Origin of the sequence: Streptomyces sp. ME19-01-6, from assembly GCF_033793745.1 — a bacterium.
In the GTDB taxonomy this organism is placed as follows: domain Bacteria; phylum Actinomycetota; class Actinomycetes; order Streptomycetales; family Streptomycetaceae; genus Streptomyces.
Genome location: NZ_JARAXF010000017.1, coordinates 1 through 53,098, shown reverse-complemented (window position 1 = coordinate 53,098; position 53,098 = coordinate 1). Strand labels below are relative to the sequence as shown.

Genomic DNA, 53,098 nt, shown 5'->3' with positions numbered 1-53,098 from the left:
CCTGCCGCTTAAGCTCCTCTCTTTGGGGGGCGTCCGGTCGGGGTTCTCGGGGTGGGTCGTGCCCCCCCCCGGCCCCGGCGCAGTGCACTGCCGACGGTGTATCGACGGCTGCGCGGTGGCCTGGCGGGCGAGTCGAGGCGGTCTGCGAGGCCGGCCTCGCAGACCGCGGCTTCGATCTCCTTGCGCCCCTCCTTGAAGTGGGCCCAGCTGTCGTAGTGAGCGGGCATGACCCGGCGTGCGCCGAGGATCCTGGCGGCCTCGGAGCCAAGGCGCTGTCGAGGGAGCGCGTTACGCCTTCGAAGGCGAAGTCCATGCGGGCGCCACCGAGGGGCTTGGGTTACTCGCCCGGCGCGTCGGATGCCAGGTCGGTGATGAACCGGAGACCGCCGTGCTCGATGAGGGCGGTGGGGCCGCCGTAGACGCGGACGGGGATGTCCTCGCCGATGGCGCTGGACAGTCGGGAACCTTCCGGGTGCTGACGCGTGGGTTCTCGACAGTGCTGGACTGTGCTGGGGGAACGGCCCGGGATCTGTCAGAGGGCCGGTCCGTCGACGGATGACGCGCGGTATCTCGGAGAGCCGGTCCGCCGGGGACGGCGCACGGCGGGGCGGCCCGCTGCGCGCGGGACCGTCACGGGGCGGGTGCGGAGAACACGACGAAGTGGTGGCCCGTGCTGTCCTCCAGACGGGCGAAGGTGAGGCCCGCGGCGTCGGTGACCGGTGTCATGAGCACCTTGCCGCAGGAGGCAAATCCCGTCGTGAGATCATCCGTTGCCTCAAGCGATATGCCGCCCGCGAGGTCTTCAACCTGGTCCGGACGGTCTCCACCGACCCCCCGTTATAGGGGCGTCCGTGACAGATGAGAGGCTCAGGCGGGTGAGTGAGACACCGATGAACAGCCTGCAATACCGCTTTGACGGGCCACAAGACGCCCCAGTCCTAATCTTGGGGCCGTCCCTCGGTACTACATGGCACAGGTTGTCAGAAGCGTCTTGTGTCGTCCAAGTGGTCTAGATCGGGAGCGTTTTCGCAGGTCAGGTTCTTGTGGTCCAGGTACGTCGACGCTGTTGGTGAGACGCTTGTGAGAGCGCGGGTGAGAGGAAGAGGCTCTACGGGAGCATTCGATGGGGCCTCTTCCTCTCACGGATCACCGTGAGACGACGAAGCCCCGCCGAGGCTCCGGCGGGGCTTCTGTGCGCAGCGGTCTATGATCGCGTGCAGGGGCTGGCCTGGGTTCTGTTGTACTCCGGCTCTCCGCTTTCAAGAACGCGGAGCAAGGACGCAGTGACGACGCGTGTCGTACGGCCGACGCGCAGCACGCGGCATGGGAACTCCCCCCGGCGCACGAGGTCGTAGCCCTTCGCCCGCGAGAACCCCAGCGCCCTGGAGGCGTCCGCCACACTCCCCGTTCCGTCCCAGGTGGCGCGGATACGCGCGGGGCTGTACTTGGCGCCTTGCAGCTCGTTGCTCTGGCTGTGCATTGTGGATTCTTCAGTCCCTTTCAAAGTGGTCGAGCCCCATCGCGCGCCGAGGTCAATGCCGATGTGCAGGCCGCCCAGCTCGAAATCGCACCTGCGATGGACCATCAATGATGCGCGGGATCGCCGGTTGGGCTAACCGGCGATCCGGCGCTAGGTTGCTTCGCTTCGAAGTGGTCTCTGCTCTCCGGACCGTGCGGATCACTCGTCGTCGAACGGTGGTATCTGCCGCATTGCCAGCACCGTGCCGTCTGGGCTGATCGAGACCACGCCGCCCCACTTGTGATCCCAGAACGTCCCGTGGCGCTTGGCTTTCCACTCGTGTACTCGCTGTCGATAGGCGGCGACATCGGCATGTCGATTGCCGAATTTCCTGGTGACGAGGGCATCGAGTATGTCTTTGGCTACGCCTGAGAACGCCTGGACCCGTTCGCCGTTGAGCCGGAAGACATGGTCCGTGCCCTCGAATTCCTCCACCAGCAGGGTGTAGCGCGCGTCTTGGACACTGCCAGCCGAGGCGTGGGCAAAGCCTTGGAAGAACTCCCTGCCCTGCCGTGTGTTGAGCAGTGCGGCGGTGGATTCGCCGTCGCCGGCGAAGGCCGTGAGTCCGGCGGCCCCGACTCGGGCCAGGGCGCGCTGGAACCACTCGTAGTACTTGGGATCGGGACCGACTTGGCATCCGGGCTCGGAGGTGTCGGGGTCCTTGCCCTTGCCTGGTTTCAGGATGCCTATGCTCGGGTTCTCGTTCTCCAGAGGGAGGCCGATGTTTGCGGTGGGTGTGCCTTCCGGGATGGGGAGCCAGCCGCCGGGGCCGTCGGCGTGCAGGGCGTGGACGGTGAGCGGGTCGGTCAGGGAGATTTCCGTGCTGAACAGCAGGGCCGGAGTTTCGTTCCAGGCTCCGATGTGCACGCCGTCGGCATGGACTGCTGCTGAGGCGAGTTGCTCATATGCCTTTTGCCGGTCGCTGTGGTTGCCCTTGCAGGCGATCGGGAAGACGCGTGAGGGCTCGCCTGGTTTCCAGACTTCGGCGAAGAACTGCGGGCGGTAGTGGTAGCCGACGGTCTTCGTTTTCGCTTTGTCCCGGCTGGTCAACGTCCAGCCGGCGCGCAGCGCGGTGTCGGCGCGGACGATGGAGACGCTGTGGTCGGGATAGCGGCGGGTGAGGATCTGCTCGCTGACGGCTAGAGCGAAGGCTTGTCCCAGCTCCTCGGATTGCAGCGCCTTGTAGTACATGGCGATCCGTTCGCCCTCTTCGGACAGCCTCAGATAGGTTTCGGCGTCCGCCACGAGCGCTTGGCAGTACTTGAGGCTGCCCCAGTGCTCGGCCAGTCCACGCGATGCGCCGCGCTGGGACAGGGCGAGGCCGCGGCCGAGGTGGTGCAGTATGTCCCAGAACGTCAGCCGTACCGTCACGCCGAGTTCCTGGCTGGGGAGCGGGCGCAGTCCCGGCTTGCGGCGCAGCGGTTCGTAGGTGTCGCCCGGTTTGGTCTTGCCCTCCTCCTGCCGCTTCTGGAACGTCTCGTGGCGCTCACGTTCCTTGTCGGCGGCGGCTTCCTCGACCTTGCCCACCAGCTCTCGCGTGGAATGGACGGGTACGGTCACCTGTCGCTGGAGGCTGTGCAGGACCTCTTCGGTCTTCATGGTGCTCGTCACGACTGCCCCTCCCCAGGTCGGATGTCCGGTCAGCCGTGCCCGGCCGACCGGTCACTCAGTCGAGCAGCGGCGCCAGTACGTTCGGGCCCGCGAGAATGCGCCACGCGGGGATACGGAGAACTCGTTCGACGCTGCCGGCCTTCGCACCCCGGCCGCCGGAGGGCAGCCCGATGAGCAGGCCCGCTCGCTGGTGCATCAAGCGCAGGTGCCGTGCTGGATCACGGCCGGGCAGTGGTCCGGTGTCCACCAGTACCGCGGTGTTGCCCTCGGGCGCGGTGAACAGCAGGTCGATCCGCTGTCCGCCGACCATGGCGTCCCGTTCCAGCTCGACGACGCCCCGCGAGGCGAGGAACTGCTGCACGGTATCGGCGAGGTCCCTGCGGGCCGGGTCCTGCCGGGGCCTGGGCTCGTGTACTGGAGCCTGGTGTGTGTCGGCAGCCTGTGCTCGGCTCCACAACGCCGAGCGGGACGACAGCAGGTGCGGGAGGCCGGTCTGCTGCTGCCAGTAGCCGTGGTCGCCCGCGGTGATCAACTGGGACTTCGCGCGGGTGATCGCGACGTTCCAGAGGTTGACCTGGCTCGCCACCCAGTGGGCCGTCCTCGCAGGCGTGTTGACGGTCGCCACCGGGCTGAGGACCATGACGTCGCGCTGGCCGCCCTGGAAGGCATGGACCGTGCCCACCCGCACCTGGTCGCTGCCGACCATGCGCTCCAGGGCGTCCTTCTGCGCGCGGAAGGGGGTGACCACGCCCACGGTTGCGGTTCTTGGCAGGTGGTGCAGCAGCTCCCGCACGATGCCGGCCACGGCGGCGGCCTCGGACGGGTTGTGCCACGACTTTCCGCCGGGCCCCTGCGCCGACTCGCTGGAAGGCACGTTGGCCCAGGCCAGTACGGGAGCGGTTTCCCCGGTGCCCATGAGGTCGACGGCGGGTACCTGCTCGCGTACGTCCGTCATGATCTCCAGGGCGCCGGAGTAGCAGTGGCCGTTGACGACGTCGGCGATCTGCGGATGGCAGCGGTAGTGCTCGTCGAGGAGCAGGGCGGCCTCGCCGTTCTGCGCGGCGGCATGGTACGAGGAGTGGACGTGGTAGGCGAGCCGGCGGTCCTCCAGCCAGGCCGCGCTCAGCCCCGCCTTGGCACGGGCCTGGCGCTCCTGCTCCGGTGAGATGCCGGGGATGTGACTCAGCTGCATCGGATCACCGATGATCAAAGCCCGTCGGGCGCGGAAGAGCAGCGGCAGCACCGCCGCGATGGAGCACTGGCTGGCCTCGTCGATGACGACCAGGTCGAAGAGCTTCGCGGTCGGCTCCAGCTGGCGCACGGCGTGCGTGGTGATCGCCCACCCTTTCAGGTGGCGCATCAGATTCAGCTGGCCGCGCTGAGTCCCTTTGCGCTGGCGCAGAGTCTGAAGTCGCTGGTCCAGCAGAGAGCGCCCGCGGGTGAGTGCCTCCGCCGACAATGCCGTGCACAGCTCTGTCGACAGTTCGGCGCGGGTCGCGGCGCAGTCCGCGCGAGCCTGACGTACGGCCTCCTCGTCGTGCGTGAGCTGGGCAGGTGTGAGCTCACGCGTCTGCCGCTCCAGGTCCGTCACGTCTGCCATCGTGTCGAGGAGGCCCGGTGCGACGGGCTGCTCGCCGGCCCAGGCCGGTAGTTGCGGTGCCACCCCGGGGCCGGCCGCCGAGACGAACGCCTTCATCGCTCGCTTGCGCCGCCAGCGTCCCCACCAGCCCGTCGCCGCTGCGGCCGTGCGAGCCCGTGCTTCCCAGCGGGCGAGCGCCGAATGGTCGCCGGTCGCCCACACCTGCGACAGGAGCGACAGGGGAAGTCCGATGGTCTCGGCGAGTTCCGCACGCTGCTGCAGAACCCCGGCGAGCTGTACCTCGCCTTCGACCTGCCGGCCGGCCTGGTCGCGCAGAACGGCGGCCCGAGCGCGGAGGTTGCGCAGCTCGCCCGCCACCGTCGCTGAGCTGCGGCCGGGCTGAGGAGGCGCATCCGACAGCAGCCGCTCCAGCTTCTCGGCTTCTTTCACCAGGGCGTCGACGTTGCCGGTGCGCATCAGCAGTCCAGGGGCGATGTCGTCACACCGCTGGGCGACGACGTCGACCGCCTCGTTGTTGGTGGAGGCCACGAGAACCGATTCGCCTGCCGCGACGCACGTGGCCACCACGGAGGTGACGACCTCGCTCTTTCCCGTGCCGGGCGGACCGGTGGCCACGGTCAGGGGCTGCGTCATCGCTGAGATGACCACCTGTTCCTGGCTCTCGTTGGCCGGTCCGGCGGCGATCACAAGGACCGGATCGGCTTCTGGACCAGGGGCGGCCGCGTTGAGCAGGGCGTCCAGAGCCGTACCAGGGATCTCGTCCGTACGCGTGGAGATGGCCAGCAGATTCTCCACCAGGCCATCGGTGGCGAACCGCTCCACGCTCGAAGGGGCGAGGATGACCGCGGCGTTGTGCGCTCCCGGGCGCAACGCCTCGTTCACGGATTCCGCGCGGAGAGCGGAGGGATCGAGCGGTTCGAGTTCCGGCAATCCCAGCGCGCCGAGCAACTCCCGTACGGCTGTGAGCATCTGCGCGTCATTGCCGTGCTGCCATGTCGGTTGCCAGCGGGCGAGTAACTGGGCGGCCTCGTCCTCGGAGAGGAGCTCGGTGACCACTTTGGTGTGGAGGGAGGGCACACCGCTGGCGCGGAGTACGGGTCGCCCGCTCTCGTCCGGAGTGAGCTCCATCTGCTGGATGAGCAGCGGCGCGATGCCCACGTCCGTGCGGCGGCCGCCTTCGCCACGGGAGGGGAGGGTGACGGCGGGATATCCGTACCAGTACTCGTGCTGGCCTGCGTCCTGTCCCGAGCGGCCCTTTGCGGTGCCGGTGCCTGAAGCGTGTGCGCCGGGCAGTTGTGCCGGAGCTGGCAGCGCCGAGCCCAGACCGGACTGGATGGTCTCGGGCCCTTCGGCCACGAGGAAGTACTGCGAGTTCCGCCCGTTGCGGCGATCGGGCAGCATGCTCGCTGCTGCCTGTGCGCTCAGGCACTGGGCGTAGTAACGCAGCAGCCTCTGCCAGTCGTTGCCGTTTTCGGCGTCGGCTGCGGCCCGCTCCCGAGCCTTCAGCTGCGCGGCTGACGGCGGAGCAGGCTCATCGGGCGGAGCGGGAAGACTGACCGGGCGCGCGACGGACCTGGCGAAGTACAGCGTGTGGGTGGCGCGGATGGTGGATTTGGTCGGACGTTGCTCCTTCGGCAGGCCTTTGCGCACCATCTGTGCGGTCAGATACTCGAAGAGGTCGTCCGGCGATATCCACCCGCTGTCCTTGACCCGCCCGTTGCGCAGCCCCTCGATGATTTCGCCGGTGAACCGCGAGGTACCGAGCGTCGATCCTTCGGGAGCCATGGCGGAGGCGGGCTGCAGCGCGTCGGAGGCGGTGATGAAGTAGACGCCTGTGGGCCGCAGCAGGGTGCTGCGCTCCTCCTCGTCAGAATCTGCATCGTCCCGGCCCTTGGCGCGCCAGCCCTGGACGACCGAGCCGCTCGCACAGCAGTCGAGCAGCACGATTTTGGACGCGGCCCGGCAGGACTGCAGGGACCGCTCGAGGAATTCCGCCGACACCGCGGTGCGAGGAAGATCGGTGGGGTCGCTGTCGCGGGTGAGGAAGTACAGCTGGTTGTCGGTTTCGCAGAACTCCCCGTGCCCGCTGAAGTACAGCAGTGCGGTCTCGCTTTGCTGGCGCTCCTCCAGGAACGACTCGATGGCGTGCAGCATCTCGGCACGCGTCGGCTCGGGCACCATTTCGCAGTCGTTGTACTGGCCGATCTCCGTGCTCTGCAGGACTGCCTGCATGTAGTGCAGATCGGCACGCACCGCCGGAAGGTCGTGGTAGTGGTCGCTGTCGTACGTCGAGACGCCGATCAACAGGGCGTATCGGTCGTTGTTGCGCACCCTCGATCAGCCTGCCGCGGAGTTGTCGTCCCGGCCCGCTGCGCCGTCGGCCACGGCAGTGTCCACCGCCAAGGAGCTTTGGGTCAGGAATCGTTCGAGACGTTCGTCGTCCTCGCGGGCCTCGCGGCCTGTGATCCGCAAGGTGGCTCCGCCGGGGCGGGTCGCGATGATCGTGCGCTGAGGTATTTTGGCCAGCCACACCTGAACACAGGATGCGGCGAACGAGCCGGCACTCAGGACCAGACCGACGACGCCTACGACGTCGCCACCCTTGTCGGTGTCCTTACTGGGGCCGGATGAAGGCAGACGCAGCGAGGCCGTCGGATCGGCCCCGGACACCTCGGCCAGCAGTTCGCGGGCATCGCTGCGCGCCCTCAACGGATCGTCGTCGATCACAGAGATCAGCAGCTGAGGCTGGCCATGGCTGTCGCTGTCGTCGCTCACGAGTCCCCCTGCTACGTCGGCCTGCGACTTGAATGCTTCGCGAAAGTACCGGAGTAGATGCATGGTGAATCGTGAACTTTCCGAATTCTGCCGGTAGTTGACGCGAAACAGACTTCGCCGCCACCGCTAGGAGGACTGGCCGATGAAGGCGAGGTTGCCTGACCCTCGCATCGCAATTTTCGTCCGATATGGCGCGTGCTGTGCGGTATGACCGCCGGCAGGTTCTTCGTCTGCTGGCGGTACACGGTCACATGTACTTCTGACCTGCGGAAATGAATGAAATCGCTTGGTGAGGAGCGGAGTTGGCCCGCGCCTGGTCCGGATCTTGCGAGGCGGGATCGGGATGTCGGGCATCAATGGCGGGAGCGTCCCGGTGGTACGACTTGGCGCAGGTTGTAGATCGCGTCTTGTGCGGTCCAGGTGGCCCACGGCAAGGAGAGATGCGCAGGGCAGGTCCCTGTATTTCCGGCGCGTTGCCCCTGTTTGTGAGAGGTGAGGAGCCCCTGTCGACTGATACCGATGGGAGCTCTGTGCGTGGCGGGTTGTGCCGGTGGGGAGCCGTCCGGCGTCGGCTTGGAAGAGGTCGCTCATATTGCTCGCTGGCTAAGGTGGCAGGTGAGGGCTCACCAAATCTTCAGGTGCTCGGTTTCGCGCTCGACTCGGAAGCGTGAGTGTGACGCTCAGTGCTAGTTGTTGCGAGACACGGCGTTGTTGACGGCGTCGACCATCAGTCCGGCCGTCGGGGATCAGGTATCGAGATATCGTGGTGCGTCGGAGTGTCTGGTGAGGGAGGTGACTATGGCCGTGACGGCCGGATCGGGGTCGGGGCCGGATGACCTGATCGAGGTGTTCAAGGCCCTGGGCAACCCTGCCCGTTTGCAGATCATGCAGTGGCTGAAGGATCCCGACACGCACTTCCGCGAGTACGAGCCGATCGCAGACCGCCAGTCGGTCGGTGTGTGTGTCACGCACATTCAGGTGAAGTCTGGGCTCGCACAGTCGACCGTCTCCAGCTACATGAGCACGCTGGAGCGGGCGGGACTCGTGCGTCCCACCCGGGTGGGCAAGTGGACTCACTACCGGCGCAACGAAGAGCGGCTGACGCAGGTGGCGCGGGCGATCAGCACCGCCATCTGATAACGCATCGCAATACGTCGATATGATCTCCCCATGTCGACCTCTGATGCTGCCCCCACCGCCCTGATCGTTCACGCTCACCCTGAGAAGCCCCACTCGTTCAGCACCGCCCAGATGGCCACCGCGGCTCAGGCTCTGCGCGACGCCGGCTACCGCGTCGACGTCCTCGACCTCTATGCCGACGCCTGGGCCCCGGTCCTCGCCCGCGAGGAATTCGCACCGGCGGACGGCCCGTTCAAGCCGCAGGCCGAGCAGATGCGCGCGGTCAAGGACGGGACCCTCGACGCGGCCGTCAAAACTCATATCGATCGGCTGCTCGCCGCTGACCTGCTCGTGCTGTCGTTCCCGATGTGGTGGTTCTCGCTGCCCGCCATCCTCAAGGGATGGGTGGACCGGGTCTTCGTGATGGGCGGGGTCTTCGGCGGGGACCACGGACTCTTCGGCGACGCAGCGCTCGCCGGGAAGCAAGCGATGCTGCTGCTCACGACCGGCGGGCCCAGTGAGTCGTTCCGGCCCGGTGGCACCTTCGGCCCGATGGACGACTTCCTGTTCCACATCCACCGCGGCATGCTCGAGTTCGTCGGCTACCAGGTCCTCGACCCCATAGTCACCTATGGACCGGCCCACATGACCGACCAGGAAAGGGCAGCGGCGCTGGAGGCGGTCAGCGAGTCGGTCGCGCTCATCGCGGCAGATTCGAAGTTCGCCGCGCGCTGACCCCGACGCCGACGAAGGCCAGGAACTCGGACATGTCGCATCGCAATGCGCCTCTTTCCGTTGAGGGCAGGCGCCGTCTGGTCGAGCGCTACCGCACGCGACCGATCGCGCACGTCGCGGCAGAGATGGGAACCTCCAGGGCGTGCGCGTCGAAGTGGGTCAACCGCTATCGCCGCCACGGTGAACTCGGCCTGCTGGATCGATCCTCGACACCGCGCCGTCAGCCGACAGCGACGAACTCCGAGGTCGTGGCCCGGATCGAGGACCTTCGCCGCACTCAGAAGTGGTCGGCGTCACGGATCGCCTTCGAACTCCAGGCCGAGAACATTGCGATCAGCCGCCGCACGGGTCGAACTCGGCGCGGGCACCCACACATTCTGCGTCGGTGGGCTTCCCGATCTTGTTGCCAAGCCGCAGCAGTGACGGTGAAGTGGAACTGATGGATGCCGTGGCCCATGGTGGGGCCGCCACCTCGGTCTCCCCCTTGCCGCGCCAGGGGACCGCGAAGCAGGCGTCGTCTCGATTCCACAGGGTGTGGCAGACCTCGACCATGGGAGCGCCGAGACGAGAAATCCGGGCCGCCCTCACGCTCGTGGCCGGCGACGAGGTCGTCCTCGGCCACCGAGCCCTGGGAACGCGGTTCGCGATGTCCGTCATCAGGCTGATCCCGGCCTTCGTCTTCCTCTTGGTCGGCCAGCACTACCTCGTCAAGGGAATCGCTACCACGGGAATGAAGTAGCCGCACGGCGGGCGATCACGGAACCGAACAGCTGGGCGTCTCGTTGGAGTGGCCAATCATGCCGACCGGGTCCCGTACCGAACCGGCCTGGTGTCAGTTTCACCATGCGCGCGTCCGGGGCGGGGCAACGGACCTGTGGGCGAGCCTCCGGTCCGGACGGCCGTACTCCCTGAGCCGATGGCTCCCGCGAGACGGCCTGCCTCACATCGAGTTCAACGGCCCTGCCCGGCTTCCGTCGGGACGGGGTCCGCGTTCTCCCGCAACTCGCCGAGTATGCGCGCCTGCTCGGCCTGGTAGCGCTCAATGGCCTCGAGTTTGACGCCTTCGTATCCACGGACCGCATCGGGCAGTTCCGCGAGCCGGCGAACCTCGGCCAGGTTCTCCTCGTTCAGGAGCACGAGCGCGGTCTTGATCGACTCCCGGTACCCGGCGATGAGATCGCGCTCGATGCGTCGCATGTGCTGGAGTCCGAACACATCGAGGCGGGTTCCTCGAACGCGCCGCAGCCCACGCAGCAGTTTGAGGACCGGGCGGAACCAGCTTCCGAGAGCGACCTTCCTTTCCATGCCCAGGGTTCGCAGGACGGGCGGATGCAGACGGTAGGAGCGTCGGCTCCCGCTTCCGAATGCCGCGGTGATGTGGTCGTCCACGGCCGGGTCGATGGCGAGTCGTGCAACCTCGTACTCGTCCTTGTAGGCCATGAGCTTGTGGAGGCAGCGGGCGACAGCCTCGGTCAGCTCGGTCGAGCCGTCGGCGGCAGCGCGCTCCGTGGCCGCCACCGTCTGGACGAAGTCGACGTAGGCGCGGGCGTAGCGCCTGTCCTGGTAGTCGATGAGGTCGGCCACGCGCACGGTGAGGAGGCGATGCAGCTCCGATTCCTCATCATCGGTGACCAACGCCACGAGCTCGGTGATCCCGGCGGGCAGCCGCAGTTCCACGTCTGGGAGCGTCGGGTCGGCAAGCGTGGCACTCAGCGCCTCGGGGTCGGCGACCGCCTGGCGGCCTCGCCGGAAGGCCTGCACATTGCGTTCCACGGCGACTGCGTTCAGGGTGATGGCCTCTTCGATGGCTGAAGCCGACATCGGCAGCAGCCCGGTCTGGTAAGCGGCGCCCACCAGGAGCATGTTGGCGTACTGCTCGTCGCCGAACAGCTGCTCGGCCAGCGCGCCGGAGTCCAGAGCGATGAGCTGGCGCATCGCGTCGTGGACGGCATGACGTACGACATCGGGAGCCGGGAAGCTGACGGCGGTGTCGACCACCATCTGCCCGGTGGGTATCTCGGTCGTGGTCATGACGGCGACGGTGCGGTCCGCGGAGGCGACGGAGAGGTACTTCGGGTCGGTCGCGACGAGCGGATCGCACGCGAGGTAGAGGTCGCACTGACCCTCGGCGATCTTGGCGCCCTGTTCGACGACACCCTCGGTGATCTTGATGTCGGAGACGACCGCGCCGCCCTTCTGGGCCAGTCCGGTCTGGTCGAGGCTGCGGGCGTGGCGGCCGTCGATGACGGCCGCGGTCGCCAGCACCTGCGAGGTGGTGACGATGCCGGTTCCCCCGATCCCGGTGATCCGCATGCCGAAGGAGTCGGCGCCGACCGCGCGGGCAGGCTCGGCGATGTCGGTGGCCCCCAGGGCGGGAAGCTCGGCGCGCTTCGGCTTGCCTGCGGGCGTGATGGTCATGAACGCCGGGCAGTCGCCGTCGAGGCACGAGTAGTCCAGGTTGCACGAGGACTGGTCGATCCTGGTCTTGCGGCCGAACTCGGTCGGGACCGGGTGGACGGACAGACAGTTCGACTTGCGGCCGCAGTCACCGCAACCCTCGCAGATGCGCTCGTTGATCCACACGCGCGTCGTCGGCGCCTCGGCCTTGCCGCGCCGACGCGCACGCCGTTTCTCGGCGGCGCATTCCTGGTCATGGATGAGGACGGTGACACCGGCAGTGGCCTTCAGCTCCGCCAGCGCCTCCTCGATCTCGGCCCGGTCGAGAACCTTCACCGACTTCGGAAGCCGGGCCCAGGGGATGCGGGCCCTGTCCTCGGTCGTGATGATCACCTTGGCGACGCCTTCGTCGAGGAGCGTGGCGGCGAGCCGGTCGACCGGCAGGGCGCCGACGGCGTCCTGGCCGCCGGTCATGGCGACCGTTCCGTTGTAGAGCAGCTTGAACGTGACGTTCACCCTCGCGGCGACCGCTGCCCGGACGGCCAGACTGCCCGAATGCATGAAGGTGCCGTCACCGATGTTCTGCACGAAGTGGTCGGCGTCGACGAACGGCTCCAACCCGATCCACTGAGCACCTTCCCCGCCCATCTGGGTCATGCCGACGACCGAGCCGACCTGTTCGGGATCCATGAACACGACCATGGAGTGGCAGCCGATCCCAGCGCCGACCAGTGAGTCCCCGCCAGCGGTGGTCGAGGTGTTGTGCGGACACCCCGAGCAGTAGTACGGGCTGCGGGCCAGAAGCGGCAGCGCCAACGTCGTACGCGCTTTGGGCCGCTGACGCCATGCGCGGGCGGCTTCGATGCCGAGCGGAGCGAGCACCCTGGACAGTCCGGTGGCGATGCTGTCCACGTCGAGCTCTCCTGAGCGACTGAACAGCGATCGCCCGTCCTGGTCCTGTTTGCCGTGGACGACCGGGGCGTTGGGGCGGCCGTAGAGGATCTCCTTGACGGCGGTTTCGAGGAACGGCCGTTTCTCCTCGACGACGACCAGCTGGTCGAGACCGTCCGCGAACTCGATGACGGCGTCGCGTTCGAGGGGGAAGATCATGCCGAGCTTGAGGATCCTGATGCCGTACCGTGCGAGGTCTGTGTCGGTGAGGCCGATGATGCGGAGGCCCTCGCGGACGTCGAGGTAGGTCTTGCCGGATGTCAGGATGCCGATTGTGTCCGACGGCCCGCGCTGGACCAGGCGGTTGAGGCGGTTGAGGCGGGCGTACGCCACGGCACGAGGGAGGCGGATGTCGTGCAGGCTGCGTTCGAGGGCCATGAGGTTGGCGCCCAGGAGCATGGAGCTCGGCTTGTGCGGGCTGGGGCTCCCGTCGCCCTCGGTGCCCGTGATCCGTTCGCGTGCCACGACGGCCGTGGACGCTGAGTCCGCCACGGCGGTGGTGATCTTCAGGCCCGACCACAGGCCGCTGAACCGGGAGAGGAACTGCGCGTGGAGCCCGAAGTCGAGGATGTCCTGGGCATCGGCCGGGTACAGCGTCGGGATCGCCAGGTCCGCGAGCGTCGCCTCGCTGGCACACGGCACGCTGGACGACTTGGCTCCCGGGTCGTCGCCGACCAGCGCGACGGCACCGCCGGAAGGGCCGGTTCCCACCAGGTTCGCGTGGCGGAGAGCGTCGGAGGCGCGATCGAGACCGGGGGACTTGCCGTACCAGATGCCCACGACGCCGTCGCACCGCGAAGCGCCGACCTGGCCGGCCAACTGGCTGCCCATGACGGCGGTCGCGGCGAGCTCCTCGTTCAGACCCGGTTTGTGGACGATGTCGTGCTCGTGCAACAACGCCCCGCGTCGGCCCAACTCGATGTCGTAGCCAGCGAGTGGTGATCCCTCGTATCCCGAGACGAATGTCGCGGTACGCAGTCCGTTCGCGTTGTCACGCCGGGAGCGGTCCAGCAGAACGCGGACGAGAGCCTGGATCCCGGAGAGGTGCACGACGCCTTCCTCGCGGCGGTAGCGGTCATCCAGACGGAAGCGTCGGCTGCCCAGCTGCCCGGTCTCGGTGATGGGTGCAGTCATCGTCCTCTTCCTCACAACAATCTGGGGCTGCTAAAGGTCCCGCCCGTCTGCGCGTGCGGAGAGACGGCTTCCTCGCGGTCAGGCTGGTTCGCCCAGCCGAGCAGTCGCCCAGCCGAGCAGTGCGCCGCGGAACGCCGATACCAGTCGGCGCGTGATCTGAGCGGGCGGCAGTGAGAGCGTGTCACGCAGGTCGAAGATCTCCCGAGGGTCGAAGAGGACGTTCCACAGGAAGGCGGCCTCGTCCTCGACGCCGGCGAGCTCGCCCACCCCGAGAATCGTCACGAGTTCGCGGATGGGGCGGGCGAGGGCCTCCGCCTGGCCTTCCAAGTACGGCTCCTGGGCCTTGTACCGCGCGAGGAACCCTTCCGAGGACCGGCGGTGCACCAGCGCCGCGCCTTCGGCGAGGATGAGGTCCACCCAGAAGCCGCAGACACTCTCGAGCAGGGCCAGACCGTTGCTCGGCTGCTCGAGACTGTGATCGCGGAACTTGCTCACGATGTCCCGTCGGTAGGCGCTGAGGGCGTCGTCCGCGGACTCGAAGTGCCGGTAAGCCGTCGCGACCGACACATCCGCCTGCCGAGCGATGTCGGCGAGGCTGATCGGCTGCTCGCAACGCTTGAAAAGCTCTGCGGCGGCCTGGATCAGCTTGGCGTTGTTCAACCGCTGATCCCTGCGCATGAGCGTCCTCTTCATCTACGCGGCTCATTTCGTGGGCGCTTGCTTGGCCTGCGTGCGCATGCCCTGCTCGGATTCCGCGATCCGCGCCAGCTCGGCGGCGATTTCATGCGCCTTCTTCAGGGGCAATGCGACGACGCCGTCGGCGTCGGCCACGACCACGTCACCGGGGTTGATGACGACACCACCGATGGCGACGGGCGTCCCGACGGCTCCCGGGCCGTGTTTCCAGGGCCCTGCCGGCGTGACCGAGCGCGACCAAACGGGGAACTGCTGCTGCCGGATCTCGTCGCGGTCCCTGACAGCGCCGTCGACGATCGCTCCCACGGCTCCCCGCGAGGAGAAGTATTGGCTGAGGATGTCGCCCATCACGGCCCGGCCCGGGTAACCGAATCCGTTGATGACGAGGAAGTCGTCGGGTTCGATGTGCGCGACGGCGTCGATCACGGCCAGATCGTCTCCGGCGACCGTCAGGACCGTCAGGGCGCTGCCCACGGCACGGCAGCCTTCCCAGAGAGGTGTGATGCCACCGTCGGGCATACCGAGGCGCCCGAGTGCGTCTCCGATGTTCGCGACCGAGTGCCGCTGGAACTGCGCGAGCAACTCCCCGTCAGGGCGCTGCCACTTCGGGCCGACCTCGATGTTGGGCGAGCCGGCCGATGTCGGCGCGTAGGTCATTTCTGTCCTTCCCCTGTCACGTGATGAATGGGTGCCTGGACGACGTCGATCTCGAGGGAGGCGTCCGGGAGTCCGTGTGCCCGGCCTGTGACGGTGATCCGTCCCGTTTCCCCGGTGGCCCGGACGATCGCCAGGGCACGTCCCTTGAACGACGTGGCGGAATCGTCGAGGAAGCTCTCCTCGGTGGCCGGAGCTCCCGTACCGAATCCCTGGAGGACCCCGGGACCGTCGACCCGGATCGTGATCTTCGTGTCCCGGGCCGGGTTGAGCACACCGTTGCCGTCGACCAGGGTGATGCTGATGTGGGCCAAACGCTGGGGATCGGCGGTGAGTTCGGAGCGGTCCGTCTCCAGGCTCAGGCGCGTGGGCTCGCCGGCGGTGCGCAGCGCCGAGCGTCCCACTTCCGCTCCGTCGCGGTACGCCACGACCTCCAGGACGCCGGGCTCGTAGGGCACGTCGGCTTCGGCGACGAAGTTCCGCTCGGTGCCGACGGGCACGGTCGCGACGGTGGTGCCGTTGAGCCGGAACTCGACCTCCTCGGCCTCCGCGTAGGCCTCGACATGGAGCGGCGAACCGACAGGAACGTCGAAGGTCCAGCTGGAGAAGACATCGGTCCAGGTCCATGCCCTGGGCTTGATGACGTAACCGTCTTCCCGGGGGCGTCGCACAGCGAGGTAGGGCGTCCTGGTGAGCCCGTAGACGATCTCGCGGTAGTAGGAGATCGGGTGACGCTGTCCGATGATGTCGATGTCTCCGCACTCGGCGGTGAGCCACGGGTAGGGGGCGCGGTGCACCTGCTGGTCCTCGGGATAGACGTGCCGGCCCGTTCCGACCTCCCCGAGGAAGTCCCATGCGGTCCAGGTGAAGTCGCCGATGACGTGGGAGTTCTCGGTGACGAGCTGCCACAGCCGGTCGATCTTCGTCGGGAACGTCTCCGAGCCCACGACCACGCGGTTGGGGTGGGCCTCCTTGTCCAGCACGTACCGGCTCTCGCCGTAGTTGAGCCCCACGACGTCGAGCACGGAGGCGGGTTCGGCGAGTCGCTCTCCGACGACCGGCGAGGCCATGAGGGCGTCGATCAGATGCGTCACCTGGCCCAGGTAGTCGTTCAGCCCCCGGACAGGGACGGCGTCCTGCCCCAGTTCGGCCTTCAGCGCGGGGATCTTGTCGCGAGCGATGTACATGCCCTGGAGCGCGTGGGTGACCAGGCGGGTGGAGTCCTGCTCGCGTACCCGGTCGGCGATGCGGCGGCCCAGGCGCGTACCGTGGGGGGTTCCGGCTTCGATGATCTCGTTGCCGATCGAGTACATGATCACGCTGGGGTGGTTGAAGTCCTTCGCCACGAGCGAGTCGACGTCGCGTTCCCACCACTGCGGGAATCTGCGCGAGTAGTCGTCACCGGACTTCGCGACCGTCCACACGTCGAACAGCTCGTCCATGACGAGCATGCCGAGGCGGTCGCACGCGTCGAGCAGGGCGACGCTCATCGGATTGTGCGCGGAGCGTACGGCGTTGAAGCCCGCGGCCTTCAGCATCCGCACCCGCCGCTCGGCGGCGTCGGCGAAGTCGGCGGCGCCGAGGATGCCGTTGTCGTGGTGGATCGCACCGCCCCGGAGCTTGACGGTCTCGCCGTTGATCCGCAGGCCGCGGATCGGGTCGGCGGTGACGGTGCGGATACCAAAGTGCGTGGAAGCCTCGTCGAGCGGGCCGCTGTCGTCGGAGAGGCGCACGGACGCGTGGTAGAGGTGGGGTGATTCGACGCTCCACAGTGACGGCCGTTGGACGTACGCCCGCTGGTGGGTGGTGATCCTGTCGCCCGCCAGGAGCGTGACCCGGGCCCGGTCGGACGTCACGACCTCGCCCCCGGCGTCCAGGATCTCGAGAAGCACTTCGACGACGCGAGTGGAGACGTCCTCGTTGACGATCTCGGTCGCCGCCACCACGGTGGCGAGATCGGCGTCGATGTCCGGCGTGGTGAGTCGCAGCCCGGTCGGGGTGACGTGGACGAGGTCGCCGACGAGGACGTTGACGGGGCGGTGGAGGCCACCCCCCGAGTACCAGCGGGAGTCCTGGTGTGCTTGTGCGTCCACCCGGACGGTGTTGACCCCGCCGTACTGCAGGAAGGGGTCCGCACTGACGTGGAAGCGGGAGTATCCGCCTGCCCACTGTCCGGCGAGAGCACCGTTGATGTAGACCATCGCGTCGCGGTAAACACCTTCGAACTCGAAGGTGACTCGCTTCGTCGCCCATTCCTCCGGAACGTCGAACTGCTTCTCGTAGGTCCACTTTCCGTCGCGGAAGTAGCCCGTCTGCGGTCCACCGGAGTTCTCCGCGGACCGCCCTCCCCCCAGCATGGCGTCGTGCGGCAGGGTGACTTCTTCCTCACCGGCGCCGGCGACCACGATCGCCTCGTGAACGGACACGAGAGGGCCGACGCGCCACGCGTCGTTGAACGGGATGCGGATCATTGGAACTTCCTTGCTCGAGCGTTCTAGAGGGTCGCGGCCGTGGGGTCCCAGTTCTCGTCCAGGGGGGCCGGCGATGCCACGGTGGATTCGAGGGTCAGTGGTGTCCCGGCTCGTGCCGCCTCCTCGATGGCGAGGAGCACGTCGAGAACGTGGCAGGCGAGAGCGCCGGAGGCGCGTTCCGGTACGTCGTCGCGTATCGAGCGAGCGAGGTCCAGCACTCCCACTCCCCGGCCCCACGTGGACCCGACAGCGGGTACGTCTTCCGGTTCCGCATGGAGAGGGACGAACCTGCCTGTTCCAGCGAAGCGGTTGGGGTTGGGGACCTCGAGTGAGGCTTCCGTGCCGTGCAGTTCGAGGAGGTCGCGGCGGATCCCCGAATCGAAGCTCGTGACGAGGGTCGCCCGAGCGCCGGAGGCGAACTCGAGCAGAGCCATGTGCTGACTCGGTACGCGCACGTCGAACTCGGTCCCGGCGTCCGCGCCGACGAGGACGCGCCTGACGGCTCGTGCGGTTGAGGAAACCGAGCTCACGCGCCGGACGGCACCCAAGGTCTGCACGAGCGCGGTGACGTGGTACGGCCCCATGTCCAGCAGTGGGCCGGCTCCCTGGTCGTAATAGAAGGCGGGATTCGGGTGGGTGCCTTCCGGCCCCGGGGACTGCATGATCGCCAGCGCGCTCTTCGGTTCGCCGATGCGGCCCGCGAGGACCGCTCGTTGTGCCGTCTGCAGGGCACCACCGAGGAACGAGTCGGGCGCGCAGGCCACGCGAAGTCCTCTCCGACCGGCCTTGTCCAGCAGCAACCGTGCTTCGCGGCGGCTGATGGCGAGGGGCTTCTCGCTCCAGACGTGCTTGCCGCTCGCGAGGATCCGGGCCGACACGTCGAAGTGGGCGGCGGGGACGGTGAGGTTCAGCACGATCTCGATGTCGTCGTGGGCCAGGAGCTCGTGGACGAGCAGGGGCCGCAACCCGAACTCCCGCGCACGAGCACGGGCGCGCTCCTGGTCGAGGTCCGCTATCGCGACCACGTTCAGATCAGGGAACCGCGTCAGGTTCTCGAGGTAGTGGCTGCTGATGACGCCGGCGCCGATGACGCCGACACCCACTCGCTTGGAGTTCACCGGTCGACCTCCACCAGATAACGCAGGCTCTGCTGCACGGCTTCGAACGGGTCGCCCACGTAGTCGTCCAGTTCCACGACGCGGACCGCGTCCGGTGCGGCCTTCAGGATGTCCGCCACCGGCATCGCACCCTGGCCGACCGGCTGCTGCTCCAGGAGGGTTGTGGTGTACGGGCCGTCCTTGAGGTGCAGGAACCTGACGCGCGCCCCGAGCCGGGAGATCAACTCCACGGCGGAAGCGCCACCGACCTCGGCCCAGAAGGTGTCGAGTTCCAGGACGACGTCCTCGTCCAGCGCCTCCGCGAAGACTTCGAGGCCGGTCCTGCCGCCGAAGTCCTGACGGACTTCGTGGTCGTGGTTGTGGTACCCGATGGTGACGCCTGCGTCCCGGGCAAGCCTCGCGACGCCGTTCAGACTCGCAGCCGCCGCTTCGATGTCCGCCCGCGTGGTCCAGCGCTGAGCGATGATGTGCGGTTCGATGAGCGTGCCGATTCCGAGCTCTGCTGCCATGCGGACAGCCGCGGAAGCGTTTCCATCGACAAGGCTCGCGTGTGCGCTGAGCGGGCGCAGCGGTGTCTCGGCCAGCGCACGCCGGTACGCGTCGCGGTACTGCTCGAACCTCCACAGCTCCACGTTCTCGAATCCCATCGCGGCAACACGCGCGAGTGTCCCCGGGAGATCGGTCTCGATGGCGTTGCGCAGCGTATAGAGCTGCACTGAGTACAGGCGCTCCGTCATTCGCGTTCTCCCTGGTCCGGCACGAGTTCTCCCGCATGAGCCGTTGTCACCGTCTCGGCCAGGACAGCGAGCGCGTGGTCCACCGGTTCAACCGAAGAGGGCAGGTTGAGGAAGCCGTGCAGTACGCCGGGCACCGTGACATGCCGCACGGGTACGCCCGACTTCACGAGTGCGGCCGCGAATGCCTCGCTGCTGGCGCGCAGATCGTCGTACTCGGCGTCGAGCACCAGGGTGGGACAGAGTCCGTCCAGGACGGTGCCCGCGGGGAAGGCGTAGCCGTGCGGATCCGGCGTGCCGCCCAGGTAGTTGGCCGTCATCTCGGCCACGTCCTCCGGCAGGATCCGGACCATGCGCGGCAACGGCGCGAACGCCTCGGCCAGCGCCGGCGCGAGGGGCGGCGAGACGGCGTGCATGGTCGCATAGGCCAGTACCAGGGTGGCGGGCAGCCAGTTGTCGTCGTCCCGCAGGCGAAGTACGGCTCCTGCGGCGAGGTTCGCCCCCGCGCTCGCGCCACCGACGGTGATCCGCGCCGGTTCGATGCCGAGCACCGCGGCGTTCTCGCGCACCCATCGGACGCCCGCCACGACGTCGTCGTGCGGCACCGGATACGTCACGCCGTCGACCGCGAGCCGGTAGTCCACGCTCACGACCACGGCATCGGCCCTGGCGCACACCTCGCGGGCGGTCCAGTCGGCCTCGTGCATGTCGAGATCGCCGAAGACCCATCCGCCGCCGTGCACCCAGACCAGGCCAGGGCGAGGCCGCTGCGGTGCTGACGGCGGCCGGTAGACGCGGACGGCAATCGGGCCCTGCGGGCCGGGAATGCTCTCGTCGCTGGTTTCGACGGAGGGCAGTGCCAGTGCCGCCTTCCAGGTCCAGTATTCCTGCAGGCGCAGTTGCACAGCTGGATCGGCGAGTGCCTCGCGCCAGGACGGGAGGTCCTCGATCAGGCTGAGTCGGGCGGAGATGCTGGGATGCAGGGCCATCAGATCAGGTCTCCAGGGGTAACGGGAAGCGGGTTTGTAGCGCGCGTAGGCGGGAGGCGGCGGATGTCCGCTCAGCCGCGTGGCCGGCCGGAATGCCGGGCGGGCAGGCCTACTTCACGCTCCCGGCGGTCAGTCCGGAGCGCCAGAACCTCTGCAGGACGAGAAAAGCGACGATCAGTGGGATCACCGAGAGGAACGCGCCGGTGATGGTGATGTTGTAGGGGATGCCTTGGTTCACCCCTTCCCTCCAGTTGGCCAGCCCGACGGTGACCGGCTGAAGTTCGTCGCTGTTGAGCATGAGCAGGGGCAGCAGGTAGTTGTTCCAGATGCTGACGAACTGGAACAGGAAGATGGTGACCAGTGCGGGGGACATGATCGGCATGGCGACCCGCCAGAAGATCCGGGCCTCGCCGGCACCGTCGAGTCGCGCGGCTTCGATCAGTTCGTCCGGTACCGACGCTCCGGCGTAGATGCGCGACAGGTAGACCCCGAACGGGCTGACGACGCTGGGCAGGAAGACGGCCCAGTAGGTGTTGACGAGGTGGACCTGGCTGAACATCAGGTACAGGGGCAGCGCGAACATGACGTCCGGGATCAGGACGGCGCCGAGGATGACGTTGAAGGTCAGGTCGCGACCGCGGAAGGGGTACTTGGCCAGCGCGTACCCGGCCATGGCGGACAGCGTCGTGCTCACCGCCGCGCCGCCGATGCTGTAGAGGGCGCTGTTCAGCAGCCACCGGGCGAAGATGCCGTCCTGTTCCTGGAAGACGTCACGGATGTTGGTCCACAGGTCGAAGTGGGAGAACCACAGCCCGTTCGTGGTGAACAGGTAGCCGCTGTTCTTCGTCGCGGTGACCAGCAGCCACCAGACCGGGATGAGCGTGTACAGGGCGAAGAGCGCCATGACCGCGAACACGCCCGCCCGGCCGGCCAGCGATGACGTACGCAGTCGCCCGGGAGGCCCGGCGGCGGCACGTGCTGCTGAGGGAGTGACGGTCGTCATGCGAAGGTGCCCTTCCGCTGGGTGAACTTGAGGAAGCCGAACGACAGCACGAAGGTCAGCAGGGCGAGGATGACCGACTGGGTGGCCGCGTAGTTGTAGTTGTTGATGTCCGCCGACTGCTGTGTGGCCAGGATCGGTGTGTAGGTGGGGGAGACGGTCGGGGCGACCTGACTCAGCACCGCGGGCTCGTTGAACAGCTGGGCGGTACCGATGATGGAGAACACCGTGGTGAGGATCAGCGCCGGCCGTACCGCGGGAATCTTCACGTGCCAGGCGACCCGCCACCCGGAACAGCCGTCCATCACAGCGGCTTCGGTGAGTTCGCCCGGGATCGCCTGCAAGGCCGAGTAGATGATCAGCATGTTGAAGCCGGTCCAGGCCCACGTCATCATGTTGCCGATCGAGGCGAGCACGAGGTCGTCGGACAGGAAGTTCACTTCGAGCCCGACGTGCCGCAGCGCGGCGGTGAACGGGCTGACGCTCGGTGCGTACAGGAACGACCACATGATCGCGGCGATCACGCCCGGCAGCGCGTAGGGCAGGAAGTAGATCTGCCGGAAGACCTTCTTGAACACGGCGCCACGCGAGTCCAGCAACAGCGCCAGCAGGAGCGCCAGGCCCAGCATCACCGGCACCTGCACGATGCCGAGCGTGAACACCCGCAGGAACGACGACATGAACCGGCTGTCGTGCAGAGCCGTCACGTAGTTGTCGAACCCGGCGAAGACAGTCGTCGACGGTCCCAGTCCGAGGCCGCTGCGGCGCGTCCTGAAGAAGCTCTGGTACACCGCGTAGCCGATCGGTGCGAGCAACATCGCCGTGAACAGCAGCCCGAACGGTGCCAGGAAGAGCACCGCGGAACGAGTGTGGCCACGGCCGGGGACACGCTTCGCTGCCGAGCCGGCGATGGGGTGGGCGAGAGCGTCGCCAGGCGTTCTTGTCGCCATGCCTGCTCCTAGCTCGTGAAGTGGTCCCGTGAAGTGGGGACCGGCTGGTCGTTGGTGCTGGTCGGGCTGGTCGTCGCCCTGCGGGGGCGCGGGCGGTGGTGGCACGGGGGAGGACGGACCCCCGCATGTCGGGGCAGAGGGCGTGGAGCGGCGGCACCGGCGCCCGGCAGGTCAGGAAGGCCGCCGGGCGCCCGCCGTCGTTCTCCGCGCGCGTCACTTCCCGACGCTCAGCCCCTGGCTCTTCATGGCCGCGACGGTGCTGTCCTGGACGTAGGTCACGGCCTTCGGGATGGTGCCCTGCCCGGCTCCGGCCTTCTTGAGCCCGTCCTTCATGTCGGACTGAACCTGGCTCATCGTCGGGCCCCACACCCAGCCCGTGCTCGTGTTCGCGGCCGCTGTCTTGAACACGTCGTAGATGTTCTGTCCACCGAAGTACGCCGACGGCTGGTCCACGGCAGGCAGCTGCTGTCCGCTCGTAGCGGCCGGGTAGATGCCCGTGTTCTTGATCAGACTGGTGACGCTGTCGCTGTCGGTGCTCATCCAGGTCGCGAACTCCGTGGCTTCCTTCGGGTGCGCGCACCCCTTGAGCACCACGGTCGCCGAGCCTCCGCGGTTACCGGCCGCCTTCTGCCCGGCGGACCACTGGGGCATGGGAGCCACGGCCCACTTGCCGGACAGCTCGGGCAGGTTCTTGGAGATCAGCGGAGCCGCCCACACGGCGCTGACGAGCGACAGCAGCTGCCCGTCCTGCACCTTCTTGAACCAGGCAGTATCCAGCATCGGGTCACTGGTGACCAGCTTCTTGTCCAGCAGGCCCTGCCAGTACTGCGCGACCTTGCTCGTCTGCGGGTTGTCGATGGTCACCTGCCACCGGTCGTTCGCGGTGCCGAACCACTTGCCTCCGGCCTGCCAGGTCAGCGCCCCCAGGTCATAGGCGTCCTGCGGCGTGGTCGTCAGGTAGGCCGAGGGGTTGGCGCTGTGCACCTTCTGCGCGGCCGCGGCGAAATCGTCCCAGGTCTTCGGTGGCGAGATCTTGTACTTCTTGAACAGGTCGGTGCGGTAGTACATCGCCATGGGCCCGGTGTCGACCGGGATGCCGAACACCCTGTCGCCGACGCTGGACATCTGCCAGGTCCACGGCACGAACTTGTCCTTGCCGGCGTCGGCGTACTGGGAGATGTCCTCCAGCGCGCCGGTGGCGATGAAGTTCGAGAGGGTGTCGTAGCCCACCTGTCCGAGACAGGGTGCGTTGCCGGCCTTCACCGCGTTCTGCATCTTGGCGTAGCCGCCGATGCTGCCCGCAGGGATCTGGCTGTACTTGACCTTGATGTCAGGGTGGGACTTGTTCCACAGCGCCACGGACTTGTCGAGGCCGACCGCCGCCCCCCAGAACTCCACCGTCACCGGCTTGCCGTCGGAACTCGAACCGCCCGAGTCGCCGGAACCGCTACAGGCGCTGAGCGTGACGAGCGAGGCAACGGCCAACATGACCCCAGCCTCCTTCACCCACCGTGAAGCCATGGGAACTCCTTCCGTCGGCCGTCCGCCTTGCGGAGCCTGCCGGTTGATCTGCGAGCGGCGTGTCGCGCACGGAGTCGTTGAGAGCTTCCCGTCATCGGGGACTCATCCCTACGAACACTGCCGAACGGCTTGCGATTGGGGTTTCACTTGAGGTGTGCGCCAGCCCTTGTTGGCCCGTCTGGCCTACGTGATGCGCTGGCCCCGCGGAGCAGGGTCCGAGGCTCGGAGTGCTTGCGTTCGAACCGAGCGGCTCACTCTGAAGTGCGAAGCAAATCTCAGGTGCGTCGACTATGGGGCCGGGTGTGCCGCCTGTCAACGCTTTCTCGTCGACTTTTGGTAAAGAGCTTGGCTCTTCACTGAAAGGGGTGCTGGGTAGCACGGAATTCGGGACCTCTGTGACGCACTCGAGATCTCCGGGGTCCATGTGTATGCGCGCTGTCGGCCGAGCTGATATGTGATCGAAATCGAGGGGGCAGTGCTAAAGCGCGTTGATGACGTGCGTAAAGCGGCGCAGACCCTCTTCGAGTGCAACCTCGTCCGTGGCGAAGGACAGGCGTACGTGTCCCTCGCCCGACGGGCCGAATTCGGACCCGGCGCGTACGAGCACGCCTCCGTCGGCGAACCGTTGCACGAGTTCGACGGAGGACAGGGCGCTGTCGATACGAGGGAATGCGTAGAACGCTCCGAGAGGCCGAACGACGCTCACCGCGTCGAGACCGTCGAGGTGCCGCATGACCAGATCTCGGCGCCGCTGGAAGCGCGCCGAGAGTGCGTGCAGATCTTTGTCGGGAATGCGTAGCGCCTCGACGGCCGCGTCCTGGATGAAGGTGTTCAGAGGCCCGTTGATCGTTCGGTGAACGAGGCTGATCTTTTCGGCGACCGCGGCGGCGGCGCAGATGAATCCGATGCGCCAGCCGGTCATCGAGTACGACTTGGAGAACGTGCCGGAGAGCACCACTCGGTCCCGCACGGAGATCAGTTCAGATGCCGAGGTGAACGCGATCTCGTCGAAGACGATGTCGCTGTATGCCTCGTCCGACAGGAGGTAGAGGTCGGGGTGATCGCGGAGAATGGCGCCGACTCCTTCGATATCGGCTTTGGGGAACACCATTCCGGTGGGGTTCACCGGGTTGCACAGGATGAGCATGCGGGCTCCCGCTGCGGCCGCCGCGAGTCTGTGCAGGTCGATGGAGCCGTCAGGCCGCGTGGAGATCCACTCGACCTTGGCCCCTGCCATGGCCGCGTGGTCCGCGTACAGGGAGTAGGTCGGTTCGGGGAGCAGCACTCGATCGCCCGGGTTCAGCAAAGCGAGGGCGGTGGCTGCGAGGCCGGCGCTGCCTCCGTGAGTGACGACGACATTCGCCGGGTCGATCCCGAGGCCCTGGAAACGCGCCAGGTGGGAGGCGATCTCCTGCCGGAGATCCGGCGACCCTGTGATCTGCGAGTAACGAGTGCGACCGGCGCGCAACGCCCGGACGGCAGCTTCCACCACTGGCTGCGGCGTGTTGCTGTCCGGTTCACCCATGGCCAGAGAGATGGCGCCCGGCACCGCACCGCCCAGTGTTTTGGGCCGCCTCGAAGCTGCTCTGATGCGTTCCGGGAGAGAACTGGCCGTTTGGGAGGGGAGGGCGCTCATCCGATCTCCAGGGGGTCACGACGGATGTAAAGTGCGAGAACGTTCTCACATCGTGGTGAGCGGTTCAAGGGTGGGGACGCGGCTGGATCGGCCGGAGGTAGGTGGTTGCACATGCCCGAGCGGGTGCGCGGTGGGCGCGCTGCATGCGCGCTGTGGTCCGGTGGGCATGCCTGAAGCCCACCGCAGACGCCGTGGGTGGTTGGTTCCTGGTACTGAGGGGGCGGCCCCCGCGGGGGAGCCGCCCCCCACCGGCTGCCGATCGTGTGCCTCAGGCGCCTGCCCAGCCCTGGAGAGCCCCGTAGTAGGCCGCCGTCAAACGGCTGATCGCTACCTCCTCCGGGAGGCCGGTGCTGATCAGGTCCAGGATCTCGCGTGGATCGAACATGACGTTGTACAGGAACAACGCGTGATCGAAATGATCGTCCGGCACGTCCAGGTGCCGCATCACCGTGCGAATGGGGCGCTCCCAGGCGTCCCGGACCGGGGTGATCACCTCGTCGTTGTCGCGCAGGCGGGTGAGGAAGCCCGTGCGCGACCGGATCTGGACCATGGCGGGGCCGTAGCTGCGGACCAGACGAGCCCATTCCCGCACCACGTCCTCGAACAGGGCCGGGCCGGTCTTGGGGCAGTCGTGGCTGTAGTTGCGCAGCTGGACGATCACGCCGAGCAGGTAAGCCTTGAGGAGCTCCTCGACCGACGGGAAGTACCGGTAGGCCGTGGCCAGCGACAGGTTGGCCCGCTCCGCGATGACCGCCATGGTCATCCCGCCGGGCTCGGTCCTGAGCGCTTCTCCCACGGCCTCCAGGAGCTTGCGCCGGTTACGGACCGCGTCGCGGCGCATGCCGCGCCCAGCACCCTGTTCCTCGTTCTTGACCGTCAGGGGGAGCCTCCCGGGATGCCTCATCGCAGAGAGGTGTCTCACCTCTGGGCAAGACGATAGTGACGTCCGTCCGAGTCGCTCAAGCGGCGGGGCCTCGCCCGGTGCCGGGATGTGCATGAATGGCTCTGCTGATCTTCCTCGGTGTCCCCCGGGCCTCTGACCCGGAGGGCTGGGCGAGCGGATCTCAACGCGGGAGGATCGTCACCTCGACCCGGTTGAAGTGGGAGCTGTTACCCCTGGTGTGGAACGGCACGTCGTCAGGGCTGGGGCCCGTACTCGACGACTCGGCCCGCGGCGAGTACTGCTGGTGCGGGTTGCCGGTGCCCAGTACGAGGGGAATCGTCAAGCGCCCCTGGGCGTCGGCGGTGGCCGACCGCGCTGAAGCGCCCTCGTGGCCGCGGACGGTGACGCGATACCGCGTGCCCGGGCCAGCCAGTGAGGGCGTCCGTACCGTGGCCGAGCCGTTCCCGACCACCGTGAAGCGGCGCTTACGGGCCACCTCCAGTGCACTGAACTCGGTGACTTCCCGCCGCATTCGTACGGTCCAGTCGTAGGCGCTGTACTGCGGCCTGATCGACGAGAAGGTGAACGACCGGGGAGTGGCGCGGTGCCGCGCGTGGCGGGCGAAGTAGGCCTTCAGGTGCGGTATCCAGGCGCGGAGGTCGGCCTGCCAGTAGGGCCATGTGTGGCTGCCGGGTCCGTAGTCGTGCCACCGGTGCCGGATGCCGAGATCCAGCAGGCGCTCGTGGAAGGACACGTTCTCCTGCTGGATTCTTTGTTCCGTGGGGTCCACGGCCTCGCCGTCGTGCCGGGGCCGGCCGTCGCCCGTGTACAGGGACACGTCCGTGTGGGCCAGATTGGCCGCCAGGTCCCAGGGGTTGTCCCCGCGCCAGTGGACTTCCTGCGTCGCCCACGGGCCCCAGAGGGAAGGGTGGAGCTGCTCGATGATGGTGCGCATCTGGACGTTCTGGTGGTCGACGTCTCCGGAGAACGAGCCGACGGCACCGAAGAGGTCGGGGTGCCGGGCGGCGTACGAGACGGCCCCGAACCCGCCCATCGACAGTCCGGCGGCAGCCCGGGCCCCGCGCTCGGGGATCGTGCGGTAGTGCTCGTCCACCCAGGGGAGGAGCCTGTTGATGTGGAAAGTCTCCCACATCGGCCGGCCGCGGTGGCCGTTGTTCCACCAGTCGGCATACCACTCCGTGGAGCCGGCGTCCGGCATCACCACGATCGCGGGCAGGCCGGCCGTGATCTCCTCCGCGTCACCGTCCTTCGTCCAGCTCGAAGCGCTCTGCCCGCCACCGTGGTAGAGGTACAGGACGGGATAACGGCGCCCCTTCTGCGCGTCGTAGCCGCGGGGGAGCATTACGCGCACCTTGGTCGTGCCGTCGAGAGCGGACGAGGTGAAGGTCAGCTCGCTGAGCCGCGGCGAGAGTCGCTTCTTGTTCACCAGCGCGATGCCGGTTTCGGTGCGGGTTGCCGCGGCTGCCTCGGCTGTCCGGGCTGCCTCGGCTGTCTGGGCGGGAGGGTGACCGCATCCGAAGACCATCACCGCCCCCAGAGCGAGTGCCGCGGGAATCCTCACGCGCCTGCCGTTCAAGATGGTCCGTCTCCTTGTGGTCATGCTTCGCTTCTCTGTCCGTGCCGGGCTCGCGGCGCCCGGGGACACGGGACGGCGGCTGTCTCCGGGGTCGGCGTGCCGCCGTCCCGGTGCTCGGCGATGATCGGGGGCGCGGCGTCCGTGGATGTCGTAGCCGCGCGCTGCGACCGTCTCCGTGACCCGCCGCCGTCGATGCCGCCGCGGCATCTGGCGTCGTGCGCTCAAGCCGCTTCGAGACGGGTCGGCCGACCAGGCGCGAGCACGCTCATGGCTCGCCTGGTCGCCGACAAGGAGCCGGATCCCGGTCTCGCCGGTGCGCGGGCACACAGGTCGGCCGCGCCCGGAGGAGCCTCGGCGGCCTTCAGCGGGAGCGTCGCCGGGGTCTTCGATACGTGTCGGCAGGCTGCTCGTCGACGAAGGCATGTCCAATCCGATCGATGCCTTGGTCGCCTGCGCCTTCGGATGTGCCGTACCCGGGGGAAGTGTTCGCCGGCCTCCGCCACGCGGGGTGCGGTCGGGGTCGCGCGCCGACGAGGCCGGCGGAGAGCCGGGCGGCCGGTTCGGGGCCTTCGCCGCAGACCGGTACCGGACGAGGTCACATCGTGGACCGTGCTCGGGGCGGGCGTGGCGGCGTCGGCCAACGGCGCGGATGCAGCGGATGTCTCGGCCGGGGTGCGAGCCTCGGATGGCCGAGAGCGAGGCATGTGAGGTCTCCTTGACTGCGCGTGCGCGATCGGCGAACCGACCACCTCAATCTCGAAATTAGATTCGCGTTTCGAGATTGAGGTGGACGCTAGCACACGGTTTCAGTCGCATGGAAGTTCTCAGGCCTCGTCGTCGACCACCCCTGCGAGGAAGGCCTCGATGCCTGTCGACACGTCCACCGCGCCCGGGTTGTACAGCCACTGCATCTGAAGTCCGTCGATGGATGCGATGAGCAGGTTCGCGATGACCTCCGGCCTGGTGTCGACCTTCAGGCGTCCGCGACCGCGCAACTCGGCGAAGATCCGGGTCAGGTGCAGGCGCAGGCTGTCGTAGCGGGCCCGGTACAGCTCGTGAGCGGGATGCCCGTCGGCGGTGGCCTCGCTCGAGATGATGCTGTGCAGCTGGATCAGTCCGGGTCGGGCCTTGTTGGCGTGTACGACCCGCAGTTGAGTCTGCAGAACATCCAGGTCATCGGCTTCCCGGACGATCGCGGCCGTCTCCCGCTCGTGTGCGGCGAGAACCTCGACCAGCAGTTCCGCCTTGCTGCCGAAGTGGTGCAGCAGGCCGGTCTGGCTGATGCCGGCTCGCTCTGCGATGTCCTTCATGGTGGCGCCGTGGAAGCCTCCGGCGCCGAATGCCTCGACGCAGGCGTCGAGGATCTTCTGCCGCACCTCCGCGGTCTTCGCATAGGACCCCCGGGGGCCGCGGGCCCCGCCGCTCGCTGCCTTCGCCTGCTTTGTCACGGGTCGAGCATAGAGCGGTGCCTTGCCCCTGACTTAATTCATCAACGTGCTTCTGTTTTAGCGTGGCGAGGCGGCGAGGTCGCCGCCCGGACGACCTCCTAGTAGGTGACCACCGCGCGGAAGCGGACGGCGCCCTTGGCGACCTTGTCGACCACCGTGGCCACCTCCTCCTTCGGGAACGTCTCGACCATGGGGGTGACCTTTCCCGCGGCGGCGAGGTCGAGGGCCTCCCGGAGGTACTGCGGCCCGTTGTGGGTGGAACCGATCACCTGCATGCGAGTGCCGATGAACGGAAGGCCCCTGCCGGCGGGCGGGACGGTGAAGGGGGCGGTGGGGTCGATGCCCGACAGGACCAGTCGCCCGCCGGGCCGCAGGCCCGTCAGCGCCTCCGCCGCGGCCGGATACGACTTGCCGGTCGCCAAGATGACGTCGGCGCCGCCCGCTGCGCGCAGTTCGGCGCCGCTCGCCACGACCTCGTCCGCGCCCAGCCGCCGTACCACGTCGTGTTTGTCCGGCGAGTTCGTCATCGCGATCGTCTCGTGACCGCAGGCGTGCGCGAACTGCACCGCCAGATGGCCCACCGCGCCAATGCCGAGCACGGCGACCCGCTCGTGCGACTGAGGCTCCCCGGCGCGCAGGGCGGACCAGCCCGTGTAGCCCGCGCACAACATGGGCGCGGCCAACTCGAAGGGGAGTCCGTCGGGCAGGAGTACGGTCTCGTCGGCGCCCACGACCATGTACTCGGCGTGTCCGCCCTGCACGCTGAAACCGGTCGTGGTGGGCGCCGCGCACGCGAAGGCGGCCTGCCCGGTCATCGGCAGGCCCAGACGGCAGTAGTCGCACCGTCCGCAGGCGGCCCGTACCCAGTGGGTTCCCACCCGGTCACCGACACGCCGCGTGGTGACCCCCGGCCCGACCGCGACGACCTCGCCCGCCGGCTCGTGTCCGGTGATCGCAGGGTCGACCGAGGGGAACCGGATCGCCCCGGTCGTGGCCAGGACGTCGTTGACGCATACGCCGGAGGCGCGCACCCGCATCAGCACCTCGCCGGGCCCCGGCTGTGGAGTAGGCACCTCGCGCAGTTCCCACCTGCCGTTGACCTCGGGTATCACGGCTGCCTTCACGAAGTTCACCTTTCTTGTGCGACGGATGAAAGGAGGGCGCGGACGTCGTCGACCACCGACGGCGCAGGAGGTACGCGCGCGTCACGACAGGGTCACAGCGTGCTGATGTCGGTGCGACGGCGGTCCTCCTTCATGGGCAAGGAGGTGACGGTGGCGCGGAGCTCGCGCTGGACGGTGCCGGGGTTCCCCCACAGCACCGTCACCTCGGTGCCCGGTGTCGCCAGGTCGCGATCGATGACGCAGAGGGAGATGGTGCGGCGCAGGTGCGTGCTGTACGTGCGGGAGGTCGAGACGCCTACCGGGTGTCCGTTGACCAGCACCTGGTCGAGGCTGGCGCCGATCTTGCGCGGCATCTCCATGGGATCGGGCAACGGGCCGTCGCCGAACTGGGAGGCGAACAGGGCGATCACGTCCTCGTTGTTCCAGTGCAGGCCTGCCAGGTGGCGCGCCGGGCCGCCTTCGGCCGCCTCCGCGGCCAGCGCGTCGCGTCCGATGAAGTCGTGGGAGGTGAGGGCTCCGCGACGGCCCCAGCCGAGCTCACCGGGGCGGCGGAAGTACTCCGTCACGTCGGTTGGGATGAAACTGCCGTCCGGCATCCCGCGGGGAAAGAGCTTGGGCGCCCCCGGCGTGATGATCGACGAAGGCAGGTAGTCGATGCCGACGGTCGCGATGCCCGACTCGATGTGGGCCACGAGTTGGGAGCGCATCCCCAGTTGGCGGATGCCGTGCTCGGCCCCGGCCTCGACGACCGCCGTCCAGACCGCGTTGGCGTCGTCGGCGGACCCGTGCAGTTCGTACCCCAGCTCCCCGGAGATCCCCGAGCGCAGAATCCGCACGGGGATGCCGCTGATACTGGTCATGCGGCTCCGGTTGAAGCCGATGTCGCGCAGGCTCTCGCCGGTCGCGGCCTCGAGTGCGAACAGCGACGTCGGCCCCTGGATCTCGAAGATGAACATGTCGGGACTGATCACCTCGCTCTTGGCGTCCCAGCCGCCCTGGTCGATCTGCCAGGCGGTCCAGTCGACGCCGCCGCCGCTGTAGACGAACTCCTCCTCGGCCACCCGGTACAGCAGGCCCTCGGAGGCGATGTGGCCGCGTTCGTCCAGCTGGACGTGATGCTTGATCTGGCCGGGCTCGAAGCGTGACAGGTTGTTCATGCCGATGCGGGTGAGCGCGGTCAGGGCCTCGGTCCCGTGGACGCGGAGCTTGCCGATGGCCGACCAGTCGCCGATGTAGCACGACTGCACATGGGCCAGGCTCTCCTCGCCCCAGTTGGTGTACTCGTACGGGATGAAAACGGGCGTCCACCGGAAGAGCAGACCCTTGACGTTCGCCTCGTCCTGGGCGGCGGCCGCCGGGCTGAACACCGCCGGCCGCTCCACGTCGAAGGGACGGTCGGCCAGTTCCAGCAAAGCCTGGTAGCGGTCGCGCTGCCGGTCGATCAGATGCTCCATGGAATTCCTCCGGCGGTGATGGTGGTACGGCATTTCTGACCCGGAGTTGTTTCGCCGGGAAGCCGTCATTTCGCTGAGCGACATACTCACGAGAAAGCTGGACGGCGCGGCCTGTGCCGCTGCGTCGGCAGGCGACGACTGCTTGGCCGGGTTCGGCGGCCGAGGGGTCTTGCCGTCGATACACCGCACTGGTCGCGCGGTCACGTCGTCACGTCGCCGACTTCCAGACCCTTCAGCTGCTCCAGGTAGGACGCCATCCACTCCATGGAAAAGCCGCCGTTCAGCCGGAGGGCGAAGTTGTAGAGCAGGAAGGGGTGGACACCGAGCTGGAACAACTCGCGGATGTCGGTCCTGGCCAACGCCTCGCGCTCCTGGTCGGTCAGGTCGCGGTCGGCGAGGGCGGCCTCTGGGTCTTCCTTCAGCTGCTGCGCCAGGTCGCCGTCGGCGGCGACCTCCCACAGCACTCGGTTGGTGGCGTACCGGCTCATGGGGCCACCACCTCCGATGCGGGGGCGGACGCATGGTCACCCCAGGCCAGGAAACCGGTCGGCGGGGCGAAGGTGCTGGCTACCTTCTCGGCGTAGTCCGGGGTGACTCCGCCCACAGCGCCGAGCGCGAAGAGGAAGTCGAGGAATCCAGGGGTGCCGCTGCCGATCGCTGCCAGCGACTCGTAGGTGGTCTCCTTGATCAGCGACTCGGTGTCACCGGCGGTGATCTGCCCCCATACCCGTTTGTCCCACTCTGTCTCCGGCTCGGTCTGGAACCGTGCCATGGCCGGGTTGCCGATCGCGTTGGACAGGTGCCCGCTGGCGATGATCGCCACCCGCAGGTCGGCGGGGTGCGCCTCCACCATCTCGACGATGGCGGCGCCGAGGTCGTAGAAACGACGCCCGGTGGCCACCGGCGGAGCCATCACGTTGGTGAAGATCGGAACGACCGGTAGGTCCTGCTCGGGCCTGAGGAAGCTCAACGGGACGGTGAACCCGTGGTCGAGCAGGAAGTCATCGCTGTAGGAGAAGTCGATCCCGCGCTCGAAGCCACCGCGCAGCAGGTGCCGCGCGATGTCCCCTTCCAGGGCGGTGTCGTAGGACCCGATGCCGAACAGCTCCTGCTCGTGCGGGAACGGGCCACGCGCCCGGACCGCCTTGCCGATCAGGAAGGTCGGCATGTTGTCGTAGAACCACTGGTTGAAGTGGTCCCCGGAAACCACCACCAGCACGTCGGGCCGCGCGGCGGCGAGCCGTGCCCGCAGTTCCGCGAAATGGGCTATTGATCGCCGCAGCGGCTCGGGAGCCGCCGATCCGCCGGCGGCAACGCCGGGGAGCAGCGGGTCATGGGGAGTGCACAGCACTTGGACGACGCTGGCCATCGCTCACCTTTCAGCATGGAACCCTCCAGGCAGACCAGCCGTACAGAGGGGGCCTCCACATTCGGTGGTAACAGCGTGAGCGGTGCGACGTCGTTGTGGAATAGCGGAACCGGTATGCGCACTATCCGCGGAGCGTATGGTCCGACGACGTTCGTCATGTGAGAGGGTGCGCCGAAAGTTCGTGGCAGCTGAGGCCGCCCGGTGGAGCATGCCCACCAGCAGCTCGTCACCGAACCGGGGCGCAGCCCGGCCAGGGCATTGTTGGTGGCCGACTGGATGAGCCCGACGACCTCGCCGGCCCGTGTGACGCACCGTTCCCCGGAGCAGCGCCACCAGCACCGGAGGGGACACCAGATCCTTTGATGCCGGCCCGTGACGCGAGCTGCCCCGAAGGGCAGACACGGCGTGCGGCCGGGTATTCATCTGGTCCATGGCTGCGATATGAAACCACGTATTGGACGTGGCCCAGGCCACCCACAAGATGGTGCTGCACCACGGGAGTTCAGGGCATCCGCAGCGGAGCCGCCGGGCCTGGGCCTCCCGGTGCTCACCGACGCTCGTTGGCATTCGGCCCGGACGTCTCTCATCGCCCTGCACCGATCTCCTCAACCTGCCCTGACGCACTCGGGAGTCCTGCCATGACCAGCATCCAGAACGCGCTCATCGTCGGCGGGGGCATCGCCGGCCTGACCACCGCGACTGCCCTGTCCCGTACCGGAATCTCCTGCGACGTCGTCGACCTGGCAGACGGTCCGGCCGGGGCCGCCATCTCACTGCTCAACCGGGCCGTCGACGGTCTCGCCGAGAGTGGAGTCCTGGATCAGTGCCTGGACGAGGGGCTGGCGGTGTCCCCGCAGGACATCTTCGCCTACTTCGATGCGGCGGGGAAACCGGTGTCTACGCCGCCCATGCCTCCCGCACCGACGTCCGCTCTGCCGCACGGCATCCTCATCTACCGGCCGACCCTGGCGAACATCCTCCGGCGAGCCGCGGAGCAGGCCGGCGCGAGCGTCCGGAACGGCGTGGGTCTAGCCGGGCTGCGGCAGACGGAAGACTCCGTCACCGCCACCCTCACCGACGGCTCGGAGCGGTCGTACGACCTGGTCATCGGCGCGGACGGCATCCGGTCGAAGACGCGTTCGCTCATCCTGGGGGACCAGGTGACCCCGACCTACTCCGGCCTCACGATGTTCCGATGGGTCGCCGACGGGGTGCCGGACGTCGGCCCGATCGGGCACTACGAGTCGGAGTACCTCTGCGTGACCCGGCGGCAGCGGGACGGCGGCCTCTACCTCGCAACCGGCCGCGAGTTCCCGGAGCGCCCGCGCATCGATGCGGCACAGGCCCGCCAGATCGTCCGGGAGAACCTCCGCGCTTTCACCGCGCCGCTGATGCGCGCGCTGGAGGAGCGGCTCACGGACGACACGAAGATCATCGTCAACGACTACGACTGGCTGCTCGTGTCCGAGCCCTGGTACCGGGGCCGGGTCCTGCTGATCGGCGACGCCGCGCACGCCACCACCGCCCACCTCGGTGCCGGAGGGGGGATGGCGATCGAGGACGGCGTGGTCCTCGGTCAGGAATGCGCGGCCGGCGGCCCGCTCGAGGACGTGTTCAAGCGCTTCATGACGCGGCGCTTCGAGCGGGCTCGCCTGGTCGTGCAGACCAGCGTCGAACTGGACCGCATGCAGCAGCGGGGAGAGCCGATCGCCGCCCAGAACAAGGTGCGGGGGCGGGCGATGGAGGCTCTCTCCAGCCCCTACTAAGCCCCGTGCCCGGCACATGCGGACCGACGACCACGGGAGCCGGCGAGCATGACGACGCACGACCACCGGACCGGGCGCCGCCCCTGACGGACGGCGCCCGGCGGTGCGCTCATCGACGCGCGCCTTCGCGCTCACCGGACTTCGACCCCCGGCGAAGCACCACGCTCACGTCACCGCCCGCTCACGACAGCCGCTTCCTTGGCCGTGGCCGTGGCCGTGGCCGGGCGGCGCGGACCGGCGGCAGCTGGAGGCTGGGGACGACCCGGTTGCGGATGGTACCGATGCCCTCGACGGTCATCTCCACGACGTCGCCGGGCCGCAGCGGCGGCGGATCCGGGCGGCCACGGAGGCCCCACAGCTCGGCCAGGCAACCGCCGTTCCCGCAGGTGCCCGAGCCGAGGACGTCCCCGGCGCGGACCTCGCTGCCGCGGGATGCGTAGGAGACCAGCTCCTCGAACGGCCAGCCCATGTTGGACAGCAGGTCATGCCCAATCTCGGTGCCGTTTACGGAGACCCGCATCTCGAGGGACAGGAAGCCCTCGTCGTCCCGGTACGGCTCCAGTTCGTCGGCGGTGACCAGCCACGGGCCCAGGGTGCCGGCGAAGTCCTTGCCCTTGGCCGGGCCCAGGCCGACCTTCATCTCCCGGCGCTGCAGGTCGCGCGCAGACCAGTCGTTGAGCACCGTGTAGCCGAAGACGGCATCACGGGCCTGCTCCGGACTCAGCGACGCGCCGCCCCTGCCGACGACTGCGGCGACCTCGAGCTCGAAGTCGAGCTGCTGTGAGCCGGGCGGGACGGCGACGTCGTCATGGGCACCGACGAGCGCGTAGGGGTTGGTGAAGTAGAAGGTGGGTGCCTCGTACCACTCCGGCATCACTCCGCCGTCGGTCATGCTCCGTACCACCCCCTCCACGTGCTCCTCGAACGCCACGAAGTCCCGCACGGTGGGCGGGGCGAGCGGCGGCAGCAGCCGGACGCCGTCCACCGGCACGGCCCGCGTCTCCAGCGCCGTGCCGCCGGTCTCCAGCGCGGCAGGCAGCCCCGCACGTACGAGGTCGAGCACCGTCGTCCCCTCCGGGAGGGCGTGCAGCCCTGCCTCGGAGACGACACCCGAAAACGTTCTGCCCTGGGACTCCCAGGTCGCGAACTTCATCGACCCGGACCGGCGAGGTGGAGGGGCGGCGGAGTGAGCGTGTTCGACGGACGTCGGTCGACGATGACGTCGTGCACCACGGGCACGGTGGGCTCCTTACCCGTCATTTGACGGCGAGGGGGTTGACCGGTGCGCCGACGGCGCCGGTCACGGGTAGGGGGGCGGCCACGAGAAGGAACTCGTAGACGCCGTCTGCGGCGCAGTCGGCGGCCAGGGTGTCGAGGTCCCACAACTCCCCGATGAACAGGCCGATGTGCGGGATGGCGATCTGATGCAGCGGCTGGAAGGCGGCATCGAACTCGTTGGGGCGAACCTCGAAGCCCCAGGTGTCGGTGGCGATTCCGGCGATCTCGGAGGAGTGCAGCCAGTCGGCCGTGGCGAACGACAGACCGGGGGCGGGACCGCCCGCGTAGTCGCCCCAGCCGTCGCCCGCGGCGATGCCACGCCGGGCCCGGGTGAGCTGGCCGGTGCGGACCAGCAGCAGGTCGCCGCGGCCGACCCGGGCGGTCTCACCTTGCGCGGCGATGGTCGCCTCGAGGTGTTCGGCGGTGATGGCGAAGCCGTCCGGCAGTTCGCCCTCGGCTCCGATCGCCCTGCCGACGTCGAGCAGCACGCCCCGGCCGGCGATCCTGTCGGCCACGGTCTCGATGCCGGTGAGCCTGTCTCCCTCGCTGGTCACCACCTGTGAGGCGCGGCGTCCGTTGTAGGCCGTGCCATGGTCGAAGATGTGGCCGAGGCCGTCCCACTGGGTGGAGGCCTGCAGCGGCATGAACACCACGTCGTCCGCGCCGCCGAGCCCGTGCGGGAACTCCGCCGGGCCGAATTCTGCGTCCAGGCCGGAAGAGAGCATGGTGTGCACCGGATTGGTGCGCCGCCGCCACCCCTTCTGCGGACCTTCCGCGTCGAAGCGCTGGGCCAGCGAGAAGCTCACGCCGCGGCGGGCCAGCCGCGCGCCCTGTGCCCGTTTGGCCTCGTCGAGGAAGTTCAGCGTGCCGAGGACGTCATCGGCGCCCCAGCGGCCCCAGTTGGAGACGCGCTTGGCCGCGGCCGCGATGGCCCCTTCGGGATCGGAGCGGTCGAACGTGGTCACAGGTCTTCCTCCGTGGAGTTCCGATCAAGGATCGGCAGCAAGGTCATGGGGGCTTCGTCATGAGTGCGCGGTTCCCACCGTCGGGATCGGACCCAGGAGGCGGGCGGCGTTGCCACCGCGGATGGCGTCAGTCGTGGCCTGGTCGAAGCCGGCCGCCTCCAGGCGGTCGACCGGGTCGACCACGCCCATGTCGAAGGGGTAGTCGCTGCCGAGGGTCACCTGACTCGCGCCCATCGAGCCGACCAGGTGCCGCAGCTGCTCAGTGGTGTAGACCAGCGAGTCGACGAAGGTGCGGCGCAGCAGCGCGGACGGCGGCTCGACGGTGGTGTGCGCGTCGGCGCGGGCCGCCCAGGCGTGGTCGGCGCGGACCATGTAACTGGCCAGGTAGCCACCGCCGTGCGCGGACCAGATCTTCAGCCGCGGGTGCCGCTCGAGCAGTCCGGAGAACACGATCCGGGACAGTGCGAGAGCGGTTTCGGTCGGGTTGCCCACGCTGTTGAACAGGTAGTAGGCATTCAGCCGCTCGCCGAGGGTGCAGCCCCAGGGGTGGATGAGCACGGCGGCGCCCAGTTCCTCGGCGGCGGCCCAGAAGTCGGCCAGCGACGGGTCGTCGAGTTCCTGGCCCGGGCCGGCGGAGGTCGAGATCTGCACCCCCCGCATACCGAGGTCGCGGACCGCTGTCACCAGCTGCCCGACCGCCAGGTCGGGGTGCTGCAGCGCTACGGCTCCGATCGGAAGCAGCCGAGTCGGTTCCTTCGCGCACAACGCGGCGATGCCCTCGTTGCCCATCGCGATGATGCGGGTGGCCAGCTCCCGGTCGGCCCACGCATGGGGCAGCGGTACTGCGCTGACCGCCTGCACCTGCACACGCGCGGCGTCCATCGCGGCCAGCCGCAGCTCGAGGTCGACCAGCTTCGGCCCGAGCTCGGCGATCTGCTTCAGGTTCACCGCCAGGGACGCCCGGCCGAGGGTAGCCGCGTCGATCTCCCGCTGCTGTGCCAGGCCCGGCTGCCCCTCGATCAGCGCGTCGACGGCCGGTACGCCCGCATGGGCGTGCACATCGACGGTGGGCACGCTCACGGCGCCACCACCTCATCCGTCCGAGCCGGCTGGGAGCGCTGATCCCAGCCGTTGTCCCAGCCGATCAACCTGTCCAGGGACACGGGCCCGGGGCGAGCGAGCAGCACGAGGATGAAGCCCGCCATGATGAGGAGTGGAACCTGCGCGCCGATGCTCTCCGCCGTGTTCTCCGGCGCGAGCCCGAACTGCACCTCCCACGAGAGGGCGAGCGCCATGTGCACGATCGCCGGGATCGCGACGATCCGCGACAGCAGGCCGAGGACGAACATGCCGCCTCCGACCACTTGCAGCAGGATCGCCGCCCGGCCGATGAGGCCGGGGAACGGCAAGCCGAAAGCCTGGCGGGCGAGTTGGCCGAACTCTGCGGGAGAGTAGTGGAAGCCGTGCGCGATCAGGGTGACCCCGGCGGCCACGCGTACGACGAGTGGTGCCAGAGGTCTGAGGCGCTGGACAGGTGGCAGGGAAACGATCGCCATGTCTGTTTCTCTTCCCGTGGGGTGACGAGTGGATGAGCGTTGGGAAAGCCGCGCTCGTGGATCGGCGACCGGATCAAGCGGTCGCTCGCGAGCCGCGGCCGCCCACGGGCCGCACAAGAAAGGCGGGTCGGACGAGGGGTCAGTTGTCGTGGTCGGCCGCGCTCCGGAGACGGACCGGCGCCCTCTCGAAGCCCCCGCCCAGCAGGCCCACGTCGTTCTGGGGCTCACCGTCGGGCTCGGTGGACGTCGTCCTGGCCAGGATCTCCTCCAACATGACCCTCATCTCCAAGCGGGCCAGCGGGGCACCGACGCACTTGTGGACGCCGTGGCCGAAGCCGAGGTGGCGGTTCTGGCTCCGGTCGAGGACGAACTCGTCGGGGTTGTCGAAGGCCTCGGGGTCGCGGTTGGCGGCGGCGAAGTTGAGCCCGACGGGGCAGCCCCGCGGGATGGTGCGGCCGTGCAGTTCGACGTCGGGGGCGGCCATCCGGCCGAGTTCGTGGAGGGGCAGGGCGAGGCTGATCATCTCCTCCACTGCCGTCGGTATGAGGTCGGGCCGCGACCGTAGCGTCTCCTGCAGCCCGGGGACGGTGGCCACCCGGTGGATCGCCGACCCGAGTGTCTCCGCAGTCGTGAAGTGCCCGGCGGCGATCGTCGCTATGGCGATTTTGATGACCTGGTCGTCGGTGAGTTTGGTGCCGTTGATCTCGGTGGCCAGGGTGCCGCTGATCATGTCGTCGTCGGGAGCGAGCGGTGCGGCCCGTCGCTGCGCGACGACGACACCGGCGTACTGGGCGGAGACGCCGAACATGACGTCGTTGAATTTCTCGACGTCGTATTCCGTGTCCAGCACGGTCTGCCAGTGGTCGAGCAGCTCCCGCGCGGCCTCTTCGGGAAGGTTGAGCAGCGCCGCCAAGGCCTGGGCCGAGACATGCCTGCAGAGCGTGGGATTCACGTCGGCCTCCCCGGCGGCGAGGAGCGTCTCGATGTGCTCGACGGCGTAGCGCCGGATGAGCGGCTCGAGCGCGGCCATGCGGTCCGGCCTGAAGTAGCAGTTGAGCATGCGCCGGAACAGGCCGTGCTCGGCGAGTGCAAGGTGATGGGGATCTGGTCGCCGAGCGGCATCCCGATGAACGGGGTGGTCGAGGGGTCGCTGCGGAAGCGTGCTGTGTCCAGGGCGGCGGCGCTGACGTCCGTGTACCGGGTCTGGGTCGCGTGCGTTTCGGAGGTGTCGCTGAAGGCGACCGGGCACTCGCGGCGCAGACGGGTGTACTCGGCGTACCGCTCGGGTGAGCGGATCCCACCACCGAGGGAACGGCCCCCTAGGTCCTCCTCCGGGTACCAGTCCGGTTCGACATGTGTCTCGGCGGTGGACGACATGGTGCACCTCGCTCTCCGGTGGATCAGAAATCGCTTGGGTGGGGCCGACCAGGCTGGCCGACCGAGCTCAGTCGGTCGGCCGAGCTCAGTCGGTCGGGAAGCGGCCGAAGTGGGGCTTGCGGCCCTGCAGGACCTCGGCGACGCAGCGATTGCGCTGCCGTCCGAGGTAGGTGATCTCACTGTCGATGACGTCTCCGTCGTGCAGGAAGCGACCGTGGTGCTTGCCGTTCCCGGGCGGAGAGCCCATGAAGATGATGTCCCCGGGCGTCAGCCGGACGTGCTCGGAGGCGTACGCCACGAACTGCGCCGGGTCGAAGATCATGTCGCCGGTCGGCCAGTCCTGCATGACCTGGCCGTTGACCTTCAATGTGGTCCGGATGGTGTCGTCGAGCGTGAAGAACTGTGCGGGCACGACGAACGGCCCCGCCGGCTTGAACGCAGGCTGGTGCTTGCCCATCCAGTCGAAGCCCCAAGGGATGTCGGTGCGGCGGAACTGGTCGACTGTGCCTAGGTCGTTGACGATCGTGTAGCCGGCGATCAGCCCTGTCGCCTCGTCCGGGGTGAGGAACCGACCGGTGCCGCCGACGACGACCCCGAGTTCGAGCTCCCAGTCGGGCTCGTCGCCCAGGGCTGGCAGCACAACGTCGTCGGTCGCCCCCACGAGCGAGGAGTGCATCCCGACCCAGGCGAAGGGAATCCCCTCTCGCGACCGGCGCTCCATGAACGCGAGATTGCGCTGGAAGAACTCCTCGTCGGTCTCGCCCGCTCGGCGGTTGTGCTGGTTGAAGGCGTTCTTCGTCAGCATCTGCGCCGAATGAGTCTTGTAGTTGGCGCCGGCGCCCAGGAGGTTGGGATGGCTGAGCGGCGGTAGCGCACGCAGCTCCGCCAACGGCCGCGTCGGTCGGGAGGAGTCGGTCCACACCTCCTCGAGGAACTGGAGGTTCGTCGTCCAGTCGGCGAAGACCTCGTGCAGGTCGTGGAACCGGTCGGACAGGTCGGTGACCATGCCGTCGGCGGTCACGAGGGCCGGGAAGGCATGCGTCTTGCCGGCGAAGGTACCGAGCGCGAAGGTTCCCGCGCGCAGTCCGGTCGCCGGGTCGACCGGGTGTTCCGGAGCGCGCGTGACAGGGGTGGTCTCAGTCATGGGTCACGTTTCCGTTTCGGTGACGCTGGGTCGTGCGGGACGCACGACACCTGGACGGCGGAAAGTCATGGATCACCTTTCGCCATTGGTCTGTCCGACCGTTCCGGCGGACGGCAAGGAGCCCGGAGGACGGGCCGGCCGGAGGATGATCTGATTGTGAACCGGGCCACGAGGCCTGGGATATGCTCAGCCTTGTATGTGACCCATCGACGGAACGGATGCTCAGCATCGACCGGCCGGTGCGGGTCGTTCGGCGAAGGCATCGGAGCCGCACTGCTGTGCTGGTGGGCTCGCCGAACCGCGCCTGAAACAGAAGCCGGGGGAGGACACCGCGGTGACGTACAACTCGACTCCAAGCCCGACGGCAGGTGGACGCACCCCAGAGCCGTCAGGCCGGATACTGCGCAACCAGGACGTGGCGACCCTGCCCGTGCTGCGTGCCCTGCTGGTCGAGCGCAACGTCACCCGGGCCGGCGAGTCCCTCGGCCTGAGCCAGCCCGCCACCAGCGCGGTGCTGGCCCGCCTTCGTCGCCGGTTCGGCGACCAGCTGCTGATCCGGGTGGGCCGGGACTACGAGCTCACGCCGCTGGCCGCCAGCCTGCTGTCACGGATCGAGTCGGCCACCGAAGCGCTGGAGCGCGTGTTCGGCGACGACTTCGACCCCGCGACGACCAACCGGCAGTTCTCCCTCGCGCTCTCCGACTACACCGTCGCCATCCTGTTCGAGGAACTCAACCGGATTCTGGCCGAGGAGGCCCCCGGCGCCGGACTCGACCTTCGCCCCCTCACCACCAGCTCCCACCTCGACGCCGACGCCCTGATCCGGCACACCGACGGGGTGGTCCTGCCGCACGAGCTGGTGCAGGGCTATCCCGGCCGGCTCCTGCTGCGCGACCGCTGGGTGTGCGTCGTGGCCGACAGCAACACCGTGATCAGCAGCGAGCCGACCCTGGCCGAACTCGCCCTCCTGCCGTGGGTGAGCCAGTTCACCCACTCCGACCCGGCCAGCTTCCCGGCGCTGCGCCACCTGCGGTCGAACGGCATTGAGCCGCACGTGGAGGTGGTGACCGACAGCTTCCTCTCGGTCCCGTTCCTGCTCGCCGGCAGCAACCGCGTCGCCTTCCTTCAGGAGAGACTCGCGCGACGCCTGGCACCCGTGGCGCCCGTGCGGATCCTGCCGAGCCCGGTGGACATCGGACCTCTCAACCTGTCGCTGCGATGGCACCCGACCATGAGCGACGATCCCGGCCACCGATGGTTCCGTGATGCGCTGGGGCGTGCGGCGGAACGTGTCGCCTAGCGAATTCCGGTATCCGACGCATCCGAACGGCGAGCGCGTTGCCGCAGCCGGTGGTGTGCGTCACGTGGGTTCGTCGCCGAGTGTCGCCGCCGCGGGGCCCTGAGGTATGGCCGAGTGTGCACGGCACTTCGGAAGACTCTGTCGAAGTGGCCTCGAGAAGCAGCGCGTGGTTGCCCTCCATGGGCCGTGTGGGGTGCCCCGCGCCGTGCCGCAGGTCGTCGAAGTCGGGGAGCGGATGCTCGGCGAGCGAGATCCACTGCTGCTCGACGTCGGCGGAAGTTGGGCGGCGGCCTGGCGCGCGAGCAACCCGGTGTTCCCGTTGTTGCGGTGACTGCCGAGAACGAAAAGGGAACGACGGGACAATGGGAGGGAACTCCTTGGTCAGCGCGTGGACGACTGCTGTGGGTGAGCAGTCCCGCCGCGTGGTGTCGTGGTCTGCGCGTCCCGGCGTGCCGATCGGGTCGGCGTCTCGGGACACGGTTCACGCCGCGGCGGACGAGGCGCGCCGCTGCTCAGAAGGAGTGCGGCGGCCAGAGGTTGAACACGATCGGCAGCCGCCTCACCTGGATCGGTGTGGCACGACATCCACTGTGCGGCACGTGCTCGATCCAACGAGCAGACGTTTTTGGGACGACTCCGTCAGGTGCCAGCGCCGTTGGTACGTCTGGCAATAGCAGGCAGAGCCGTCCGGCCGCAGACGGCTCTTGGGGCTTGGGCGTACGGCATTGAACAGGCCCTTTATGCCCCTGCCAGCCGGTGGCGACGCGGGCAACGCCTTCCGGACGCCCCCTCGACGTCGCCGAGTGCGTGTACCGCGACGAAGTGACGGTACGGGCAACGTCCGGTCGGCAGGGCTGCTTGTCGTCGGGACGGGCGGCCAGCGCCTCCGCGATCTGACGGCCGGTTCGACCAGGCGTCCCAGAACGATCATGGTCGCCGAGCAGAACCATTGGGGCGGTCACTGCTTCACAGTCAGTGCTGACTGTGAAGGAGTGGAGCCCATGGGCAAGCGGGATCAACAGCGTGATAGGACGCTGGCCCGGATCGTGGACGCCGCTGTGGACTCGCTGATCGAGGTGGGCGTCACGGCGACGACGACCCTGGAGGTGCAGCGACGGGCCGGTGTCAGCAGGGGTGCGCTGCTGCATCACTTCCCCACCCATGAGGACTTGTTCGGGGCCGCGATCGGTTTGCTCGTCACCCGGAACGAGCGGGCGGTACGCGAGGAACTGGCCGTGGCTCGGCCGGACGGTGACCCGGTGTCACGTTCGTTGTGCGTGCTACGAACCGTCATGTGCGGGCCCTCGTTCGGTGCGTAGATGGAGTTGTGGGCGGTGGCGCGCACCAACCCGCGACTGCGGGAGGTGCTGCGCCGTGCCGAAGGGGCGGCCCGTCGGGACCTGTACCGGGTGGTCGACGAGGTGATGGGCCCCGAACTCACCGCTTCGGCGGCATACCCGGCAGTCGCCGAGCTGACCGTGCAGTTGCTGCGCGGCATGGCAATCTCCGACGTGCTCTACCGGGAGGACGCGGACCGCGATGCGCTGCTGGAACGGTGGGGCCGGATCGTGCGGCCGTTGCTCACCGGGTCCTCAGGCTCTGGCGGTCCGGAGGGAGCAGGATGAAAGAAGGCCGACTCCCGCGACAGGTCACGGACTTCGACGTCGTAAGCCGCCCTGCGACGGGCATCGACCGCGTCCGAGGAGCTGAGCGCTCGCCGTCTCCTCCTGGCCTTCTGGGTCTCGGCTCGCGGCCCTCAACCGGCGGTGCACTGGCAAGACGTCAACGACTACCCCGGCGGCCTGCCGGCCTTCGTCGCCCGCGCCGACCGCCTGGCCGCCGCGTATGGCGAGCGCTTCGCTCCCGAAGACGCCGCTGCGCGAGAGAGCCGAGCACGGCGAGACGTTCTGACCGACCGACCACTGCACTCCACCCTTCCCGGAGCGCTCGGCCCACCTCGCCACCGCGGCGCCGGGCCGGCCGACACAGTACGGAGCTCATATGACCGACGATCAACACTCGACTGTCCTGTACGAGGTGAGGGACCGCAAGGCGTACCTCACTCTCAACCGTCCCGACCGGCTCAACGCGATCGACTTCCGGATGCCCGGTGACATCGCGGCCGCCGTCCGGCGCGCCAACGACGACCCCGGCGTGCACGTCATCGTGCTGCAGGGGGCGGGCCGGGCTTTCTGCTCCGGATACGACCTGAAGATTTCCGCCGAGGACGGCCACGGCACCCAGGGCGCCACCGGCGGCGACCGGGTGTGGGATCCCATCAAGGACTTCGCCTGGATGAAGGGCTTCACCGACGACTTCTTCACCCTGTGGCGGTCGCTGAAGCCCACCATCGCCAAGGTGCACGGCCATGCCGTCGCCGGCGGCAGCGACATCGCCCTGTCCTGCGATCTGGTCGTCATGGCCGAGGACGCGCGGATCGGCTACATGCCCGCGCGGGTGTGGGGCTGCCCGACCACAGCGATGTGGGTGTATCGGCTGGGCGCCGAGCGCGCCAAGCGGATGCTGCTGACCGGCGACACCATCGACGGCCGGACCGCCGCCGACTGGGGCCTGGTACTGGATGCCGCTCCGCCGCGGGAACTGGACGCGCGAGTGGAGGAACTGGCCGACCGGATCGCAGGGGTGCCCGTCAACCAGCTCGCCATGCAGAAACTGATGATCAACCAGGCGTACGACAACATGGGCCTGCACGGCACCCAGATCCTGGCCACCCTCTTCGACGGCATCACCCGGCACTCGACGGAGGGGCGCTGGTTCCAACAGTTCGCCGCCACCCACGGCTTCCACGAGGCGGTCAAGTGGCGCGACTCGGGCCGCTGGATCCCCGACGGCGGCGGCCCGGTTCCCACCGCGCAGGACCTGGAGGAGTGACGATGCAAGAACCGCTGACCCGCTCGTACCTGCCTGCGGACGCCTCCCGGCCCGTCCTTGACCTCACCATCGGGGACGTGCTCCGCAACGCCGCGTCGACCGCACCGGACCGCCTGGCGCGGAATGCTGCCTGCCGTCACGAAGATCGCGCGAGCAAGACGTTTCCGAGGAGCAGAGCACCATGTCCTACGCCTTCGATCCCGCGCTGGCCCCCTGGGTCCCGATGATCACCGATCTGCCGTTTTCCGACATCGCCGCCGCCCGTGCGGCAGAGAAGGCGATGACGGCGGACCTTCCCATGTACGAGCCGGACCGGCCGGTCGACGTCCGTGCCGCTGTTGTCCCGGGGCCCGAGGGCGCAGCGCAGGTCCCGGTCCGGATCTACACCCCGGTCGGCGCCGAAGCGGTGGGCAGCGGGCTGCCCGGCCTGGTGTACCTGCACGGCGGCGGCTATGTGCACGGCAGTCCGGACTTCTGCCACTCCGACCTGCTGCGGATCGCCGACCAGGTCGGCGCGGTGGTGGTCTCGGTGGACTACCGGCTCGCCCGAGCATCCCTTCCCGGCCGGACTGGAGGACTCCTACGCCGCACTGGTCTGGACGGCCGGGCACGCGGCGGAGCTGGACATCGACCCGGCCCGGCTGGCCATCGGCGGCGACAGCGCGGGCGGTGGGCTCGCCACGGCCTTGGCCCTGATGGCCCGGGACCGCGGAGGCCCGGCGCTCTGCTTCCAGTACCTGGGAGTGCCGATGCTGGACGACCGAATGGAGACAGCGTCGATGCGGGTCTTCACCGACACCCCTGTGTGGAACCGCCCCATCGCCGAGATCTGCTGGAGCCACTACCTGGGCGGCGAGGGCCGCCGCGGAGGCCCCGAGGTCCCCGAGTATGCGGCCCCGGCCCGTGTCGCGGACCTCTCGGGGTTGCCGCCGGCGTTCGTCTACGTCTGCGAGTTCGATCCCCTGCGGGACGAAGGGATGAGCTACGCGCAGCGGTTGGTACAGGCGGGGGTCACCACCGAGCTCCACCTCTACCCGGGGACGTTCCACGGCTCCGCAGGGCTCCCCTGGCGCGGCAATCAGCCAGGCGATGCTCGCAGGCGTGCTGGACGGCCTCCAGCGAGGACTGCGCGTGCGCTCGGCGGCGCAGCAGCACTTTTCACGGTGGCAGAGTGAGTCTGGAAACGCGCCGACGGGCCCGGTGACCACCTGCTTTCCCGACGGCTTGACGCCACACTTCGACAGGCGGGGCACCGGCGGGCGTGCCAGACGGAGGCGCCCGCCCCGCGTGCACCAGCGGTACGGCGAGCCGGGCAGAGCGGCCCACGTCGAACACGAGGAACCGGGGGTGGCACGCTCGCGTCGGTGGCCTGCGCGGCCACGGCCCGGTGGCGCGACGTGTGAACCTCGGGCGGCGCCGTCGACTTCGCGCAGCGCCGATTGGCGGGCAGCGGAGCTGGAGGGCCGCGTCGTGCTGACGCAGCATCAGGCCGCCGTGAACAACTCCGGCTCCCTCCCGCCCGGGCGGGAATCCCGGCGTGGCCGGTTCAGCGCCACCAGGTGTTCGCGATCCTGGAGGCGCCGCGCCGCCATCGTCATCAACCGGCGGAATCGGGTGCATCCCGCGCAGGGGCGCGTAGGGGAGCGGGGCGTGCCCACTGTAGGTGGTGACGAGGGGCCAGGTCGGCGGACGGCAACTCGTTGTCCACGCTGTCGTCGGACTCCGCCGCCACGCAGACTCAGCGGACCTGGACCAAGGGCTCGCTGGGACAGCCGCGGACGGCCTCCCGCGGCAGGGTGATCGCGTCGTCGCGCCGGATCAGGGCCTTGACATCGACCACGTCCACAGCCGGACCAGCAGAGTGGCGGCGAACGACGTGAGCTCGTAGGCGCGGTCGACGCGGGCGAGCAGGTCCTCACCGAAGCGCCGCCGCAACCGGGTCGGCGCCGCACTCGTCGCGGGTCGGCGCCTCACGGCGCACGTGGACCGAGGCTTGGAGCTGGTCCGCTGGCTGGGGTCCGGTAGGCGGCTCAGTAGGAGGACGTCGGTGGCTCGCCATCCGTCCTGTGGATTGGTGGCATACCAGTTCGACCATTCCGCATCGGTGCGGCTGTTGTCACTATCAACGACGTCGGCGGGACGAGCAGGCACCGAAAGCCCGGCGCGTCGCCGGCGGCCCCACCCCACCTCCTGCCGCCCGGCCGAGAGTCGGAAGGCAGCCCGCCCCAGGAGAAGACGACGATGGTGGTATCCGAAGGGACCCCTGTGCCTCCCGCGCAGGTCGCCGCTGACGCGAGCGGGTCACAACGGCCGCGCAGCCGGCCCGCCGGGACGGCCGCTGGGACCTGGACCGCCTGGCAACCTTCGGTCCACCCGCGGAGGGAATCCTGTACCGGACTTGGGGCGACAGCTACGACGTCAACACCGTCCGGGCCGCCCCGACGGCCGCCTGTGCCGAGCACGGGATGCGGCTCCTCGGTGTTCCCGACCAGCCCGGCGAACCGGCGCGGACCGCCGTCAGCCGCCTGGGTGAGAAGCGCGTCGCGGCGGAGGCAGTCGTGGCTGTGCAGGTCGACGCCACGGGACCAGCCCAGTTCCCCAGGGGGGCGGAGCAGGTCGCCGATGCCGCCGATGGGGATGAAACTGCCGCTCGGCTTCGTCGCCGGAAACAGCATTCACGTCGCTGTTCGCCGCTCAGTTCGGCGACGGACCGGTGCCTGAAACCATTACATGCCGCGCCGAGCCGTTCGGGCCATTCGTCGTGCCGGCGCCCTTGGCCGACCGCGACGCCGTGCGGATCGTCCTACAGGTCAACGGCGAGGTGATGCAGGACTGGCCGCCGACGAGATGGTCCTTCACGGGCGCGGCTCCAGGACCTCGTCCTTGAGGATCTCCGGCCGGGAAACGGTGCCCACCATGGCGGCCGCTTCTTCTCTGCCGTCGACGTCGCCGGCAGCTCCATCATCGGCCCCGGCCGTCAGCGCAACCGCTGCGTGAACGAGGACCTCCGCGGCCGGTGACCAGTGAACGGAGTCGCCCCGAGCATGCCAGGCCCGGGCGGTGCCCTCTCCGCGCGCTCCAGCGCGACGCACTGCCCGGCATCTCGTCGCAGCGACCCCGGGCGCCCCGCCGACCACCACCCACCCAGGAGGCACCCCGTGACCGACCAACCGCACGTCGAGACCCTGCAGCAGCGCATTGACCGCAGCGGGGGCCCGCTGGCGATGCTGCGGACCAATCCCGCCACGCACTACCCGTTCACCTACGCCCAGGAGTACACGAGCTGGCACAACGAGCAGTGGGCCTGGAAGAACGCTTGTGTCCTGTTCGACCAGTCCCACCACATGACCGAGGTGCACATCACTGGGCCCGACGTGAAGCGCTTGATCGGCGACACCGGCGTCAACAGCCCGGCAACCCTTGGCCGCGACCGCGCCAAGCAGTTCGTCGCCGTCGGGCCGGACGGCCGCTACATCGGCGACTGCATCCTGTTCGGCCTCGAGGAGGACCACCTGAGCTTGGTCGGTGTCCCCCAGGCGGCCAACTGGGTGCAGTTCCAAGCTCAACAGGTCGACTACGACGTCGAGTTCAGCGTGGACCCGGCGTCGGTCTACAACCCGCTGGGCCGCCGACAGCACTACCGATACCAGCTCAACGGCCCTCGCACCCAGGAGATCCTGGAACGCGCCGTCGGCGGCCCGATCGACCGCATTCCGTTCTTCCGCATGGGCTCCTTCGAGATCGCGGGGACCCCGGTTCGCGCCCTGAACCACACGATGGCGGGCGTGCCGGGCGAGGAGTACACCGGCCTGGAGCTCTTCGGCCCGGTGGAGCACGGCCCCCGCGTCCTGGAGACGCTGTTGTACGCCGGCGCGCAGAGCGGCCTGCGCCAGGGCGGGGCCGTGTCCTACCTGTCCTCGACGGTCGAGTCCGGGTGGATCCCCGCCGTCCCGTCCGCCGTCTACAGCTCCCCGGAGACGGCCGCCTACCGGCAGCACCTGCCCGGTTTCGGGATGGAGGGCGTGATCACCATCGAGGGCAGTTACGTCTCGGACGACATCCAGGACTACTACTTCTACCCCTGGGAGCTGGGCTACGGCTCCATCGTCAAGCTCGACCACGACTTCATCGGCCGCACAGCCCTCGAGCAGGCGGCCCAGGGACCCAAGCGCCTCAAGCGCTGGCTGGAGTGGGACACCGACGACGTCATGGAGGTGGTCCGGGCCGGCTTCTTCGGAGACGGTCCCCGACCCAAGCTGCTCAGCCTGCCCAACCTGAACCCCGCCACGATCTACCTGGACAGCGTGATGCAGGGCGATCGCCTCGTGGGCCTGTCCACGTGGGGTGGCTACACCGTCAACGTCGGGCGCGTGGTGACCATCGCCATCCTCGACGAGTCCTTGACCGACGGCGACCGCGTCGAGGTCCTGTGGGGCGAGCCCGACGGCGGAGCCGGCCGGCCGCTCAGCGAACCCCACCACGTGCAGACCACCATCCGGGCCACGGTACGGACCCGGCCGCCGGCTCAGCACTGATGTGCCGGACCACTCGACCCCCCCATCCGAGAGGCCGACCGTGAACCGACTCCACTCCCAGCACGACGTGATCGTGCGCGCTGACCTTGTCCGGGCCGTGAGGGGTCTCGGCTACGAGGTCATCCCGTTCGCCAAGACCGAGCAGGCCGTCCGCGACCACGTCCCGACCGACGTTCCGCTCACCGTGACCGCCTCACCGGCCAAGGGACAGGACGCGACCATCGACCTGGCGGTCGCGCTCGCGGGCCACGGTTATGCCGTGTCACCGCACCTGTCGGCCCAGCAAGTGAGGGACCACCAGCACCTGGCCGGTCTCGTCGACAGGTGCCGCGACGCCGGTATCACCGGCGTGTTCGTGGTCGGAGGCGACCGTACCGCCACGACGACGGCGTTCGCCGACGCTCTGGCGCTGCTACGGGCGGTGCACGAACTGGACCACGGCTTCACCGACATTGGGATCGGCGGTCATCCCGAGGGCCATCCGGACGTATCGGAGCAGGTGCTGATGCAGGCGTTGGCGGACAAGGCGCCGCTCGCCACACACATCACGACGCAAATCGTCTTCGATCCCCGAGCCATCCTGGCGTGGATCCACCGGGTCCGCGCCTACGACGTCAACCTGCCGGTCCACATCGGCCTCCCCGGTGCCGTCCACCGGCAGAAGCTGTTGCGCGTCGCAGGCGGACTGGGCCTCGGGGAGTCGGCGAAGTTCCTGAAGAAGCAGCAGACCCTGCTCCGGCGCTTCTTCCTCCCCGGCGGCTATCGGCCGGACGCCTTGCTCTCGGGGCTCGCGCCCCATCTCGGGGAGGCCGACGACGCCGTCGCCGGGTTCCACGTCTTCACCTTCAACGATCTCGCGCCGACCGAGGCGTGGCGCCGGCGTCTTCTCTCGGACCTGACATGACCGACGCCGCGACCAGCACTGTGCCGGCGCGTACTCACCCTGCCCATCAAACCGGAGTCGCCATGTCCGCACCCACCACGTCCGCACGAACCGCGTCCGCGCCCACCACGTCCCAAGGGAGCACTTCGCGTGAGGGCGGGATCCCTGAGGACCGAGCCGACCACGGGCGTCTGCTGATCCAGTGCCCCGACCGGCCGGGCGTGGTCTCGGCAGTGAGCACGTTCCTGGCCGAGGCCGGTGCGAACATCACGAGCCTGGACCAGTTCTCGACGACTGCCGTCGGCGGCACCTTTTTCCAGCGCACCGGGTTCCACCTGCCCGGCCTGTCCGCAGCCCGGGACGAATTGGACCGTGCGTTCGAAACCGGCGTCGCTCAGCGCTGGGGCATGACTCACCGCCTCACCGAGGCCGCCCGGCCCAAACGTGTGGCCATCATGGTGTCCAAGACCGACCACTGCGTGCTCGACCTGCTCTGGCGTCACCGTCGCGGCCAACTGGACATGAACGTGGTCATGGTCGTGTCCAACCACCCCGACCTCGCCGACGAGGTCCGGCCCTTCGGGGTGCCTTACATCCACGTCCCCGCCACCCGGGACAACCGCGCCGAGGCGGAGAGCCGCATCCTCGACCTGCTGCGCGGCAACGTCGACCTCGTCGTGCTGGCGCGGTACATGCAGATCATCACGCCCTCCTTCCTCGAAGCGGTCGGCTGTCCGCTGATCAACATCCACCACAGCTTCCTGCCCGCCTTCATCGGGGCCGGCCCGTACCAGAAGGCCAAGGACCGCGGCGTGAAGCTGGTCGGTGCGACCGCTCACTACGTCACCGCCGATCTGGACGAGGGCCCGATCATCGACCAGGACGTCGTCCGGGTCGACCACCGGCACACCACCGCCGACCTCGTACGCCTCGGCGCCGATGTCGAGCGCGCCGTTCTCTCGCGCGCCGTGCGCGCGCACCTGGAGGACCGGCTCGCCGTCCACGGCAACTCCACCATCGTCTTCTGAATCGTCTTCCAAGGGATTCTCGTGACCGCGCAGCTCATCGACGGCACCGCCGTTGCCCGGCAGGTCCGTTCCGACGTCGCCTCCGGCGTCGCCGCACTCGTGGACGCTGGGGGGAACGCGCCCGGCCTGGCCACCGTCCTCATAGGCGACGACCCGGCGAGCGAGGTGTACGTCCGGAACAAGCGCCGCGCCTGCACCGCGGCCGGCATGACCGACCTGCACCGGCATCTTCCAGCCGAGACAACTCAGGATGACGCTGCCGCGCTCATCGACGAACTAGCGGCCGACCCGGCGGTCTCAGGGATCCTCCTGCAGCTGCCGACACCGGCCCACCTGGACGCCGCCGCCCTGCTCGCGCGCATCCCGGCGCACAAGGACGTCGACGGCCTGACCACCGTGAACGCCGGATTGCTCGCCCAGGGCAGCCCCGGCCTGCGACCCTGCACTCCCTCTGGGGTGATGGCCCTGCTCGACGCCCACCGGATTCCTCTCGAGGGGGCCGAAGCCGTCGTCGTCGGCCGCAGCACCTTGGTCGGGAAGCCGATGGGCCAGCTGCTGCTGGAGAGGAACGCGACCGTCACGATCTGCCACTCACGCACCCGCGACCTGGCCGCCGTGTGCCGCCGCGCCGACGTCCTGGTCGTGGCGGCCGGCATCCCGGGTCTCATCGGCATCGACGCGGTCAAGCCCGGCGCCACCGTGATCGACGTCGGCATCCACCGCTCCCCGGCGGGTCTGTGCGGGGACGTGGACACCGACGCCGTCGTCGGCACCGCGGCCTTCGTCACTTCCGTCCCCGGCGGCGTGGGCCCGATGACCATCGCCATGCTCCTGGCCAACACACTCATTGCCGCGCGAGCACAGCAGGCGGATCGGTGTGGCCATCCTG

The 53,098-nt window shown here is 68.7% G+C and carries 41 protein-coding genes and 5 pseudogenes; 15 read left to right on the top strand and 31 right to left on the bottom strand.

Annotated elements, in window-relative coordinates; all coding sequences use genetic code 11:
- Nucleotides 1–851 precede the first annotated feature (851 nt).
- Nucleotides 852–974: pseudogene (locus tag PV419_RS31035) on the top strand (3-oxoadipate enol-lactone hydrolase); the annotation flags it as partial.
- A gap of 704 nt (nt 975–1,678) precedes the next feature.
- Here the strand turns inward: PV419_RS31035 and PV419_RS31030 are convergent.
- Genes PV419_RS31030 through PV419_RS31020 form a run of 3 tightly spaced genes read right to left on the bottom strand, consistent with a single transcriptional unit; the run spans nt 1,679 to nt 7,505 of the window.
- A complete protein-coding gene (locus PV419_RS31030) occupies nt 1,679–3,130 on the bottom strand; it encodes a hypothetical protein (RefSeq protein WP_319694612.1) in 1,452 nt (483 codons plus the stop codon).
- Nucleotides 3,131–3,185: 55 nt separating this feature from the next.
- Nucleotides 3,186–7,061, bottom strand: coding sequence for a caspase, EACC1-associated type (locus PV419_RS31025; protein WP_319694610.1), 3,876 nt, complete (start codon nt 7,059–7,061; stop codon nt 3,186–3,188).
- A 6-nt stretch (nt 7,062–7,067) separates the two neighbouring features.
- Nucleotides 7,068–7,505, bottom strand: coding sequence for a hypothetical protein (locus PV419_RS31020; protein ID WP_319694609.1), 438 nt, complete (start codon nt 7,503–7,505; stop codon nt 7,068–7,070).
- Between the two features lie 798 nt (nt 7,506–8,303).
- Here PV419_RS31020 and PV419_RS31015 point away from each other — a divergent pair.
- The 3 genes and pseudogenes from PV419_RS31015 to PV419_RS31005 all read left to right on the top strand — a co-directional run.
- Nucleotides 8,304–8,642 carry a metalloregulator ArsR/SmtB family transcription factor gene (locus tag PV419_RS31015; protein ID WP_319694607.1) on the top strand — a complete coding sequence of 113 codons (339 nt, stop codon included), beginning with the start codon at nt 8,304–8,306 and terminating at the stop codon, nt 8,640–8,642.
- Nucleotides 8,643–8,675: 33 nt separating this feature from the next.
- Nucleotides 8,676–9,359: an NAD(P)H-dependent oxidoreductase gene (locus PV419_RS31010; protein ID WP_319694606.1), complete on the top strand. Its 684-nt coding sequence runs from the start codon at nt 8,676–8,678 to the stop codon at nt 9,357–9,359.
- 32 nt (nt 9,360–9,391) lie between these two features.
- Nucleotides 9,392–9,706, top strand: a pseudogene (locus PV419_RS31005) (helix-turn-helix domain-containing protein); the annotation flags it as partial.
- 86 nt (nt 9,707–9,792) lie between these two features.
- On the opposite strand, the pseudogene PV419_RS31000 reads toward PV419_RS31005, so the two are convergent.
- Nucleotides 9,793–9,923, bottom strand: a pseudogene (locus tag PV419_RS31000) (gfo/Idh/MocA family oxidoreductase); the annotation flags it as partial.
- Between PV419_RS31000 and PV419_RS30995 the strand changes: the two are divergent.
- Nucleotides 9,910–10,098 (top strand): hypothetical protein, encoded by a 189-nt coding sequence (locus tag PV419_RS30995; protein WP_319694872.1) that lies wholly within the window; start codon nt 9,910–9,912, stop codon nt 10,096–10,098. The pseudogene PV419_RS31000 and the gene PV419_RS30995 overlap by 14 nt on opposite strands.
- Before the next feature lie 212 nt (nt 10,099–10,310).
- Here PV419_RS30995 and PV419_RS30990 read toward each other — a convergent pair whose 3' ends face one another.
- From PV419_RS30990 to PV419_RS30905, 18 genes are all read right to left on the bottom strand, one after another.
- Nucleotides 10,311–13,841 carry an indolepyruvate ferredoxin oxidoreductase family protein gene (locus PV419_RS30990; RefSeq protein WP_319694605.1) on the bottom strand — a complete coding sequence of 1,177 codons (3,531 nt, stop codon included), beginning with the start codon at nt 13,839–13,841 and terminating at the stop codon, nt 10,311–10,313.
- A 78-nt stretch (nt 13,842–13,919) separates the two neighbouring features.
- The gene (locus PV419_RS30985) at nt 13,920–14,534 is read right to left on the bottom strand and encodes a TetR/AcrR family transcriptional regulator (RefSeq protein WP_319694604.1); all 615 of its coding nucleotides are present in this window, start codon (nt 14,532–14,534) and stop codon (nt 13,920–13,922) included.
- A 9-nt stretch (nt 14,535–14,543) separates the two neighbouring features.
- Entirely contained in the window at nt 14,544–15,119 is a 576-nt protein-coding gene (locus PV419_RS30980) for an RraA family protein (protein ID WP_319694602.1), read from the bottom strand.
- Between the two features lie 71 nt (nt 15,120–15,190).
- A complete protein-coding gene (locus tag PV419_RS30975) occupies nt 15,191–17,662 on the bottom strand; it encodes a glycoside hydrolase family 2 TIM barrel-domain containing protein (RefSeq protein ID WP_319694600.1) in 2,472 nt (823 codons plus the stop codon).
- 23 nt (nt 17,663–17,685) lie between these two features.
- On the bottom strand, nt 17,686–18,780 hold the full coding sequence (locus PV419_RS30970; protein WP_319694599.1) for a Gfo/Idh/MocA family oxidoreductase: 1,095 nt from the start codon (nt 18,778–18,780) through the stop codon (nt 17,686–17,688).
- Nucleotides 18,777–19,517, bottom strand: coding sequence for a sugar phosphate isomerase/epimerase (locus PV419_RS30965; RefSeq protein ID WP_319694597.1), 741 nt, complete (start codon nt 19,515–19,517; stop codon nt 18,777–18,779). The genes PV419_RS30970 and PV419_RS30965 overlap by 4 nt, the downstream gene beginning before the upstream one ends.
- The gene (locus tag PV419_RS30960) at nt 19,514–20,503 is read right to left on the bottom strand and encodes an alpha/beta hydrolase (RefSeq protein ID WP_319694596.1); all 990 of its coding nucleotides are present in this window, start codon (nt 20,501–20,503) and stop codon (nt 19,514–19,516) included. The genes PV419_RS30965 and PV419_RS30960 overlap by 4 nt, the downstream gene beginning before the upstream one ends.
- 109 nt (nt 20,504–20,612) lie before the next feature.
- Nucleotides 20,613–21,506 carry a carbohydrate ABC transporter permease gene (locus PV419_RS30955; RefSeq protein ID WP_069761662.1) on the bottom strand — a complete coding sequence of 298 codons (894 nt, stop codon included), beginning with the start codon at nt 21,504–21,506 and terminating at the stop codon, nt 20,613–20,615.
- Nucleotides 21,503–22,453 (bottom strand): sugar ABC transporter permease, encoded by a 951-nt coding sequence (locus PV419_RS30950; protein WP_319694591.1) that lies wholly within the window; start codon nt 22,451–22,453, stop codon nt 21,503–21,505. Before PV419_RS30950 ends, PV419_RS30955 begins: the two co-directional genes overlap by 4 nt.
- A 213-nt stretch (nt 22,454–22,666) precedes the next feature.
- Complete coding sequence (locus PV419_RS30945; RefSeq protein WP_319694589.1) at nt 22,667–23,941, bottom strand: sugar ABC transporter substrate-binding protein; 1,275 nt, start codon at nt 23,939–23,941, stop codon at nt 22,667–22,669.
- A gap of 511 nt (nt 23,942–24,452) precedes the next feature.
- On the bottom strand, nt 24,453–25,499 hold the full coding sequence (locus tag PV419_RS30940; protein ID WP_319694587.1) for a pyridoxal phosphate-dependent aminotransferase: 1,047 nt from the start codon (nt 25,497–25,499) through the stop codon (nt 24,453–24,455).
- A 379-nt stretch (nt 25,500–25,878) separates the two neighbouring features.
- A complete protein-coding gene (locus PV419_RS30935) occupies nt 25,879–26,514 on the bottom strand; it encodes a TetR/AcrR family transcriptional regulator (protein WP_319694586.1) in 636 nt (211 codons plus the stop codon).
- Nucleotides 26,515–26,674: 160 nt separating this feature from the next.
- Nucleotides 26,675–28,090 carry an alpha/beta hydrolase gene (locus tag PV419_RS30930; RefSeq protein ID WP_319694584.1) on the bottom strand — a complete coding sequence of 472 codons (1,416 nt, stop codon included), beginning with the start codon at nt 28,088–28,090 and terminating at the stop codon, nt 26,675–26,677.
- 824 nt (nt 28,091–28,914) lie between these two features.
- Nucleotides 28,915–29,538 carry a TetR/AcrR family transcriptional regulator gene (locus PV419_RS30925; RefSeq protein ID WP_319694583.1) on the bottom strand — a complete coding sequence of 208 codons (624 nt, stop codon included), beginning with the start codon at nt 29,536–29,538 and terminating at the stop codon, nt 28,915–28,917.
- A gap of 98 nt (nt 29,539–29,636) precedes the next feature.
- On the bottom strand, nt 29,637–30,662 hold the full coding sequence (locus PV419_RS30920) for an alcohol dehydrogenase catalytic domain-containing protein (RefSeq protein ID WP_319694581.1): 1,026 nt from the start codon (nt 30,660–30,662) through the stop codon (nt 29,637–29,639).
- Nucleotides 30,663–30,754: 92 nt separating this feature from the next.
- Nucleotides 30,755–32,116: a glycine cleavage T C-terminal barrel domain-containing protein gene (locus tag PV419_RS30915; protein WP_319694580.1), complete on the bottom strand. Its 1,362-nt coding sequence runs from the start codon at nt 32,114–32,116 to the stop codon at nt 30,755–30,757.
- 200 nt (nt 32,117–32,316) lie between these two features.
- The gene (locus tag PV419_RS30910) at nt 32,317–32,604 is read right to left on the bottom strand and encodes a hypothetical protein (RefSeq protein ID WP_319694578.1); all 288 of its coding nucleotides are present in this window, start codon (nt 32,602–32,604) and stop codon (nt 32,317–32,319) included.
- On the bottom strand, nt 32,601–33,485 hold the full coding sequence (locus PV419_RS30905; protein ID WP_319673626.1) for a hypothetical protein: 885 nt from the start codon (nt 33,483–33,485) through the stop codon (nt 32,601–32,603). The genes PV419_RS30910 and PV419_RS30905 overlap by 4 nt, the downstream gene beginning before the upstream one ends.
- Nucleotides 33,486–34,123: 638 nt before the next feature.
- On the opposite strand from PV419_RS30905, the gene PV419_RS30900 reads away from it, so the two are divergent.
- Complete coding sequence (locus tag PV419_RS30900; RefSeq protein ID WP_319694576.1) at nt 34,124–35,251, top strand: FAD-dependent monooxygenase; 1,128 nt, start codon at nt 34,124–34,126, stop codon at nt 35,249–35,251.
- Nucleotides 35,252–35,432: 181 nt separating this feature from the next.
- On the opposite strand, the gene PV419_RS30895 is transcribed toward PV419_RS30900, so the two are convergent.
- The 6 genes from PV419_RS30895 to PV419_RS30870 all read right to left on the bottom strand — a co-directional run bounded on the left by PV419_RS30895 (nt 35,433) and on the right by PV419_RS30870 (nt 41,571).
- Nucleotides 35,433–36,404, bottom strand: coding sequence for a fumarylacetoacetate hydrolase family protein (locus PV419_RS30895; RefSeq protein WP_319694574.1), 972 nt, complete (start codon nt 36,402–36,404; stop codon nt 35,433–35,435).
- 103 nt (nt 36,405–36,507) lie between these two features.
- Nucleotides 36,508–37,494, bottom strand: a complete 987-nt coding sequence (locus PV419_RS30890; protein WP_319694572.1) for a cyclase family protein — start codon at nt 37,492–37,494, stop codon at nt 36,508–36,510.
- 57 nt (nt 37,495–37,551) lie between these two features.
- Entirely contained in the window at nt 37,552–38,574 is a 1,023-nt protein-coding gene (locus tag PV419_RS30885) for an amidohydrolase family protein (protein WP_319694570.1), read from the bottom strand.
- A complete protein-coding gene (locus PV419_RS30880; RefSeq protein ID WP_319694568.1) occupies nt 38,571–39,050 on the bottom strand; it encodes a DoxX family protein in 480 nt (159 codons plus the stop codon). The genes PV419_RS30885 and PV419_RS30880 overlap by 4 nt, the downstream gene beginning before the upstream one ends.
- A gap of 139 nt (nt 39,051–39,189) precedes the next feature.
- Nucleotides 39,190–40,080: a cytochrome P450 gene (locus tag PV419_RS30875; RefSeq protein ID WP_319694567.1), complete on the bottom strand. Its 891-nt coding sequence runs from the start codon at nt 40,078–40,080 to the stop codon at nt 39,190–39,192.
- 432 nt (nt 40,081–40,512) lie between these two features.
- Nucleotides 40,513–41,571 carry a fumarylacetoacetate hydrolase family protein gene (locus PV419_RS30870; protein ID WP_319694565.1) on the bottom strand — a complete coding sequence of 353 codons (1,059 nt, stop codon included), beginning with the start codon at nt 41,569–41,571 and terminating at the stop codon, nt 40,513–40,515.
- Nucleotides 41,572–41,986: 415 nt separating this feature from the next.
- Here PV419_RS30870 and PV419_RS30865 point away from each other — a divergent pair, with 415 nt between their 5' ends.
- Nucleotides 41,987–42,871 carry a LysR family transcriptional regulator gene (locus PV419_RS30865; RefSeq protein WP_319694854.1) on the top strand — a complete coding sequence of 295 codons (885 nt, stop codon included), beginning with the start codon at nt 41,987–41,989 and terminating at the stop codon, nt 42,869–42,871.
- 145 nt (nt 42,872–43,016) lie between these two features.
- On the opposite strand, the pseudogene PV419_RS30860 reads toward PV419_RS30865, so the two are convergent.
- Nucleotides 43,017–43,234: pseudogene (locus PV419_RS30860) on the bottom strand (NAD(P)H-dependent oxidoreductase); the annotation flags it as partial.
- A gap of 638 nt (nt 43,235–43,872) precedes the next feature.
- Between PV419_RS30860 and PV419_RS30855 the strand changes: the two are divergent.
- The 4 genes and pseudogenes from PV419_RS30855 to PV419_RS30835 all read left to right on the top strand — a co-directional run bounded on the left by PV419_RS30855 (nt 43,873) and on the right by PV419_RS30835 (nt 46,938).
- Nucleotides 43,873–44,190 (top strand): helix-turn-helix domain-containing protein, encoded by a 318-nt coding sequence (locus PV419_RS30855; RefSeq protein ID WP_319694563.1) that lies wholly within the window; start codon nt 43,873–43,875, stop codon nt 44,188–44,190.
- Entirely contained in the window at nt 44,191–44,496 is a 306-nt protein-coding gene (locus tag PV419_RS30850) for a hypothetical protein (protein WP_319694561.1), read from the top strand.
- A gap of 376 nt (nt 44,497–44,872) precedes the next feature.
- A complete protein-coding gene (locus PV419_RS30845; protein WP_319694559.1) occupies nt 44,873–45,763 on the top strand; it encodes a crotonase/enoyl-CoA hydratase family protein in 891 nt (296 codons plus the stop codon).
- A 181-nt stretch (nt 45,764–45,944) separates the two neighbouring features.
- Nucleotides 45,945–46,938 (top strand): annotated as a pseudogene (locus PV419_RS30835) (alpha/beta hydrolase).
- Nucleotides 46,939–47,581: 643 nt separating this feature from the next.
- Here PV419_RS30835 and PV419_RS30830 read toward each other — a convergent pair.
- Entirely contained in the window at nt 47,582–47,737 is a 156-nt protein-coding gene (locus PV419_RS30830; protein WP_319694557.1) for a hypothetical protein, read from the bottom strand.
- A gap of 720 nt (nt 47,738–48,457) precedes the next feature.
- Nucleotides 48,458–48,622 carry a hypothetical protein gene (locus PV419_RS30825; RefSeq protein ID WP_319673149.1) on the bottom strand — a complete coding sequence of 55 codons (165 nt, stop codon included), beginning with the start codon at nt 48,620–48,622 and terminating at the stop codon, nt 48,458–48,460.
- Between the two features lie 299 nt (nt 48,623–48,921).
- On the opposite strand from PV419_RS30825, the gene PV419_RS30820 reads away from it, so the two are divergent.
- The 4 genes from PV419_RS30820 to folD form a co-directional block, all read left to right on the top strand.
- Nucleotides 48,922–50,298 carry an aminomethyl transferase family protein gene (locus PV419_RS30820; protein WP_319694556.1) on the top strand — a complete coding sequence of 459 codons (1,377 nt, stop codon included), beginning with the start codon at nt 48,922–48,924 and terminating at the stop codon, nt 50,296–50,298.
- Nucleotides 50,299–50,371: 73 nt separating this feature from the next.
- Entirely contained in the window at nt 50,372–51,202 is an 831-nt protein-coding gene (locus tag PV419_RS30815) for a methylenetetrahydrofolate reductase (protein ID WP_319694555.1), read from the top strand.
- Nucleotides 51,203–51,264: 62 nt separating this feature from the next.
- The gene (purU, locus tag PV419_RS30810) at nt 51,265–52,209 is read left to right on the top strand and encodes a formyltetrahydrofolate deformylase (protein ID WP_319694554.1); all 945 of its coding nucleotides are present in this window, start codon (nt 51,265–51,267) and stop codon (nt 52,207–52,209) included.
- Nucleotides 52,210–52,230: 21 nt separating this feature from the next.
- Nucleotides 52,231–53,098 (top strand): bifunctional methylenetetrahydrofolate dehydrogenase/methenyltetrahydrofolate cyclohydrolase FolD (folD, locus tag PV419_RS30805; protein ID WP_319694553.1); only part of this gene is annotated, 868 nt, incomplete at its 3' end.

Excerpts from the sequence above, each read along its gene's own strand:
- PV419_RS31015 (WP_319694607.1), top strand. The coding sequence starts at position 8,304 with ATGGCCGTGACGGCCGGATCGGGGTCGGGGCCGGATGACCTGATCGAG.
- PV419_RS31010 (WP_319694606.1), top strand. The coding sequence starts at position 8,676 with ATGTCGACCTCTGATGCTGCCCCCACCGCCCTGATCGTTCACGCTCAC.
- PV419_RS30995 (WP_319694872.1), top strand. The coding sequence starts at position 9,910 with ATGGGAGCGCCGAGACGAGAAATCCGGGCCGCCCTCACGCTCGTGGCC.
- PV419_RS30990 (WP_319694605.1), bottom strand. The coding sequence starts at position 13,841 with ATGACTGCACCCATCACCGAGACCGGGCAGCTGGGCAGCCGACGCTTC.
- PV419_RS30985 (WP_319694604.1), bottom strand. The coding sequence starts at position 14,534 with ATGAAGAGGACGCTCATGCGCAGGGATCAGCGGTTGAACAACGCCAAG.
- PV419_RS30975 (WP_319694600.1), bottom strand. The coding sequence starts at position 17,662 with ATGATCCGCATCCCGTTCAACGACGCGTGGCGCGTCGGCCCTCTCGTG.
- PV419_RS30965 (WP_319694597.1), bottom strand. The coding sequence starts at position 19,517 with ATGACGGAGCGCCTGTACTCAGTGCAGCTCTATACGCTGCGCAACGCC.
- PV419_RS30960 (WP_319694596.1), bottom strand. The coding sequence starts at position 20,503 with ATGGCCCTGCATCCCAGCATCTCCGCCCGACTCAGCCTGATCGAGGAC.
- PV419_RS30955 (WP_069761662.1), bottom strand. The coding sequence starts at position 21,506 with ATGACGACCGTCACTCCCTCAGCAGCACGTGCCGCCGCCGGGCCTCCC.
- PV419_RS30950 (WP_319694591.1), bottom strand. The coding sequence starts at position 22,453 with ATGGCGACAAGAACGCCTGGCGACGCTCTCGCCCACCCCATCGCCGGC.
- PV419_RS30945 (WP_319694589.1), bottom strand. The coding sequence starts at position 23,941 with ATGTTGGCCGTTGCCTCGCTCGTCACGCTCAGCGCCTGTAGCGGTTCC.
- PV419_RS30940 (WP_319694587.1), bottom strand. The coding sequence starts at position 25,499 with ATGGGTGAACCGGACAGCAACACGCCGCAGCCAGTGGTGGAAGCTGCC.
- PV419_RS30935 (WP_319694586.1), bottom strand. The coding sequence starts at position 26,514 with ATGAGGCATCCCGGGAGGCTCCCCCTGACGGTCAAGAACGAGGAACAG.
- PV419_RS30915 (WP_319694580.1), bottom strand. The coding sequence starts at position 32,116 with ATGGAGCATCTGATCGACCGGCAGCGCGACCGCTACCAGGCTTTGCTG.
- PV419_RS30910 (WP_319694578.1), bottom strand. The coding sequence starts at position 32,604 with ATGAGCCGGTACGCCACCAACCGAGTGCTGTGGGAGGTCGCCGCCGAC.
- PV419_RS30905 (WP_319673626.1), bottom strand. The coding sequence starts at position 33,485 with ATGGCCAGCGTCGTCCAAGTGCTGTGCACTCCCCATGACCCGCTGCTC.
- PV419_RS30900 (WP_319694576.1), top strand. The coding sequence starts at position 34,124 with ATGACCAGCATCCAGAACGCGCTCATCGTCGGCGGGGGCATCGCCGGC.
- PV419_RS30895 (WP_319694574.1), bottom strand. The coding sequence starts at position 36,404 with ATGAAGTTCGCGACCTGGGAGTCCCAGGGCAGAACGTTTTCGGGTGTC.
- PV419_RS30880 (WP_319694568.1), bottom strand. The coding sequence starts at position 39,050 with ATGGCGATCGTTTCCCTGCCACCTGTCCAGCGCCTCAGACCTCTGGCA.
- PV419_RS30875 (WP_319694567.1), bottom strand. The coding sequence starts at position 40,080 with ATGGCCGCGCTCGAGCCGCTCATCCGGCGCTACGCCGTCGAGCACATC.
- PV419_RS30870 (WP_319694565.1), bottom strand. The coding sequence starts at position 41,571 with ATGACTGAGACCACCCCTGTCACGCGCGCTCCGGAACACCCGGTCGAC.
- PV419_RS30855 (WP_319694563.1), top strand. The coding sequence starts at position 43,873 with ATGGGCAAGCGGGATCAACAGCGTGATAGGACGCTGGCCCGGATCGTG.
- PV419_RS30850 (WP_319694561.1), top strand. The coding sequence starts at position 44,191 with ATGGAGTTGTGGGCGGTGGCGCGCACCAACCCGCGACTGCGGGAGGTG.
- PV419_RS30845 (WP_319694559.1), top strand. The coding sequence starts at position 44,873 with ATGACCGACGATCAACACTCGACTGTCCTGTACGAGGTGAGGGACCGC.
- purU (WP_319694554.1), top strand. The coding sequence starts at position 51,265 with ATGTCCGCACCCACCACGTCCGCACGAACCGCGTCCGCGCCCACCACG.